47 protein-coding genes and 1 tRNA gene (1 of these 48 running past the window's edge) are annotated in these 57,671 nt (G+C 35.8%); 18 read left to right on the top strand and 30 right to left on the bottom strand.

Features of this window, described 5'->3' with window-relative positions; translation table 11 throughout:
• Positions 1 to 200: 200 nt before the first annotated feature.
• Positions 201 to 893 carry a hypothetical protein gene (locus B0E34_RS03480; RefSeq protein WP_087706788.1) on the top strand — a complete coding sequence of 231 codons (693 nt, stop codon included), beginning with the start codon at positions 201 to 203 and terminating at the stop codon, positions 891 to 893.
• Between the two features lie 30 nt (positions 894 to 923).
• On the opposite strand, the gene B0E34_RS03485 is transcribed toward B0E34_RS03480, so the two are convergent.
• From B0E34_RS03485 to B0E34_RS03570, 19 genes are all read right to left on the bottom strand, one after another.
• Entirely contained in the window at positions 924 to 2,141 is a 1,218-nt protein-coding gene (locus B0E34_RS03485; RefSeq protein ID WP_087706790.1) for a hypothetical protein, read from the bottom strand.
• Between the two features lie 227 nt (positions 2,142 to 2,368).
• Entirely contained in the window at positions 2,369 to 3,001 is a 633-nt protein-coding gene (locus tag B0E34_RS03490) for an FEKKY domain-containing protein (RefSeq protein ID WP_087706792.1), read from the bottom strand.
• Between the two features lie 9 nt (positions 3,002 to 3,010).
• Positions 3,011 to 3,667, bottom strand: coding sequence for a hypothetical protein (locus B0E34_RS03495; protein ID WP_087706794.1), 657 nt, complete (start codon positions 3,665 to 3,667; stop codon positions 3,011 to 3,013).
• 5 nt (positions 3,668 to 3,672) lie between these two features.
• A complete protein-coding gene (locus B0E34_RS03500; RefSeq protein ID WP_087706796.1) occupies positions 3,673 to 4,407 on the bottom strand; it encodes a protein phosphatase 2C domain-containing protein in 735 nt (244 codons plus the stop codon).
• Between the two features lie 36 nt (positions 4,408 to 4,443).
• Positions 4,444 to 4,839, bottom strand: a complete 396-nt coding sequence (locus B0E34_RS03505; protein WP_076392074.1) for an immunity 22 family protein — start codon at positions 4,837 to 4,839, stop codon at positions 4,444 to 4,446.
• Between the two features lie 58 nt (positions 4,840 to 4,897).
• Positions 4,898 to 5,089, bottom strand: a complete 192-nt coding sequence (locus tag B0E34_RS21095) for a hypothetical protein (RefSeq protein ID WP_123956527.1) — start codon at positions 5,087 to 5,089, stop codon at positions 4,898 to 4,900.
• A gap of 23 nt (positions 5,090 to 5,112) precedes the next feature.
• Positions 5,113 to 5,514, bottom strand: a complete 402-nt coding sequence (locus tag B0E34_RS03510; protein WP_087706798.1) for a hypothetical protein — start codon at positions 5,512 to 5,514, stop codon at positions 5,113 to 5,115.
• Positions 5,515 to 5,922: 408 nt separating this feature from the next.
• Positions 5,923 to 6,222, bottom strand: a complete 300-nt coding sequence (locus tag B0E34_RS03515; RefSeq protein ID WP_087706800.1) for a hypothetical protein — start codon at positions 6,220 to 6,222, stop codon at positions 5,923 to 5,925.
• Between the two features lie 26 nt (positions 6,223 to 6,248).
• On the bottom strand, positions 6,249 to 7,544 hold the full coding sequence (locus B0E34_RS03520; protein WP_087706802.1) for a DUF389 domain-containing protein: 1,296 nt from the start codon (positions 7,542 to 7,544) through the stop codon (positions 6,249 to 6,251).
• Positions 7,545 to 7,746: 202 nt separating this feature from the next.
• A complete protein-coding gene (locus B0E34_RS03525; RefSeq protein WP_087706804.1) occupies positions 7,747 to 8,415 on the bottom strand; it encodes a hypothetical protein in 669 nt (222 codons plus the stop codon).
• Position 8,416: 1 nt separating this feature from the next.
• Positions 8,417 to 8,896: a hypothetical protein gene (locus B0E34_RS03530; RefSeq protein ID WP_087706806.1), complete on the bottom strand. Its 480-nt coding sequence runs from the start codon at positions 8,894 to 8,896 to the stop codon at positions 8,417 to 8,419.
• A 14-nt stretch (positions 8,897 to 8,910) separates the two neighbouring features.
• Positions 8,911 to 9,423, bottom strand: a complete 513-nt coding sequence (locus B0E34_RS03535) for a hypothetical protein (protein ID WP_228423007.1) — start codon at positions 9,421 to 9,423, stop codon at positions 8,911 to 8,913.
• A gap of 129 nt (positions 9,424 to 9,552) precedes the next feature.
• Complete coding sequence (locus B0E34_RS03540) at positions 9,553 to 11,268, bottom strand: HAMP domain-containing sensor histidine kinase (protein WP_087706809.1); 1,716 nt, start codon at positions 11,266 to 11,268, stop codon at positions 9,553 to 9,555.
• Between the two features lie 6 nt (positions 11,269 to 11,274).
• Positions 11,275 to 12,387, bottom strand: coding sequence for a histidine kinase (locus B0E34_RS03545; RefSeq protein ID WP_087706811.1), 1,113 nt, complete (start codon positions 12,385 to 12,387; stop codon positions 11,275 to 11,277).
• Between the two features lie 115 nt (positions 12,388 to 12,502).
• Positions 12,503 to 13,588 (bottom strand): porin, encoded by a 1,086-nt coding sequence (locus B0E34_RS03550; RefSeq protein ID WP_087706813.1) that lies wholly within the window; start codon positions 13,586 to 13,588, stop codon positions 12,503 to 12,505.
• An 11-nt stretch (positions 13,589 to 13,599) separates the two neighbouring features.
• Positions 13,600 to 14,148: a K(+)-transporting ATPase subunit C gene (gene kdpC / locus B0E34_RS03555; protein WP_087706815.1), complete on the bottom strand. Its 549-nt coding sequence runs from the start codon at positions 14,146 to 14,148 to the stop codon at positions 13,600 to 13,602.
• A 94-nt stretch (positions 14,149 to 14,242) separates the two neighbouring features.
• Entirely contained in the window at positions 14,243 to 16,282 is a 2,040-nt protein-coding gene (kdpB, locus tag B0E34_RS03560) for a potassium-transporting ATPase subunit KdpB (RefSeq protein ID WP_087706817.1), read from the bottom strand.
• Between the two features lie 308 nt (positions 16,283 to 16,590).
• Positions 16,591 to 18,285 (bottom strand): potassium-transporting ATPase subunit KdpA, encoded by a 1,695-nt coding sequence (gene kdpA, locus B0E34_RS03565; protein ID WP_087706818.1) that lies wholly within the window; start codon positions 18,283 to 18,285, stop codon positions 16,591 to 16,593.
• A gap of 685 nt (positions 18,286 to 18,970) precedes the next feature.
• The gene (locus B0E34_RS03570; protein ID WP_087706820.1) at positions 18,971 to 20,296 is read right to left on the bottom strand and encodes a sigma-54-dependent transcriptional regulator; all 1,326 of its coding nucleotides are present in this window, start codon (positions 20,294 to 20,296) and stop codon (positions 18,971 to 18,973) included.
• Positions 20,297 to 20,433: 137 nt separating this feature from the next.
• Here B0E34_RS03570 and B0E34_RS03575 point away from each other — a divergent pair, with 137 nt between their 5' ends.
• Positions 20,434 to 23,310, top strand: a complete 2,877-nt coding sequence (locus B0E34_RS03575; protein ID WP_442547193.1) for a M16 family metallopeptidase — start codon at positions 20,434 to 20,436, stop codon at positions 23,308 to 23,310.
• Between the two features lie 31 nt (positions 23,311 to 23,341).
• On the opposite strand, the gene B0E34_RS03580 is transcribed toward B0E34_RS03575, so the two are convergent.
• The 3 genes from B0E34_RS03580 to B0E34_RS03590 all read right to left on the bottom strand — a co-directional run bounded on the left by B0E34_RS03580 (position 23,342) and on the right by B0E34_RS03590 (position 27,621).
• A complete protein-coding gene (locus B0E34_RS03580; protein WP_087706824.1) occupies positions 23,342 to 24,421 on the bottom strand; it encodes a GNAT family N-acetyltransferase in 1,080 nt (359 codons plus the stop codon).
• Positions 24,418 to 25,380, bottom strand: coding sequence for a polysaccharide deacetylase family protein (locus B0E34_RS03585; RefSeq protein ID WP_228423008.1), 963 nt, complete (start codon positions 25,378 to 25,380; stop codon positions 24,418 to 24,420). Before B0E34_RS03585 ends, B0E34_RS03580 begins: the two co-directional genes overlap by 4 nt.
• Positions 25,381 to 25,482: 102 nt before the next feature.
• Positions 25,483 to 27,621, bottom strand: coding sequence for a S46 family peptidase (locus B0E34_RS03590; RefSeq protein ID WP_087706827.1), 2,139 nt, complete (start codon positions 27,619 to 27,621; stop codon positions 25,483 to 25,485).
• Between the two features lie 301 nt (positions 27,622 to 27,922).
• On the opposite strand from B0E34_RS03590, the gene B0E34_RS03595 reads away from it, so the two are divergent.
• Complete coding sequence (locus tag B0E34_RS03595) at positions 27,923 to 28,405, top strand: copper resistance protein NlpE (protein WP_087706829.1); 483 nt, start codon at positions 27,923 to 27,925, stop codon at positions 28,403 to 28,405.
• 56 nt (positions 28,406 to 28,461) lie between these two features.
• On the opposite strand, the gene B0E34_RS03600 is transcribed toward B0E34_RS03595, so the two are convergent.
• Positions 28,462 to 29,109 carry an MgtC/SapB family protein gene (locus B0E34_RS03600; protein WP_087706831.1) on the bottom strand — a complete coding sequence of 216 codons (648 nt, stop codon included), beginning with the start codon at positions 29,107 to 29,109 and terminating at the stop codon, positions 28,462 to 28,464.
• Positions 29,110 to 29,194: 85 nt separating this feature from the next.
• Between B0E34_RS03600 and B0E34_RS03605 the strand changes: the two genes are divergently transcribed.
• On the top strand, positions 29,195 to 29,896 hold the full coding sequence (locus tag B0E34_RS03605; protein ID WP_087706833.1) for a hypothetical protein: 702 nt from the start codon (positions 29,195 to 29,197) through the stop codon (positions 29,894 to 29,896).
• 50 nt (positions 29,897 to 29,946) lie between these two features.
• On the opposite strand, the gene B0E34_RS03610 is transcribed toward B0E34_RS03605, so the two are convergent.
• Positions 29,947 to 32,247 (bottom strand): T9SS type A sorting domain-containing protein, encoded by a 2,301-nt coding sequence (locus B0E34_RS03610; protein ID WP_087706835.1) that lies wholly within the window; start codon positions 32,245 to 32,247, stop codon positions 29,947 to 29,949.
• Between the two features lie 98 nt (positions 32,248 to 32,345).
• The gene (gene ligA, locus B0E34_RS03615) at positions 32,346 to 34,352 is read right to left on the bottom strand and encodes an NAD-dependent DNA ligase LigA (RefSeq protein ID WP_087706836.1); all 2,007 of its coding nucleotides are present in this window, start codon (positions 34,350 to 34,352) and stop codon (positions 32,346 to 32,348) included.
• 242 nt (positions 34,353 to 34,594) lie between these two features.
• On the opposite strand from ligA, the gene B0E34_RS03620 reads away from it, so the two are divergent.
• The 8 genes from B0E34_RS03620 (at position 34,595) to B0E34_RS03655 (ending at position 48,481) form a co-directional block, all read left to right on the top strand.
• Positions 34,595 to 37,699 carry a TonB-dependent receptor gene (locus tag B0E34_RS03620; RefSeq protein WP_087706838.1) on the top strand — a complete coding sequence of 1,035 codons (3,105 nt, stop codon included), beginning with the start codon at positions 34,595 to 34,597 and terminating at the stop codon, positions 37,697 to 37,699.
• A 371-nt stretch (positions 37,700 to 38,070) separates the two neighbouring features.
• Complete coding sequence (locus B0E34_RS03625; protein WP_087706840.1) at positions 38,071 to 38,814, top strand: glycerophosphodiester phosphodiesterase family protein; 744 nt, start codon at positions 38,071 to 38,073, stop codon at positions 38,812 to 38,814.
• Between the two features lie 311 nt (positions 38,815 to 39,125).
• A complete protein-coding gene (locus B0E34_RS03630) occupies positions 39,126 to 42,089 on the top strand; it encodes a SusC/RagA family TonB-linked outer membrane protein (protein WP_087706842.1) in 2,964 nt (987 codons plus the stop codon).
• 11 nt (positions 42,090 to 42,100) lie between these two features.
• On the top strand, positions 42,101 to 43,552 hold the full coding sequence (locus tag B0E34_RS03635) for a SusD/RagB family nutrient-binding outer membrane lipoprotein (protein WP_087706844.1): 1,452 nt from the start codon (positions 42,101 to 42,103) through the stop codon (positions 43,550 to 43,552).
• Positions 43,553 to 43,639: 87 nt separating this feature from the next.
• Positions 43,640 to 45,223 (top strand): calcineurin-like phosphoesterase C-terminal domain-containing protein, encoded by a 1,584-nt coding sequence (locus tag B0E34_RS03640; RefSeq protein ID WP_087706846.1) that lies wholly within the window; start codon positions 43,640 to 43,642, stop codon positions 45,221 to 45,223.
• Positions 45,224 to 45,380: 157 nt separating this feature from the next.
• Positions 45,381 to 46,094, top strand: coding sequence for a 3-ketoacyl-ACP reductase (locus B0E34_RS03645; protein WP_087706847.1), 714 nt, complete (start codon positions 45,381 to 45,383; stop codon positions 46,092 to 46,094).
• Positions 46,095 to 46,739: 645 nt separating this feature from the next.
• Positions 46,740 to 47,567 carry a 50S ribosomal protein L11 methyltransferase gene (gene prmA / locus B0E34_RS03650; RefSeq protein WP_087706849.1) on the top strand — a complete coding sequence of 276 codons (828 nt, stop codon included), beginning with the start codon at positions 46,740 to 46,742 and terminating at the stop codon, positions 47,565 to 47,567.
• 71 nt (positions 47,568 to 47,638) lie between these two features.
• Positions 47,639 to 48,481: an SH3 domain-containing protein gene (locus B0E34_RS03655; RefSeq protein ID WP_087706851.1), complete on the top strand. Its 843-nt coding sequence runs from the start codon at positions 47,639 to 47,641 to the stop codon at positions 48,479 to 48,481.
• Positions 48,482 to 48,657: 176 nt separating this feature from the next.
• On the opposite strand, the gene B0E34_RS03660 is transcribed toward B0E34_RS03655, so the two are convergent.
• Genes B0E34_RS03660 through B0E34_RS03670 form a run of 3 tightly spaced genes read right to left on the bottom strand, consistent with a single transcriptional unit; the run spans position 48,658 to position 49,655 of the window.
• A complete protein-coding gene (locus B0E34_RS03660) occupies positions 48,658 to 48,990 on the bottom strand; it encodes a transposase (RefSeq protein WP_087706853.1) in 333 nt (110 codons plus the stop codon).
• On the bottom strand, positions 48,962 to 49,213 hold the full coding sequence (locus B0E34_RS03665) for a hypothetical protein (RefSeq protein WP_087706855.1): 252 nt from the start codon (positions 49,211 to 49,213) through the stop codon (positions 48,962 to 48,964). The genes B0E34_RS03660 and B0E34_RS03665 overlap by 29 nt, the downstream gene beginning before the upstream one ends.
• The gene (locus B0E34_RS03670) at positions 49,194 to 49,655 is read right to left on the bottom strand and encodes a transposase (RefSeq protein WP_087706857.1); all 462 of its coding nucleotides are present in this window, start codon (positions 49,653 to 49,655) and stop codon (positions 49,194 to 49,196) included. Before B0E34_RS03670 ends, B0E34_RS03665 begins: the two co-directional genes overlap by 20 nt.
• A gap of 494 nt (positions 49,656 to 50,149) precedes the next feature.
• Between B0E34_RS03670 and B0E34_RS03675 the strand changes: the two genes are divergently transcribed.
• From B0E34_RS03675 to B0E34_RS03690, 4 genes are all read left to right on the top strand, one after another.
• Positions 50,150 to 52,327 carry a beta strand repeat-containing protein gene (locus B0E34_RS03675; RefSeq protein WP_087706859.1) on the top strand — a complete coding sequence of 726 codons (2,178 nt, stop codon included), beginning with the start codon at positions 50,150 to 50,152 and terminating at the stop codon, positions 52,325 to 52,327.
• A gap of 117 nt (positions 52,328 to 52,444) precedes the next feature.
• Positions 52,445 to 53,440: a T9SS type A sorting domain-containing protein gene (locus B0E34_RS03680; protein ID WP_087706860.1), complete on the top strand. Its 996-nt coding sequence runs from the start codon at positions 52,445 to 52,447 to the stop codon at positions 53,438 to 53,440.
• Positions 53,441 to 53,459: 19 nt separating this feature from the next.
• A complete protein-coding gene (locus B0E34_RS03685) occupies positions 53,460 to 54,344 on the top strand; it encodes a phage tail-like protein (protein ID WP_123956529.1) in 885 nt (294 codons plus the stop codon).
• 400 nt (positions 54,345 to 54,744) lie between these two features.
• Positions 54,745 to 56,454, top strand: coding sequence for a helix-turn-helix transcriptional regulator (locus tag B0E34_RS03690; RefSeq protein WP_087706864.1), 1,710 nt, complete (start codon positions 54,745 to 54,747; stop codon positions 56,452 to 56,454).
• A gap of 57 nt (positions 56,455 to 56,511) precedes the next feature.
• Here B0E34_RS03690 and B0E34_RS03695 read toward each other — a convergent pair.
• Positions 56,512 to 56,581: transfer RNA gene (locus B0E34_RS03695), tRNA-Thr, on the bottom strand.
• Positions 56,564 to 56,752, bottom strand: a complete 189-nt coding sequence (locus B0E34_RS03700; RefSeq protein WP_087706867.1) for a GIY-YIG nuclease family protein — start codon at positions 56,750 to 56,752, stop codon at positions 56,564 to 56,566. Before B0E34_RS03700 ends, B0E34_RS03695 begins: the two co-directional genes overlap by 18 nt.
• A 77-nt stretch (positions 56,753 to 56,829) precedes the next feature.
• On the opposite strand from B0E34_RS03700, the gene B0E34_RS21545 reads away from it, so the two are divergent.
• Complete coding sequence (locus B0E34_RS21545; protein ID WP_228423009.1) at positions 56,830 to 57,039, top strand: ISAon1 family transposase N-terminal region protein; 210 nt, start codon at positions 56,830 to 56,832, stop codon at positions 57,037 to 57,039.
• Between the two features lie 182 nt (positions 57,040 to 57,221).
• Positions 57,222 to 57,671, top strand: partial view of an ISAon1 family transposase gene (locus B0E34_RS03710; RefSeq protein ID WP_228423010.1) — the beginning only. 483 nt of this gene lie beyond the right edge of the window; the window shows 450 of its 933 coding nt (coding positions 1-450); the start codon lies at positions 57,222 to 57,224; the stop codon falls past the right edge of the window.

Consider the following 57,671-nt stretch of genomic DNA (forward strand, 5'->3'; position numbering starts at 1 on the left):
TTTCCCGAACTGGATAAATGCATAGATGGCAAGGACAACTAAATATAATTCAATATTTTAGCGTCGAGTTCACGTTATTTAATGATGTCAAATTTATTGTGACGAATTAAAATAAACTTACGGCTTTCCGTAATTCAAATTTTAATTATTGATTTTAAAGTTCAGAAGAGTATTATTCTTAATTTTAAATAAAAATTTTGATGAAATTTTTATTTCTGCTTTTCCCTCTCATTATCTTTTCCCAAGCGAAAAAGGATTCTATTTATGAAAATTATATATATTCAAAAGCGAAATGCATTGAAGAAAATAAAAAAGATAAGATTCTGTATGATAAACTAAAGCGTGAAGCTTCCGAAATGGATTTCAATTCTTTAACCAGAACCTTAATAGATGATTTGGATGAGCGACAATTTACCAGAAGATACATTAATTTCAGATACAGTATTTTTAGATTAGAATGTGGAAGTTTCGATCTTGGCGAATATGAATGTGAAAAATACAATCTCAAAGATCCGTTTTATAATCTTCGAAATTGGACCACTGATGATTTGATTTATTTAGGGAAAAAATTTAAAGATAAATTTATCATTCCAAGTTCGGTTGGCAGTGGTTTTGGATATTATGAAGGATATTATTACGTGGATAAAGAAGATGCAGAAAAATTCAAGAAATTTAGTGTAGGAAAAGTGAAGGAGTCCGGAGCAGAATTTTACTACTATTCCAAAAATAGTAAAGATTCTTTGGAAATCTCAGGAAATACAGGGATGGATTATGTTCAATTTAGTTTTTATAATCTGCCGGATCATCAGGTAAAAGTTTATCAGTATATCAACAGTAAAAAAACAGTAAAAACCTACGAATACAAATATGATAAGTGGGAAATTATTGAATAATTTATTGAATTTACATCAAACCTTTCCCTTTCATTTCCTGATAAACCAGTCCCAGACAGCTTTGTCCTTCCGTATTTTCGTCCAGTACATATCATGAACTTTGATGCTGTAGAGCATAATAAAATCAATAATGCTGAATTTTCCGATAGCATAAACTTCGTAATTGATATTATACGGCTTATTGGAAGCTCCTTTAAAAGAGATTTCAGAGTCTCCGGCAATTCCGTCTTTTCTGAAGTTGGAACCTAAAGCATCGGCTGCAGAATACACATTAAACCATTGAAGCTGATCTCCGGGTTGGGTTTGGCGATTGTTGTAAAATTCAGGATAATAAGAATTTACAAATTCATAAGGTGTTCCGATGGTAATGATGGCTTCGCAGTATTGTAAAGCGTTTTTAGAGGCTTTTACACCATAAGGAAAGACATAGTCCAACGCAAGAACACTTCCGAAACTGTAGGCGTGAAAATGAATTTTACAGTCCTTTTCATTTTCCGTAATGTAATCTACAAGATGTTCTAAATTTCCCTGAATCAGTTGTTTTTTTGCGCCGTGCTGCAAATAATCGTTGGCGCAGACGAAATTGGTGGCGAGATCTGTGATAATGGTATTGGCGTTTGGAACAAGCAATACCAAGAGCGCTGTAAATAATACAATCATTCTTGAAAGCCAATGAAAGTCGATATTAAAAGAACAGCCATTGGGAAAATCAATAAAAATTCCTTTCATCGAAATATATTTCAGGTTTCCAATGGGAATCTGCTTCCTCAGTTCAGTCATTTTTCCGTTTTCAAGAAACTGACCTGTAGCTTCGAGAACGGCAGGGAACATCAGAACCAAAGAAACCGATAAAATCAAAAATATGGAGAAAACATACATTAACTGTCCCGGTCTTGAATAGTTTTGGGGAATAAAGATTCGTTTGATGATTAATGGAAATTTCCTGATAACCAATGCGAAAAGCCAGAAACTTTTGTAAATAAGCGTCCTTCCTTTGAAATCCTCGGTGAGAATTTCGTTGTATTTGAAGTCGTAAAATTTGTAAACGGGATTTTCGGATGATTCTTTTTCGAAAATGCTTACAACAGTACTTCCCCTGCTTTTGCTGTAATGGATTTTTTCGATTTTGGTTTCGTACTGGTAACCATTTGTATTGAAATTGATTTCATTTTTTAACCGTTCTGCATAATTTTCAACCGAATTACTTTTTGAAATTCCCAATCCGGATATATAGATTCCTATTTTCATGGCTGAGCGTTTTTTAAGAAGTAAAAATTAGATGAAAAGATGAATTAAGAATCCATCCTGTATGACGATAAAAAAGAAGTAATTTATCCTGAATTTTCGGATAACTGATGTTGAGATAATTTCATGTTTATAGTTTTTAAGGCTATTAAAATCAATTTAAATAACTGATTGTTAGTTTGTTTTAAATTTAGCGATTTTTTTCTTAGAAACTAAATTATTAATGAAAATTATTTTTGAGTAGATAATTCGGCTAATTTCAGTTTGTTGATTTCATTCTGCATTTTACTTTCCCAGTCTTTTCCATTTCTTTTTTCTAAGTACGGCTTTACTGTTTCGATATATTTTTCCTGAGCTTTACTATCAATTTCGTCTATGGTACAACCTGTATTTTCACTTTTAATTCCATACTTTTTTTGAATGCTGTCAATTTTTACATCCATTTTATTGTTTGGTAATTCAAATCCTCCGGTAAATCTAAAAGTAACCTGATCATTTTTAATATCTTCTTTCGCCTGTTGGATGTATTCATTCTCAATTTTTGTAATTACTTTTCGGGTATTAAAGAAAGTGCTTAAATTATAATAACCTATCCATAAAAGCATTATTCCGCACAAAATGGTGAAAGCCAGAAGAAATCTGTTTTTAGGGCTTAAATTCTTAATTCTGACATGGCTTATTAACCATGAAATAAGAATAAAAAAAGCAATAATAAAAAGAAGATAATGCGGCTGACTTTCCGAAATAACGGTCAGGAAATCAAATTTCATCGGATAAAGAATAAGATAATTTCCTAAAGTATAAACAACGATAAGCAGGGATAAAACAGCTATAGTAATGCGAAGTAACTTTTTAGAAATCATCTTATTAAGTTATGATAAAGCAAATGTAAGGAAAGCTGTAAACATAATTCCGCTGATCAGTAAGATAAAAATGGCTGATTTTTTTATATCGTCCAGTGTTCTGCCTTCTTTTAAAATCAGTTTTCGGAAATCTCCTGAAATTAAGGTGAGTAAAGCTGTGGTAAAAAGTAATCCCAATGCTGTACAGACTCCCGTACCAAAAGGTTTTCCCTCTTTATTCCCCCAAAAAAACGGAATAAAATCATACAAAAAAAGCGGATACCAAATTATTGTAAAAATGATTTTCACAAAAGGTTTTAATGGAAATCCGCCCTGTTTTTGCTGCTGAACGATCGTTAAATCTTTTTCGATTGAAGGAAAATTAGTTTTCTCCAAAAATCCGGTCTTTTTAATTTCGCTGATTACAAATTCAGGATCTGTCATTGTCCAGAACACAACGTGCTGATTGTAGTTGTCAACTCTGTGCAGAATTTTGATACCTTTTCCGATGATAGGAACTGAAGAATAGGGTTTTATCGAAATAATATCCTGTGGCTGAAAGATAAGATTTCCTACCAGTGAAGCATTTATTTTCAGGGTATTTTCTTCTACGTGTAAATTTGCGAAAGGGTAGGTTGCATTGGCTCTGCCGATTCTCGCGCCGCCTGTGAGGGAAAATGTTTTCATTTGTGTTATTTTATAATTCTTATGATGGCAAGATCATCAGTCGGTTTCATTCCGTAATGATGTTCAATTTTTTTTAATTTCAGGGAAAGCATTTCTTCAGATTCAACATTGCTTTTATCATAGAGAAGATAGTCTGTCGGATTCATTTTTTCGCTGTGATCTGTCTTTTTATTTGGGATGAAAGATGAAATTCCGTCTGTAGCAATAGAAACATCTTCAAGCTTAGTGAATCGTATTTTCTGAGTCTGATTGCCGTACCATTCTTCGAAATCTTCTTTCAAATGATAGGTCAGATAATCCGGTTTGTTGTCCCTTTCAAATTCTGTGGCTTTTCCATTTACGGAAATAAAACCATCTCCGATACATATGATAATTCCTTCGTCCTTTTTGGTGTCGTAAAGAAGAATAATCAATGTCGTAAGAAGTTCTTTTTCATCAAGCAGTAAATAATTTTTGACGGTTGTAATTTCTTTAAACAGCTCTTTTAAAACAGCTTTTAAATCTTCTTCAGGATCAGAATTTTTCTCTGTTTCGTATAATTCTTTATAACCTTTTTCAATGCATATTTTACGCAGAATTTTCCCAAATAGTGCAGAAGCAAACTGACTTTCCATAGCAGTTGAACATCCATCCATTACAGCACAAAGAATCTTATTGCTCCCTATTTTCTTTGTGATGAGAAAATCTTCGCAATGATTAATGTGGTAATCGCCAATCTGAAGAACAGAATAAATGTTCATTAATAATTTGAAAAAGGTTATAAGTTTTTAAATATTTTATGCAGAATATTCAATTCCTCCGATGTAAACCAAAGAGAAAAAATCTGTTTCTACGGAAGTCGGTTTCGGAATCTGTTTATTCAGGAAAATAATGGAATTGATATCAAAATCAAGGTTCAGTTCGTTGAGTCTGTTGATTAAAATCGGGAGCCACTGTTCGGCAAAAGAATAATCTGCAAATTTTTCGTAAATGGTTCCATTTCCGTTTTCATAGCCGTATTCTACAAAATCGTGATCTAGCCAAATCGTATCCTGAGATTCTGCAAATTTTGAAATAAAAACATCATCAGAATCTTCTTCAAGATAAAAATTTTCATCTTCTTCCACAAATTCATAAAAATCTTCCTCGCTTTTGAAATTTCCTACCCAAAAGTCTAATGTGTCTGTAGTCATTTGCTTTTCTAATTTTAAACGTAATAAAGATCAAAGGTAAAATAATATTTGGAGATTTTTAAAACAGATATTTAAGTATTTCGTTGGCAATGGCAGAATCTTTTTTGGGAATTTGGGTACAACGTGTCTGAAATTCATCCCGTGAAATTTCTTTTTCGGAGTATAAATAGTGTTCAAACCACACTTTTCCTTTCGATTTCACAAACTTTTTATCGAGAGCCGGAGCAATCATGTAAAGCCGAGTCGTCATGGATTCTTTATCTGAAAGTAAATTTAAGCATTATTTAAAGTTAAAATCATCATGATTAACATCGTTAAAAAATAATATAATAACGTCGAACTAAGATATAAAACACAAAATATAACATTGAAAGTAAAATAGCCTCGAATAATCGGAATGTTTTCCAAGAGACTGTTGATCCCGAAAAGCATTAAGAAATATCTGGGAACAGCAAAGTTAATCATCACCAGAAACAAGCAGTTTTCCAAACCTTTATATTCAAAGAAATGTGGAGTAACAATAATGATATACAAACTTGCCAAAATAGTAATCATGAAAAGTACCGTTAAATATATTTTCACCTTCATCTGCTTATTTTTCCTCCTGAAAAAGAGGAAATAGTGGAAATTTGAAATTGCCAGTAAAGCGGTAAAAAAGATTAAAGTTTCCGGCATATTGAAAGGTTATTATCCACATTTAATTCAAGTGTGTAATGATTATTAGTCAAGTTTCTGAAAGTCTGATTGTAGTTTTTCAGAAATCAAATTCTCATGAATTAAATATTTTTTCATCATTTTCAAGAATCTCTTTGACTTTTTGAGAAATTCCTTTTCAAAATGCTCTTCACCGGTTTCTTTAAGATTAAAATATGCGCGATGAATGAAACGTCCTGAACCTTCATAATTTTTACTTGTAAATAAAGTTCCTACTAAAGAAAGGTAAGAAACAAAATTATACTGAAGGTGATTTCTTTTCAGATAATCTGTTGGAAGATTGGCGAATACATATGAAAACTCTTTAATAATATCAATTCCGCCAATTTGTTTTTCTCTTTCTATTACAAAATAATCGTCTGTGATTTCTCATTCAAAATCGGCTTCTAAAACATAGTAACCTACAGGATCCCAATAACCAGCTTCAACATCCGCTGAATCGTAAAAAATTATTTTGGTATTAATGGTATTTGTATAAAAATGATGGTGAATATTAAATTGATGTCCTCCAAAAAAGATCTTCATTCCCTCTTTCTTGTAACCTTTAAGAAAATCAGGGTCATTTTCATTTTCTATATGAAATAATTTTTCAAAGCTATCGAATGCTTTTTCTTTAAGATGGTGCTTTTTACAAATTTCGACTAACTGTAAAGCAATATTATTTTTCATCTCTTGTATTAACAATTAAAAATAGTCTATTTTTCGCTTGTATTCATCAAAATAACCTTATTCACTTTCAGCTTGTTTTGCAGCCAGACTTTTAGTTTATCTTCGTCTATTTTTGCATCGGTCTTATACAAAAAGGCAGTTTCTACGCTTAATGAATCCTTGGTATAAAAATTTTGAAGTCTTCCGACAGCAAACTCTTTTACTTCAGGAAAAAGAATCTGGATTTCTTTATTTAATTCAGAATTATCCATTTTATATTCACCCAGTTCATTTTTCAGCTCCTTAATTTGCAGATCTTTTTCTGAAAAAGTGGTTTTCTGAAGATTGATTTCATTGAGGATTTCCGACTTCAAATCGGAGGTATTCTGTTTAATACTCAGCTTGGTATTGCTGATTCCGAAATCTTTGAGCGAGTTATTGAGCTTTTTAATTTCCGCACTGTCAAACTTTTTGGTTAAAAATGCCAGTTCAATAGATTTCGGATTAGAATGATAATCTACCTTTTTATAAATAACCGTATATCCGTTCTTAGAAAATTCACTGTTAATAAACTTCTCTACATTCTGAGAATATTTTTTTTCGTTCAGTAAATTATAAGCAAGATAACAGCTTGGAACAATCATAACTACGATTAAAATAGAAATTCCGTAGCGGATTCTTTTTTCAACAGTTTTGTCTGCGGTTTGTACTGCCTGATATTTCAGTAATTTAATAATTAAAAAAGTTGAAATACAGATGAAAAAGCAATTAATAGTATAAAGATAAAATGCTCCCGCCACAAACGAAAAATTTCCTGTAGCAATTCCGAAGCCCACCGTACAAAGTGGAGGCATTAATGCAGTCGCAATGGCAACTCCCGGAATAGGATTTCCTTTTTCAACTCTTGTAATAGAAATCGCACCCACTATTCCTCCGAAAAATGCAATTAAAACATCATATATAGTTGGAGCCGTTCTTGCGAGAAGTTCTGACTGTACCTCTTTAAATGGACTTAAATAAAAATAAATTGCGGAAACGGCAAGGCTTACAAAAGTAGCGATCAGAAGATTTTTTAATGATTTTTTCAACAGTCCGAAGTTAAAGGTTGCCAAAGCAAAACCAGCTCCTACAATAGGACCCATTAAAGGCGAAATCAACATAGCACCGATAATTATCGCAGTAGAATTTACATTTAATCCTACCGAAGCAATTAAAATGGCACAGGCTAAAATCCACAGGTTTGATCCTCTGAAGGATATATTATTCGTTACATTTTCAAGAACCAGTTTAGGATTTTCTTCCCCTGTATGAAGGTTTAAGAAATCAGAAATAGTATTTTTCATATCAGAAAGTGTATTTAAGAGACTTAAATTCAAACTGTGAATTGCCGAATTAAATTAAAGGCGGAATGAGTACTGTTTTCATTCCGCCTTTAGCAAATATACATAATTTCATATAATTTAATAATATTCCTGTGTACTTACTGAAGTATAACAAGAAGAGATTTGGAGTTTTTTTTCATGAATCTGAAAATCGGATTTGTCATTAATAATCAATTCCATAAATTAAGATCTTATCAATTTCAGGAATATTCAAGTTTTCTTTTTTATTAATTCTAATGAGCTGCTCAGCAAAATGTTCAAGTTCTTTTTTTACATTTTCAATTGCTGTTCTTAATGATTCTTTATCTACTTCAATTTGATCTTCCGAAACCGGATAAGCATAACTTTCTTGGGGCATCGAATGTAAAAAATCGAAAATGATCTTATGTTCCTGTATTTTAACTTTCGGAGAGGGATGTCCTGTATAAAAACAATGATTCCCTTCGTCGGAAACAAGATCTTCCCATTCAGTAATGTGTTTAAGCCTTCCACAACATTGTGGAAAATAGGTGTCGACATCATTAATCTTTAAAATGTAACCGCCGTCCATAGAACACACCAAATCATCAATTCCGCGATTTTCTTCAGTCTGCTGTATTTCAATTTCTCTGTAAATGATTTTCAACAGATCTGCATCAGAAATTTCACTTATTCTGTAAAAAGAAGAACTTTTAAAATAAGCTTTGAAACTTTCGGAAAAACCAGTCTTTAGATTCGCGGAAATATTATAATTTTCCCACTCATCCGGAAATTCTAAAGACGAACCGGAAGGCATTTCCAGATCCTCATCGTAATTTGAGACTTCGATAACGGGGATAAGTTCTATTTTCATATTAATACATTCTGCGGCTTTTGCCTTCTAATGTTTTTTCTAAAATGGAAAGCTGTTCATCAGAAAGATTTTTCAGTATAATTTGACGGCTTCTGTTCATCAGATGATCAGGATAATAAACAAGTTTAACACTTTTTCGGTCAATTTTATATTCTCTGAGCAAAACAGCTCTTTTAGTATTTTTCCTGTTGGAATTTGAAAAAAATAAATTCGTAATCCGCCCCGGAATAAAACCGAAACTTTTCAGAAATAAAAAAATTGAATTATCGTTGATCAACAGATCAAATGTACCCAATTCCATTCCCCAACTGAGAAAGCCTTTTTCTGTAATTATTGTTCCGCTGATATTTTTAAGCTCAATTGAATTTTCCTGTCTGTAATTTTTAATGGTATTTTTCTTCTGAATGAAATAATAAATACCGACAATGATTGCAGAACAGATTGATGCTATAAAGAAGTAATAGATAGGAACTTCAGGCATTTTCAGATAAAAAATTAATTATTAAATATAGAGTTTTTCCAGGCAGTAAGCATTTCGTCTCCCTTTTCAGGATCCATGAACATAATATTTACAGAAAAATCTTTTTTACCGAAAAGCCTGCTGAACATTAACATTTTCATAGATATTCCGTTAGGCAATGCTATTTCGAAAGTATTTTTGTAAAAAAGAAGGTTGTTTATCTTTTCTTTGGTTCTTGTGTTGGTAACCTTTGTATTTGGCATATTTTCTTTGAAAGATTTATAAACAATATCATTTATAAATGCATTAGCTTCTTCATAACTGCCATCTGTTTTGGTATCAAAGGGCTGATAATTAGTTTCCAGATAATTAAAATTTCCGGATTTTACGACAAATATCGTTTTACTTTGATTAATAACGTCTTGTCCAACAGTTTTTTCTAAAGCCTGTTCTCCTTTTCCTTGAAATCTTGCCCATTCTTCATGATCTACTTTTTCAAAACCTTCCGGAATCTGAATTTTCCATTTAAATTCGGTACTGTAAAACATAGAACCTGAATTTTGAGCATATAGATTAGAAGATATAACAATAGAGAACAGAATGTAGAAAAAGCTTTTCATGGTTATACTAAATTTTAAAAGTTCAAATGTATAAAACTTATCTGTAAAGTTCCATTTTTAGGCGATGGGCAACACAAAATAAAAAGTACTTCCCTGATTTAAAGAACTTTTAACGCCGATTTCTCCATTTTGTTTCTCAATGAAATTTTTAGAAATTGCAAGTCCTAAACCGGTTCCGTTCTGATGTTCTCCCGGAACCTGAAAATAGCGGTCGAAAATCTGTCGCTGATATTTCTCTTCAATCCCTTTTCCGGTATCGGTGATGCTGAATTTAATTCCCGAATGTTCTTTTTCAACCGAAATCAGGATATTTTCATCCTGAAAAGAATGTTTAATAGCATTGCTCAGGAAATTATTCATTACCCAGACTGTTTTATCAAAATCAGCCAAAACAAAGTCCTTTTCATCCGTCAGAAACTGGGTTTGGATCGAAATGTTTTTCTGTTCCGCCAGTTTTTCCACATTTTTTACAGCAGTCTGTACCATTTCTTTTGGAGCACAGCTTTCGATATTCAGGCGGATGTTTCCGGTTTCCACTTGAGATAAATTCAACAGTTCTCCCGTAATATCAAGCAGTCTTTGTCCGTCTTCATTAATGCTTTTTAATAATTCTTTCTGCTGATCATTCAGTTCCCCGAATTTTTGATTTTCCAAAAGCTGAACGCCCATCTTTATAGCAGAAATAGGAGTTTTTAGTTCATGCGAAATGGTGGCGATAAAGTTGGTTTTTGCAAAATCCAGTTCTTTAAAAGGTGTAATATTTCGCAGCAGGATAACCTTTCCGATGTATTTTTTTTCCTTTTCTCCCGTCTTTGTAATATTGATCGGGATTACATCCTGCTCAAAATAATTTTCCTTATTGTCGGTTACAATTTTAATAGGATCTTTCTGCGGATGATTGATGTTTTTCAAAAGTTCCCTTATGAGATCATTGTTTACAGCCACTTCATGAACCGTTTTCCCGATAATTTCATCTTTATTGAGATTGGTGATTTTAAGAGCCTCATCATTAATCATATAAATAAAATGATTTTCGTCCAGACCGATTACAGCATCGTGCATATTATTCACTAACGTTTCAATCCGTTTTTTATCCATAAGCTGTTCAGACAATGTGCTGCTTTCATATTCCTGAAGCTTTTCCGCCATGATGTTGAAAGAATTCGCAAGATCATTAAATTCTTCACTTCCCCTGAAATGAACTCTTTCGTTATAATTTTTATTGGCAATCTGTCGGATGCTGAACGTAAGCTGACTGATGGGTTCCGCAATTGTCTGAGGAAGATTAAAAACTAGCGTGATCGCAATTAAAAAACAGATGGTTCCAAGACAGGCGATCCAGAACGTTGCATTTTCTGCTGTTATAATGGCAATATCGCTTTTTCGCTCAATTCCTTTCATATTGAGTGACATGATTTTAACCAGATCTTCACGAATCAGCTTTTCCTTTTCCGGTGAAGGATCATTGATGTAGCTGTTGAAATGAAGATTAAGATTCTGGGTAGCTTCTTTCTCTCCGAATTCCGTTAAATTTCTTTCCTGAAGAAGATTATTTTTCTTAAAATCTTTAATGGCAACTGCGCTGTCGGTTTTCATTTTATCCAGAGCCAGAAGCATATTCTGGGAGAATTCCAGACTATTGTAATTGGCGATAAGAATTTTTTCCGTGTCAGATTTCAGTTTATTGATGTAAAAAGACCCGATAACCGATAGCAAAACAATCAGCACAAATAAAAGACCTACTCCGAGGGTGAGTTTCGTTTTTAGTTTCATTGCATTCTAAGATAAAATAATAATGTCGATCTGTCTTTCATTCAGTCGGTTCATTAACGTGTAGATCCAGCTATAGCCGAAAATTCTCTGCAAAAGATGAGCGTGCGGTTTTCCGATGCATACGGTGGTGATGTTATGCGCAATCACATAGTCCAGAATCCCTTTATGAATACTGCTTTCCTTCTGCCGGATCACTTTGGCTCCCAATTCCTGAGCTAAATTAAAATTATTAATCAGAAATCGCTGCTTGTTCAGTGCAATTTTTTCAGGATTTTCTGAAGGTTTCTGGATATAAAGAACGGTCCACGGACTGTTGTAATAACTTGCCAGTCTTGCCGTTTTCCGGATGATATTTTTGGCTATTTTCTCGTTGCTGCTGATGCAGGCAAGAAATTTTATGGGCTTAAAATTTTCAGTTTTGATCTCCGTTTCCACCTTTCTTTCAACATGGGTTGCCACTTCTTTTAAAGCCAGTTCCCGAAGCTGCAAAATATGTCCGCTTTGGAAAAAATTGCTTAAAGCGGTTTGGATTTTCTCTTTTTTGTAAATTTTTCCTTCTTTCAGGCGCGTTAGAAGTTCGTCGGCGGTTAAATCGATGTTGACTACCTCATCCGCCAAAGCCAGAATTTTATCAGGAACCCGTTCCGAGACTTCTATTCCGGTGATCTTTTTTACTTCTTCATTCAGGCTTTCAATATGCTGAATATTCATCGCACTAATGACGTTGATTCCATTATCCAGAATTTCCAGAACATCCTGCCATCTTTTTTTATTTTTTGAACCTTCAATGTTTGTGTGAGCCAGTTCGTCCACCAAAACAACTTCGGGATGGGTATTAATAATGGTCTGAAGATCCATTTCCTCCAGATTTTTACCTTTATAAAAAGAAGACCGTCTCGGTATTTCTGGGATTCCGTCTGTTAAAGCGACAGTTTCTTCTCTTCCGTGGGTTTCAATGTAGCCAATTTTTACGTCAATTCCGTTTCGCAAAAGAGCATGCGCTTCCTGAAGCATACGGAAGGTTTTTCCTACACCCGCGCTCATTCCGATGTAGATTTTAAATTTCCCTTTTCTGGATTTCTGGATGAGTTCTAAAAAATCTTTTGCTGAAGAAGACATGGCTTTTATTGTTTTAATTTTATTTTAAAGGATTATCATCGTTATCAAAGTCATTACAAACCTCACAGGTTTTTAAAACCTGTGAGGTTTCCTGCTTTAGACTTAATAATTTCTCTTAAAACCAGGCAGCTAAACTGGTGGTGATGAAAAAATTTCCCTGTCTTAAATTGTCATTTTTTACAAAAATGGCATCTTTGGAAGTAAATCCTCTTGCTTCCGTACGGAAAACCACATTTTTCAGGATCTGATAATCAACATTCAGAGAATATCCGAAAGTCTGAAATCCATTAGGCGTTTCCGTAGCGATGATAACCCCGTTTTTATCGCTGAAATATTCCACACGTCCCGCAAGACTCCACTGATCGTCAAACTGATACTTCATCAATACGTTTGGAGAATACCAAAGGTTGTAGCTTTCACTTCCTTTTTCTTTCTGTTCGGCTCCGATATCAAAACCTAACGTTGTTGAGAAATGATCCGTCAACTGAAAATTTCCGTACAGATCATGGAAGTAACGCATTCTTTTATCATCCTGCGGTTTATCGTTTCCTATGAATGAACTGCTGTTCAGTGTAATCTTCTCGTTGGGTTTAAAAGTAATCTGATGCCCGAAAGAAAGACTTTTATTTCCTTCAGCTTTTGCAATTCTCTGCCATCCGTTTAAAACAAGACCGCTCAGAAACCATTTTCCGTTATCCGAAGTGTAAGAAACTTTGGCTCCGGTTTCGAAATAGGGAGAATTTTCTGCCGCGAGACTTCTGGTAAGATTAACGTTATCTTTCCCGATTGCGCTTTCCCACCCAATGTGCGACGGCATGATCCCTGCATCGATCCACAGATTTTTTGTTTTGGAAATTTTAATTCCGATATTCGCTTCATTTACATATTTCAGAGCGTCCTGTTCCGCAGCCAGATTATCCTGTGCATAAGTTCCTGCCATCAGAGCGAGATTGGCGCGCATCCTGTCGTTTTCATAGTTGGCTTTAATGAATCCTAAATTGAGGTTAACTTCATTGTGCCTGTTGTAGCTGTACAAAAAGTTCTGGCGGTTTCCTCCGGAAGGTTCATTGAAATCATAGGTGTAAAAAAGTTCAGCATAAGCAGAGATTTTCAGCTTGGTATCGGTTTTTGCAGAGTCTGTGTTTTGTGCCTTCGGTAAGAAAAATCCTGCAAGTAAGAATGCCGCAATATATTTTTTCATAAAATTTTACTTTATTTAAGCTGATCCAGAGCAATGTTAAGTTTTAATACATTTACTTTTGATGGACCGAAAATAGATGTTTCTGTTTGATTTTTGATAAGTTGTTCCAGTTTTTCTGAACTGATATTTCTGTTTTTTGCCACTCTTTTAATCTGATAAAGCGCGCCTTCCGGAGAAATGTCCGGATCAAGTCCGCTTCCGCTTGCTGTTACGAGTTCTACAGGCACTTTTGCGTTCTGCATTTCGGGATTCATCATTTTTAAAGTGTCAATTCTTTTCTGTACGGTCTGAAGATATTCTTCGTTGCTTGGTCCTTTATTGCTTCCCGCACTTCCTGCCGCATTGTAATCTACCGCAGAAGGACGACCGTGAAAATATTTCGGAGACGTAAAATTCTGTCCGATATTGGCGTAAAATTTCTGTCCTTTAAAATTAATAATTTCTGCATTTCCCTGAGTCGGTAAAACTTTAGAACCTGCGTAGACAATTCCTAAATATATTCCGACAATTACAAGCATTACCAATGTAAGTCTGGATGCTGATAAAATATGATTTTTCATTTGAATTAAATTTTTGAGTTGAGTAGAAGGAAGATGGAAGAAGGGTGACGGAAGTTAAAATATTACGTTCCATTTCCAGCTTCAAACTTCCAGTCTAATAAAAAAGACTTATAACTAAATCGATGAGCTTTATTCCGAAAAATGGGGCAATAATTCCGCCCAGTCCGTAGATTAAGAGATTTCTTCTCAATAATGCGCTGGCTCCGATCGGTTTGTAAGCAACACCTTTCAAAGCTAAAGGAATAAGGATCGGGATGATGATGGCGTTAAAAATAATCGCAGATAAAATCGCAGATTCAGGGCTGTGAAGATTCATAATATTCAGCTTCTGAAGTGCCGGAATAAACGTGATGAACAATGCCGGAATAATCGCAAAATATTTAGCAACATCATTCGCTATACTGAAAGTTGTTAACGTTCCGCGTGTCATCAGTAACTGTTTTCCGATTTCCACAATTTCAATAAGCTTCGTAGGATCATTATCTAGATCCACCATATTTCCTGCTTCTTTCGCTGCCTGTGTTCCGCTGTTCATTGCTACGCCCACATCGGCTTGTGCAAGTGCGGGAGCATCGTTGGTTCCGTCTCCCATCATAGCAACCAGTTTTCCTTCCTGCTGCTCTTTTTTAATGTAGTTCATCTTATCTTCCGGTTTTGCTTCGGCGATAAAATCGTCTACTCCGGCTTTTTCAGCGATAAATTTTGCGGTTAAAGGGTTGTCTCCGGTTACCATTACTGTTTTCACGCCCATTTTTCTTAACCTCTGAAAACGCTCCTGAATTCCGGTCTTGATGATGTCCTGAAGTTCGATAACTCCCCAGACTTTTTCATTAACAGAAACAACTAAAGGAGTTCCTCCGTTTTCGGAAATTCTGGTAACGGCTTCCTGTGTTTCGGAAGGGAAAATATTTCCCGCTTTTTCCGTCAGTTTTTTAATGGTGTCATAGGCTCCCTTTCGGATTCTCGTGTTTTCAAAATCGATTCCTGAAGTTCGGGTTTCAGCCGTAAAATCAATATAAACCGGATTGGGAACAAGTAAATCTTCGGATTTTAAATGGCTTAATTCGATAATCGATTTTCCTTCAGGTGTTTCATCCGCAACGGAACTCAGTGCCGAAGCTTTGATGAATTCATCAAGCTGAATTCCATTTGAAGGATGAAATTGGGTTGCTTTACGGTTTCCGATGGTAATGGTTCCTGTTTTATCCAGAAGCAGTACATCAATATCTCCCGCAGTTTCAACGGCTTTACCACTTTTGGTGATCACGTTGGCTCTCAAAGCTCTGTCCATTCCCGCGATTCCGATTGCAGAAAGCAGACCGCCAATCGTTGTGGGAATCAAACAAACGAAAAGTGAGATAAATGCCGCAATGGTAATCGGTGTCTGCGCGTAGTCTGCAAAAGGTTTCAGGGTAACGGTTACGATAATAAAGGTAAGCGTAAAACCTGCTAAAAGTATGGTTAATGCGATTTCGTTGGGTGTTTTCTGTCGGGAAGCACCTTCCACAAGAGCAATCATTTTATCTAAGAAAGATTCTCCGGGTTTGGTGGTTACTTTTACTTTTATTCTGTCGGAAAGGACTTTTGTACCGCCTGTTACGGAACTTTTGTCTCCTCCTGCTTCACGGATAACGGGTGCGCTTTCTCCGGTGATGGCAGATTCGTCGATGGTTGCAAGACCTTCGATAATTTCTCCGTCCATCGGGATCTGATCTCCGGCTTCGCAAAGGAAAATATCGCCCAGTTTCATTTCGGCAGATTTTTTCATCACGGTTTCTACCTGAAATCCCTGTTTGTTGCTTACGACAACTTTTGCGGGAGTTTCCTCACGGGTTTTTCGTAAAGTATCCGCTTGCGCTTTTCCTCTTGCTTCAGCAATGGCTTCGGCAAAATTTGCGAATAAAACCGTAAAAAATAAGATAACGAATACTAAAAAATTATAGCTGAAACTGCCTTGAGACTTATCTCCGGTAAGGCTGAAAAGGCTTACAATAAGCATGACAACGGTTCCGATCTCTACGAGAAACATGACAGGATTTTTAAACATGATTTTCGGATTCAGTTTTACGAAAGACTGTTTGATGGCTTCGTTTACCAAATCTTTTTGAAACAATGTCTGAGATTGATTTTTCATTTTGTTTTGAAAGTGTTATATCATTGGAAACCAAAATCAACCATTAAAGCAAATTAATATTAAAGAATAAAAATGGATAATATTAGTTGGGTATGGATGAAAATTGAGACTAGTTTTCTTTATATAATCTGCTTAATGGTTTGAATTGATTTTTGAATTAAATTTTTCTTTTTTTGAAGCATTAAGATTTATTTAAGAAGCGAAGTTTAATCAAGAAATATTCAATGAATATTTTAAACTTAATAATTTGATAAGCTTATTTTTCTTAACATCTTAAATAAGTCTTAATGATTCAATTATTTAATTTTTTATTTAGAAAAATACAGAAGCTGTTCTGCAATCGGACCCAAAGTAAGGGCAGGGAAGAAGGACAGCGCTGCGATCAGAAGAATAACGGCTAACGTCATAAATCCGAAAGTGGCAGTATCTGTTTTCAGCGTTCCCGAGCTTTCAGGAATATATTTTTTCTGTGCCAGTAATCCTGCGATTGCTACCGGACCGATAATCGGGATAAATCTTGATAATAAAAGCACAATTCCTGTGGAAATGTTCCACCACGGAGTGTTGTCTCCCAAACCTTCAAAACCGGAACCGTTGTTTGCAGATGATGAGGTAAATTCGTACAGCATTTCACTAAAGCCGTGGAAACCTGGATTATTCAGCGTTTTTGCTCCGAATTCAGGCAGATAAGCTGTTAAAGCTGTTCCTACCAAGATCAGAAAAGGATGGAATAAAGCCACAATCATTGCGATCTTCATTTCTTTAGCTTCAATTTTTTTGCCTAAAAATTCAGGCGTTCTTCCCACCATTAATCCGCTGATGAATACGGCAAGAATAATGAAAATGAAATAGTTGAGAATTCCGACACCGCATCCGCCGTAGAAACAGTTGATCATCATGGCAAGAAGCTCATTCATCCCCGAAAGCGGCATCGTACTGTCATGCATCGCGTTTACAGATCCTGTTGAAATAACGGTTGTAGCAATGCTCCAGTACGCTGAAGCAGCACTTCCGAAACGTATTTCTTTACCTTCCATCGCTCCAAGATGAGAATCTGTTCCCATTTGCGTAATCAGAGGATTTCCATTGGTTTCGTTAATAACGTTCGGAACGGTTAAAGCCAGAAAACCAATCGTCATGACGGCAAAAATCGTCCATGAAAGTTTTCTTTTCTTCAGATAAAATCCTAAAGCAAAAACCAGTGCAAAAGGAATAATCATCTGAACAATCATTTCCGTCATATTGGTCGTATAATTCGGGTTTTCTAACGGATGCGCCGAGTTGGCTCCGAAAAATCCGCCTCCGTTTGTTCCCAGATGTTTGATGGCAACAAAAGCGGCAACCGGACCTCGCGAAACATCCATTTTGGCTCCTTCCAGAGTGGTAATATGGTCTTTTCCTTCGAAAGTCATCGGACTTCCGTTGGATGAAAGAATGAAAGCAACCACAATGCTTAAAGGCAATAAAATACGGATCACAGATTTGGTGAAGAAATCGTAAAAATTCCCCAGTTCTGTTGTCGTTTTATCTTTGAAAGCTTTGAATAGAACAGCCATTGCAGCCATTCCTGTCGCAGCAGAGACAAATTGCAAAAACATTAAATACAACTGACTGAAATAGCTGACTCCCGTTTCTCCGGAATAGTGCTGCAAATTACAGTTGACTAAAAAAGAGATGGCGGTATTGAATGCTAAATCCGGCGACATATCCGGATTTCCGTCCGGATTCAAAGGGAGCCAGGATTGATTCAGCAAGATAAAAAAGGCAAGAATAAACCATACAAAATTGATGGTTAACATCGCAGACATATTCTGTTTCCAGGTCATTTGACGGTTCGGATTGATGCCTGAGATTTTATAGATCAGATTTTCAGCGGGCTGAAAAATTTTGTCTAAAAAGGTTTTTTTGTAGCCGTATACATTAGCAATATATTTTCCGAGAAAAATACCAATTACTAAGGTAATCGTGAACATGGCAATAATGCCTAAAATTTCTGTGTTCATTATTTTTGGTTAAAATTTTTCAGGTTTTATTAATACATAGCAGATGTACACAAAGGCGATAACGGATAGGAAAAATAAACTCCACATAATTTTTATATTTTATCAAAAAATTCAACGGATTTGTAAGAGATCCAGAATAATAAGGCGCTGAGAAGAATTAAAACGGCTAACATCATACGGCAACAATTAAGGTTAATAAAGTAAATACTACGTAAGATACCATCAGCAGACTCAGTTTTGAGCGCTCCCGTTCTCTGAACGTTTTTCTTGAAATTGTCATTTTATAAATATTTTATTCAGACTGACAATGCCAAAAGAAGTTCCATTGTTGTTTAGATTAATTTAATTAATTGAAAATGAGTGTTTTGGTTATATTTCATCATGTGCCAAAATACAGAAAAGCCTATCAAAATGATAGGCTCGTTATTAAAATGATAGATTTTATTTTTTTAACCAATTAAGTTCTTTCTTAAAAAAAACAGACTAAAACTATGTTCCTTTATATTTTTGAAGGCATTTTTTAGCTTAAAGCGAAGCTTCTCTTATATAATCTTAACTTCTAAACTGAAAACTTAATGGTTTAATTCTCAATGTATTTAAAATTAGTTGTAATTAATTTATAATCAATTGTTTATTGTTTTAAATAAAATATTCTAGTATCTACAGCGTGGATTTTAATTAACATTTATCTCAAATGATATTCTTCCAGTTTGCGGTATAAGGTAGCAATCCCGATTTCCAGCAATCTCGCTGCTTCTGCCTTGTTTCCTTTGGTGTATTGAAGCACTTTCTGAATATGCTCCTTTTCCAGAGATTTCATGCTGAAAGAATCGTTTTCAGAAGAAACTTTTTCAGAGTAACGAGGAAGACTTTCTGCATCAAGGATATGATCGTTCATTAGGATTAAGCTCCTTTCGACAGTGTTTCGAAGTTCCCGTATGTTTCCTTTCCAGTCGTTTTTTTCCAATGTTTTATAATATTCCGGGGAGATTTCAATATTGGAAATATGAAGTTTTTGAGAAAAAACATTCACAAAATTTTTAGCCAGAGCTTTCAGATCCTCTTTTCTCTCGCGAAGTGACGGAAGCCTGATTTCAAAGATATTCAGCCGGAAATAAAGATCCTCACGGAAGTTTCCTTGCTTTATTTCTTCCTCCAGATCACGGTTTGTCGCGGCAATCAGCCGGAAATCCGATCTGGAAACCTTCGTTTCTCCCATTTTGATAAATTCTTTGGTTTCCAGTACGCGAAGCAGTTTTGCCTGAAGCTCGATCGGCATTTCTCCGATTTCATCCAGAAATAAAGTTCCGCCATTGGCTTCTTCCACCAGTCCTTTTTTATCTTTTACTGCTCCGGTGAAAGCACCAGCTTTATGCCCGAAAAGTTCGCTTTCCAGAATTTCTTTGCTGAAAGCAGAGCAATTGATGGCTACAAAATTATTTTTCTTTCTGTCGCTTCCTTCATGAATGGCATTCGCAAAAACTTCCTTTCCGGTTCCGGTTTCGCCCGTCAGAAGAACGGTTGCATCCGTTAACGCTACTTTCTCAGCCAGTTTTTTTGCCTGAATAATGGACGGTGAATTTCCGATAATCGTTTCAAAACCTTTTGAAGAAGAACTCTTCTGAATGATTTTCGACTTGTTATCTTTCGCTTTTTCCAGAGATTTATAAACAAGCGGAATAATTTTATCATTATCATCACCTTTCACCAGATAATCGTAGGCGCCATTTTTCATTGCCTGAACTGCGTCCGTAATATTTCCGAAAGCCGTCATCAGAATAATTTCCAGATGAGGATATTTTATTTTGATGGATTTTACTAAATCTACTCCGAAAGCATCGGGAAGCCTTACGTCACTCAGCACGACATCAAATTCATACTGTTCGAGCATCGTCATCGCAGAACGTGCGGTGGAAGCTTCTTTTACGTTGAAATTTTCTTGGGAAAGGATCATTCCTAATAATTTCAGGAGCTTGATCTCGTCATCGATGATGAGGATGTTTCCTTGCATGGTGTTGTAATTTGGAAAACTGATGCAAACTTAAATATAAAATGCGAATCTTAATCATAGATTTTAATATTTATAAAATGGAAGGATTCTTTTTTGATTGCTTACATTTGTATTCATTCTATTTTTAAGGGTGAAAAATGAAGTTTATGATTGATAAAAAATTCAGGGAAGAAATTCATACAGATAAAAATAACTACGAATATATCACGGTTTCCAATGACGAAAATGGAGTAAGAATTTACACTTTAAAAAATGGTTTAAAGGTTTTTCTTGCCCAAAATTCTGATGCTCCGAGAATCCAGACTTATATTCCTGTGAGAACCGGAAGCAATAACGATCCTTCTGATAATACAGGTTTGGCGCATTATCTGGAACACATGATGTTTAAAGGAACCTCTAAATTAGGAACTCAAAACTGGGAAAAGGAAAGTGAATTATTAGATCAGATTTCAGATTTATACGAACAGCATAAAGCTGAGAATGATCCTGAAAAAAAGAAAGAAATTTACCGCAAAATAGATGAAGTTTCTCAGGAAGCCAGTCAGTATGCCATTGCGAATGAATATGATAAGGCAATTTCTTCTTTAGGCGCAAGCGGAACCAACGCGCATACATGGTTCGATGAAACGGTTTACAAAAATAATGTTCCGAACAATGAGCTTGAAAAATGGCTGAAAATCGAGAAAGAACGTTTTTCTGAACTGGCCTTAAGGCTTTTTCATACCGAACTGGAATCTGTTTATGAAGAATTCAACAGAGCACAGGATAACGATTCGCGTCTGGTAAATTATGAACTGATGGACGCACTTTTTCCTACGCATCCCAACGGTCAGCAAACGACTTTAGGAAAGGCGGAACATCTGAAAAATCCTTCCATGAAGGCGATTCATAAATATTTTGATGAATATTATGTTCCGAACAATTATGCTATGGTTTTGGTAGGAGATCTTGATTTTGAAGATACGATTCAACTTGTTGACCAATATTTTGGAACCATTCCGTACAGAGAACTTCCGAAAAAAACGCCCATTATCGAAAAACCGATTACGGAAATTATAAAACGAACGGTAAAAAGTCCCACAACGCCGAGAGTGCAGTTGGCGTGGAGAACGGAAAGTTACGGCACAAAAGAAGCGATCTTGGCGGATGTGGTGGTAAATATTCTTAGCAACAGGGGAGAAGCAGGATTGCTGGATCTAAATATCAATCAGACTCAAAAATTATTGTGGGGACAGGCGTATTCAGTAGGTCTGAAACAGTACGGATATTTTTCCATCGTTGCCGTTCCGAAGGAATCGCAGACTTTGGATGAAGCCAGAGATTTGGTTCTGGAGCAGATCGAACTGGTTAAAAAAGGAGAATTTCCGGACTGGATGCTTCCTGCCATCATCAATGATTTTAAAATCCAGAGGATGAAAGCGCTGGAAACCGCAGACGGATTGGCAACAAATCTTTACGATACGTACATCAAAGGAAGAACGTGGGAACAGGAACTGAATGAAATGGATCAGTATGAAAAACTGACTAAAAAAGAGGTTATCGCCTTTGCCAATGAGTTTTTCAGAGATAATTATGTGATCGTTTATAAAGAAAAAGGAGTAAACGAAAAATTGATCCGCGTAGAAAATCCGGGAATTACTCCTGTGAAAATAAACCGTGAAGCCCAGTCTGAATTTTTACAGCAGATTCTGGAAGAAAAAACAGAAGATATTCAGCCTGAATTTGTGGACTATGAAAAGGAAATTCAGAAAGATGTTATTAAAGGCAAGACCGTCAGTTTTGTTAAAAATAAATACAACGATATTGCGCAGGTTCATTTTATTTTTCCGTTCGGAAGTGATCATGACCGCGACCTTGCCATTTCGACACAGGTTCTTCAGTATCTGGGAACTGAAAAATTCTCTCCGGAAGATCTGAAAAAAGAATTCTTCAAAATCGGCGTTACCAATGATTTTAAAACCACCAACGATCAGCTGATTATTTCGCTGAACGGTCTGGAAGAAAACATTGAAAAAGGAATAGATCTTCTGCAGCATTGGCTGTATGAAGTAAAACCGGATCAGGAAATTTACAGGCAGTTTACAGAAACTATTCTGGAAAACCGTGCTGCGATGAAGAAGGATAAAGGCAGAATTATGACGGCTCTTACAAATTATACCAAATTGGGATCTTTTTCACGGTTTACGGATGTTATTTCTAAAGAAGAGCTGGAAAGCAGCAATGTGGAGGTTTTTACAGACCGGATGAAGAAGCTTTTCAAATATCCGTATCAGATATTTTTCTACGGAAGAAATTTTAAAAATTTCACTTCATACATCGGAAAATATACTGAAAATGAAATTTTTGCAATTCCGGAGCCTAAAAATTATCCGGAACCGGAAACCGATGGAAATGTATATTTTACAGATTACGACATGGTTCAGATGGAAATGAGTAAGGTAGGAAGAGGTCGAAACGTAAACACAGAAAATTTTGGTAAAATCAATGTTTTTAATGAATATTTCGGACGTGGTTTGTCATCCATTGTTTTTCAGGAAATCCGCGAAAGCAAAAGTTTAGCGTATTCTGCATACGTTTCTTACGCTGCCAATTCAGAGCTGGATCATCCGGATTACATTACCACCTACATCGGAACGCAGCCGGACAAATTACAGATTGCTGTAGATACGATGACTGAACTGATGACCGAGCTTCCTGAAGTGAAGGTACAGTTTGAAAATGCAAAAAATTCTGCTTTGAAACAGATTGCTTCGCAACGGATAACGAGAACGAATATTTTCTTCAATACGTTAAGATTAAGAAAACTGAATATTCATCATGATTTCAGGAAAGATATCTATCAGCAGATTGAAAGCCTGAAATTTGAAGATCTGAAAGATTTTTACGACCATTACATAAAATCCGTTCACTTCAACACCGCCATTATCGGGAAAAAAGAAAACCTGAACAGGGAAGCGGTTGATAAGATGGGAACCTTCAGTGAAGTGAGTTTAAAAGATATTTTCGGACATTAAAAAAGAGGCTTGAAAAAAGCCTCTTTCCGTTTTAGGTCATTGCACAATCTCCGTCTCCATCCTGAAAATCCGGATTAAAATCTTTCGGCAGATTAGCAAGTAAATTTTTATGGAACATATACCTTCTTTCAAAATCTTTCTGATAAATTTTCTGAAACTGCTTTGAAGAAGCGATATTTTCATTAAGTTCAATATGATAATTCGTTAGAACCTTCACTTTATTTTTCACAATGAAATCATTCAGAAATACAACAAATTTCTTTAATTCTGTTTTTGAAAATAAATATAAAACTTTAAGCGTTCCATCTCTTAGAAGCAGAAGCGAACAGGTTTCCAGATTGTTATTTTCATCATAGATTTTTATCCAAAAATATCTGAACTGTTTTGAGTAAGCTGAAAAAAGATAATCTTTTTCTGTGTTTTCGCTTTTCAGAACCCATGGATTTTCAATAAACCAGTTGATCTCACCAGATGTTCTGTTGCTTTTAAACGCCGACAAAAATGCTGAACTTTCCGCATCAATTTTATCTGAAATTTCAAACTTAAAATCAGGCTTTTGGGTGAAAATTTTTCTAAACGACAATAGCGTATTGATAAAACTATCCGCAATTTTAAAAATCGGCTGAAAAGATTTTAAACCAGACTTTTTTGAAGGAATGATCGTTGCAAAATCTGCTTTGAAATAATATCTCTTTCCTCTTTTAGGCTGAATGTACCGGAAAAGTCCAATTTTATTATACAGACTTTCTGCTTCTTTTGTAAATTCTGTAATGGCAATATTTCCGTCGTATTCTTCAAAGGCTGTATTTAATAAAGTTTGTGCAATTTTCTTTCCGCGAAACTCATTGCTGATGAAAAGGGTACTGAGCCATGCATACTTAAAAGGTTTTCCATCGATGATAAAATGATCGGGAAAACAGCCTAAATAACCTGCCAACTGATCGTTATGAAACGCGAGAATCAATAAAATATCTTCGTCATTAGCTTTTGGATTTCTAATGTGTGAAATAGCGCGATGTTTTGTAATAGGCAGAAAATCATACTTTTTATAATCGCCGGATGATATGAATTCTTCAAGTTTTTTTCGGTTTAAAGTTTTCAGATTAATCATCTTCTTGCAATTTTATTTTTGTTAAAAATCTTCTTCAGTTTAAAGTAGGACATTTCTTTTTTTAAAGTAATTTCAGCCTTTTCGCCTGTTTCAAAAGGAATTCTCTGAAAATTTTGAGGAACACTGTCGAGCTTAATTCCTGCGGTTCCAAAGCTGCAGAAGATTTCAGGATTTGTAAATAACTGATCAAAAAAAGCTTTTTCTACTCCAAAATCAGTAAATGGAAAAGCAAAACTTTCATATAAAAAATCATTCTGCTTCAGATAGTCAAAAGTTCGGATACAGGGTTCAAGTTGCTGATTAATAGTTAATTCATTGTATAAAGGATGATCCCAACTGTGAGAGGAGATTCCGAATCCTTTCTCCGTAACACTTTTTAACTGATCCAAAGTCATGTAGGGTTTCTGCTGATTTAAAAATGAATTGAAATCAATTTCCAGAATTTCTGCAAGCTGGTCTAAAAGATTTTGTTGTAAATAGCTGATTTTTAAAATTTCAGAAATAGTATTTTCTTTTGTTTTAAGAATGCTGAAAATGTGAGGGTTTATATCTTTTTTTTTCTCGATTTTATCAACTAAAAGACTTGCTTTACAGCGAAACATCAGGTTTTTATTGTCAATAAATTCAGGATTGATAAAGTTAACCGCATAAATTCCTTTTCTTTCCAAAACAGGCATTACAACGTCATAAAACTCACGCAATCCATCATCAAAAGTCAGTAAAGCAATCTTCTTTTTCGGTTTAAAATTTCCTTTGATAAAATCTTTGAATTCCTGCCAGTTGACAAACTGAAAATATTTCAGAAAATAATCTAAATCCTGCTCGAACTGTTTTACATTTTTATATTGAATGATATTTTGAAGATGAGGCAGATTTTCATCGGAAACACAGTGGTAAACGGGTAAAAAGTAAGAGAGAGGAAATGATTTTTCGACATTCCCATTTTCAAATTCTGACAAAAAATTAATGATTTTTCTTTTCATTGATCTGTCAAAAATAAAAAGAATCTATTTAAATCCGTTGAAAAATTTAAATAGACTCTTTTAAATATGTTTTAAAAATTATTTTACAATCTTCATCTCATCAATCAGCCATTTGGAATCTGCAAATTTATCGATGATGAAAAGAATATACTTCGTATCCACCATGATATTTCTGCTGAAACGAGGGTCATAATTAATGTCGCTCATTGTTCCTTCCCATTGTCTGTCGAAATTCAGTCCTACCAGATTTCCGTTGGCATCAAGAGCCGGACTTCCGGAGTTTCCTCCAGTTGTGTGGTTGGTTGCTGTAAATCCTACAGGAACATCGCCGGTTTTATCTTTGTACACTCCGAAATCTTTCTTGCTGTAAAGATCAATCAGCTTTTTCGGAACATCAAATTCATAATCTCCCGGAACATATTTTTCCATTACACCCGCCAAATGCGTCTGATAATTGTAAGAAACGGCATCTCTCGGAGAAGAACCTTTCACTTTTCCGTACGTTACACGAAGCGTAGAGTTCGCATCCGGAAAGAATTTTCTGTCTTTATCCGTTGCCATTTGCTGTGCCATATAAGTCTTCTGTAAAGCGTCAATTTTCGTCTGCATCGACGTGAACTGAGGATCCGCTTTTGTGATGTAGGTATCTCTCATGGATAAATAAGTCAGATAAACAGGATCTTTTTTCAATGTCTTGATCAGTTTATCCTGATTGGAGAATGCTTTTTCGATATCTTTACTAAGAAAAGCTCCGTTTACTTCAGTTCTTCCTGTGATGATGGAGTTTTTAGAGTCATCTTCAATCGTCTGAAGATTTTGCGCTTCATTTTTATATTTTTCAAATCCTGCAGGTAAAAATTCCGGAGCCGTTTTATTGGCATAAAGAGCCAGTAATTTTGCCGTAACTTTTGCATCAAGTTCTGCATTGTAATCTTTGTAGAAAGAAGTCAGCCTGTTTTTAAAGGAAGTGGTTCCTTTTTCGTCCATTCTTCCGGCTTCAACCGCAGTAACGTAGTTGTAGAAAAGATTGGCAAGCATTAATGTTTCTGCATTTCTGATGGTTTCAGAATAATATGCGTTGTTTAATGCATAAGGAGCCTGATCGTTGTAAAGTTTGTTCAGTTGATCTAAAGTCGTTTTTATATCTTTGTTTTTAGCGATCAGAGAGTTTTCATACTGTACTTTTTTCTCTACCGCGTTAGATTTTTTCAGACCTTCTACTTCGCCGATCCATTTTTTCCAGTAATTGGCTACCGAAGCGTATTTTGAAGCATACTGAATTCTTGTGGCATCATCGGTACGCATTTTTTCGTCCAGCGTTTTCAAAGCAACATCTCTCACTGCAATTCTCGCAGGATCGGTGTCTTTCATGATCTTTTCAACCGCAATCGCAGGAAGATATTCTGTGGTTCTTCCCGGGAATCCGAATACAAAAGTGAAATCATTCTCATTTTTATCTTTAATGGAAACCGGAAGATAATGTTTCGGAACGTAAGGAACATTGTCTTTAGAATATTCCGCTGGTTTATTGTTTTTATCAGCATAGATTCTGAACATGGAGAAATCTCCTGTATGTCTTGGCCAAACCCAGTTGTCTGTATCTGAACCGAATTTTCCGATGCTTTGAGGCGGCGCTCCTACCAAACGAATATCTTTGAATGTTTCGATAGTGAAAGCATAGAATTTATTTCCGTAATACATGGATCTTACAGAAATCGACTGATAAGGTTCTGTTTTCTGAGAGTTTTTGTAAATCTCAATATTTTTGGCAATCTGTTTAGAAAGTTCAGGTTCCTGAAGTTTATCCGTACCTTCTAAAATCTGAGAAGTTACTTCTTTGATATCAACAATAAAGTCTACCGTTACTCCCGGATTCGGAAGTTCTCCCTGAGGATTTTTTGCCCAGAAACCATTTGATAAAAGGTCATTCTGTACCGTAGAGTGAGACTGAATCTGTCCGTAACCGCAGTGGTGATTGGTAAGCAATAACCCTTTTGGCGAGATAATTTCCGCGGTACAGCCTCCGTTGAATTGTACTACCGCATCTTTTATGCTTGCTTTTTGCGGATTGAAAATGTCTTTTGCAGAGATTTTCATTCCCAAATCTTTCATTTCCTTTTCATTAAGCTCCGTTGGAATCCACATTCCGCCGTATTGCTGTGCAAACGTCATTACAGCCGGCAAAAGAAATACAGATAGAAGTATCTTTTTTGTCATAATCAAAATTTTGCCCCAATTTACAAAGAAAAAGGGAGATTTGGGTTAAAATTGGCTGATAGTTGATTGTTTTTTTAGAGGCTGTTCAAATTTAATATTTTATGATTCTTTTATTTTCAAAAACAAAATTTTAATTCAGCATAACGATTATTCTAGAAAAGTAAAAACAAATAAAATTTTTGTATCAGGATTGATCATAAGGTTTAATCTTTAATCAGTTCGATCTATTAACCATCAACAAGAAACCATCAGGCGGCTTAATTTTTGCTGCTGAAAAAGCATTCACGCTAAATCATTTATTATGAAAAATTCAATTCAGATTCTGGGAATCGTTCTTGTATCGCTTGTGGTTTCCTGTACGCAAAAAGACAAAAATCCTGAAGTGGAGATGAACCCTAAAACAGATCCGATGGCGATTCAGGCTCCGGTGGACAGTACCAAAACAGATTCTGTTTCGGGATCTGATAATTCAGAAAATTCTTTGGACTGGGACGGAACGTATGAAGCCACAGTTCCATGTGCTGACTGCCCCGGAATTAAAACCATCCTTGTTTTAAGTAAAGACAAAGCTTTTAAAATTACAGAAGAATATCTGGAAAGAAATTCTAAAAATGAAGATACAGGAACTTTTGAATGGGATTCTTCCGGAAGCATTATTACCTTAAACGGAAAAATTTCAAAATACAAATATAAAGTCGGGGAAAATACACTTACACAGCTTGATATCGAAGGAAAACCGATTGATGGTCCCAATAAAACCCTGTATATTTTTAAAAAGAAATAATAGTGCAACCTCCAAAATCCCTCATCTTAAGAGATTTTTTATTGACATCGGTGATATTAAAACTGATAGGCAATTATTTTATCATCTTCCATTAGGCTTTTCATTAAAATTTCATGATTGGTATTATTTCCTGTAACCACCCATGTTGTCGATAAATTTCCCTGTGTGTACTGCTGTTTTGCGAGGATGAATTTCAGATTGTTTTTCTTAAAAAGTTCTTCACAGTGTTGAATATCATGATAATTGACGACTGCAATTTTATACTCCCGGATTTTATGATGCCTGTCTATAAATTTTTCAAAATAGGTTAAGTAGTTTAAAACCAATAAAATAAGTAGCGTTCCGAGGAGAGAAAGATAAACATATCCGGATCCGACTGCCATTCCGATGGAAGCGGTTGCAAAAATGGTTGTGGCAGTGGTAATTCCGTCGATTTTATTATCCCCTTTAAAAATAACTCCTGCTCCTAAAAAGCCGATTCCGGTAATGATATTGGCAGCAAGACGATCCGGATTGGCAACTCCGATTTTAATGGAAAGTATTGTAAACAGGCAGGATCCGAAACAGACCAGAATAAAAGTACGCAAACCTGCCGATTTATTTCTGTATTCCCGCTCCGTTCCGATGAAAATGCCGAGAAGAACGGAGATAAAAATCAGCAGAAGCTCATTCTGGATGACGTAATGATCTTTTAAAAATTCCATTTTGAAGATTTTACTAAATAAAATTACAATAATTCTTTTGATAAAAATCCAAATGAGGTATATTGTATCGTAAAATACTAAACCATTGAATGAAAGTCTGAAAAAGTCGATTGAAAACTTATATTCTGTTTTTTCAAAATATGAAATCCGGTCTTTTATAGAGGGATGCCCCTGTTGCGTTTCGGATCGTGACAAAGAGAAAATTCATAGTAAGGAACTCAGAGAACTCGAAGAAGAGGATCTTTCCCGATATGCTTTCAAAGCAATGACAACGTGGGGAAATGTGGATGATTTTAAACATTTCCTGCCGAGAATACTGGAACTTTGTATCGATCATGATCTGGGAATCCATCCGTTTGGTATTTTCGGAAAACTGAAGTACGGAAAATGGGAAATCTGGAATGATGTTGAAAAAGAAGCGGTTATCACTTTTCTTTTGGAATGGTGGAAGTATTTCTTAGAAAACAGGACTTTTTTTGATAATGATCTGTTTTTCGAAGTCTATAATATGGCTGGTGAAATTGAAAAATTATTAGACTACTGGAAAGTAGATATTGCCCAAAACAGCTTTATGATTTATGTGGATTTTATCCGGTATTATTATCAGGATTTTGTCAACGAAAACCTGAAAAATAAAAGTTTGAATGAATCGGATCATAAAAAATTTCTGAAATGGATCAAAGAAAATGCGAAAAGTCTTGAAGAAGGTTTTTATTATTTCGAAAAGAGGAATGAAAGTTTTGCAAGGGAAATTTCGGATGCTCTGTATATTTTGGAACATAGCTAAAAAAAGACTGCCTTTGAAAGACAGTCTTTGGTAATAGTATTCAGATCAGTTTAATTTTTAATGAATTTCTGAACGAATGTTTTATCTTTTGTGGATAATTTAATGATGTAGTTTCCTTTGGCAAGTTCAGAAACATTCATTGAATTTCCTTTTACCGATGCTGAACTTAATATTCTTCCTGAAGCGTCGTAAATTTCAGCTTTTACAATTTCATTTTTAGACTGAATGTTTAAAACTTCTTTTACAGGATTCGGATAGATCGAAACTTCATTGTTTTTTGATGCCATTTCGGACGTCGACAATACGTTTTGAACAGTTGTTGTGTAAGTATTGGTTACAATCGGAGCATTATAATCAAAATAAATTTTTGCAGTATTACTGAAGCTGTCTCCAATATTTAATGTGGATTTTGTTTTAATTTTAAATGAAACATATCCGCCATTATTTCCTGCCGCGTAAGGAAGCTGAATATTTTCGAAAATAAATTCTACGGTATTCGGATTGATAGTTCGGGTTATAAAGTTATGACTGCTGTTTAACGGAATTAGTGTGGACAGATCAAATTTCGAGGTATCAATCTCATCTTTTACGACAATGTTTTGCGCATTTGCAGTTCCGGTATTCTCAAATCTGATCACATAATGAACATAGTCGCCCACTTTTGCTTGTGTAATGGAAGTTCCTTCCAGACACGTTTTATCATTCGGATCGAAAGAATTGACAACAGTCTGATTTAACGTAAATGTATTATCCAGAGGAGTTTCGTCCGTTGCTCCATTAATTTGAGTGGTATAATTAAGAACCGCGCCACCATTTAACGGAGGAGTTTGCGTAGGAGTATTTAAAGCAAAAGTAATTGTAATTTCTCTGGTTTCAAAAGGATTCAGGTTGCTGAAATTCCAGTTTAATAGTCCGGTTGACTGAGAATTTACTGTGACAGATGAGCTTGAGAAATCCATCAGATTATCATTATAATTGAAAGATAAAGTTCCGGATTGTGTTCCGGTTCCTTTATTTTTATAAACGATTTTGTATTTTGCACTGAAGCCTGGTCTTGCCGCATTAATCGGAATAATTACTGCTTCAAGATCATTGTGTACTCCATTGGCTGAAAGGCAGAAGTTTTGTATTAATGGACTCGTTTGCGTTGGAAAATTTGCTGTTAAGCTTGTGGGTGAAATATTGAAATAAGAAGGGTTTTCAATAACCGGAGTTATTGTGTGAGAACCAGCACCTACAGCAATTGAATGATTTCCTGATGCATTCGCAATTAAACTTCCCGAAACCGTTCCGTTGGTAATATTGAATTTCTGAAAAGCTTTATTACTGTCATTAACATCACAACCGTTATTGTTACCATCATATTTTGTATTTCCCTGAATGGTATAATTTACTCCACCCGGTGTAAAAGAACAGTAAGAGTTTATCACGCAGGAACTTCCAGATGGTAATAAAGCGCTTACATTCGATATTTCTGAATCATCGGCACAAATGTAAACAAGATTAGGAGTGTTGGAAAAAGTTGAATTATTATTTGGGGTAAAATTGTTGATACCATTCTTTATAAACAATGATTGAAGATAGGGATTTGAATCGCATAAAAAAGTCGCCAGATTTGGATTTTGGGAAAAATCAATGCTTGTAAACTTATTAGTCGTACATCTAATCCCTAAAAGTTGTGGAAAAGAGCTGAAATCCTGCGTTGTAAATTTATTATTAAAAATATTTAAATATTGTAAATTAGGTGTTTGGTTTACAGGAAGTGACTGAAGATTATTCACTGCCAGATTTAATGAATTTAGATTAATATTATTATTTAAATAAATATTATTAAGTTGTGATAACTGAATATCAGCACTATATAAATTTGTTAACCCGGAAAGATTAATAGAAGGAAGGTTTGCCATGAAAATATCAAGATCGTATAATTGGCTGCAACCTTGGATATTAACTGATGAAAGTGCATAACATTGGGAGATGTCAAGTTTATATAAGTAGACGTTATCACTAATATCAAGAGATGTTAGAAGAAGAAAGTTATTAATCCTAAGACTCTCAAGTTTGGTAAAACTTTTAATACCTTCCATTGAAACGATATTATCAAAATAATAAGAGGAATTAGGGATTATCATTTTATCAAAATTTAACGACTTTATTTTTGCAGCTTCGGTCACCTGAATTTCTCCATCATGATTAGTATCAATAACTGTAGGAAAATCGTTGATATTCAATGCGAAAGATGTAGAGTTAGTGAGTAAAATATTTTTGAAATTCGCATCCGGAATATTCAAAATCTGTGCCTGAAAAACAGCACATAAAACGATACAAATGATTAAATAGATTTTTCTCATGTATTATTAGTTATTAGTTTATTTTTTTAATTAAAAGCAAAAATAAACCATTGAAAATTAATCTCAATGGTTTATTATGTTAAATATTTTTATAATTTTTACTGTTTTTCTACCAAATCCAGAAACTGCTGTTCATCCAGAATCTCAATTGTTCCGATGTCCTGTGCTTTTTTCAGTTTGCTTCCGGCTTTTTCGCCCACCACAAGGAAATTCAGGTTTTTGGATACTGCCGAAATATTTTTTCCGCCGTGTTTTTCCACCATTTCTTCTGCTGCTTCTCTTGTAAATAATGATAATTTCCCAGTAAAAAGGAATGTTTTTCCTTCCAGAACATTCGACAGGACTTCGTTCGTACTTTCGCCTTTTTCAAGCTGTACTCCGTAAGATCTTAACCTTTCGATCATCAAAATATTTTCGGAATTTGCAAAAAACTCCACGATGCTTACCGCGATTTTGGTTCCGATATCTTCCACTTGGCAAAGCTCTTCCACCGTTGCATTTTTCAGATCTTCGATGGTCGGGAAATTTTTAACCAGTTTTTTTGCAACTGTTTCTCCGACGTGTTTTATCCCGATTCCGTACAGAACTTTTTCAAACGGAATTTCTTTGGATTTTTCGATTCCTGAAATGATGTTCTGTGCCGATTTTTCTGCCATTCTTTCCAACGGAAGAAGCTGTTCTTTTGTTAAAACATAGAAATCTGCCGGATTTTCAATCAGTTGTTCCCTGTAAAGCTGCTCAATAGTCTCACTTCCCAGATTATCAATATTTAAAGCCTTTCTCGAAACATAATGGATCATTCTTCCCACAACCTGTGGCGGACAGTGAAGATCATTCGGACAGAAATGAATTGCCTGATCTTCAATTTTTACAAGTTCAGTTCCGCATTCCGGACAATTTTTGATGTATTCAATTTCCTTGCTTTCTTCCGTTCTTTTTTCGGTATTGACGCCGACAATTTTCGGGATAATTTCACCGCCTTTTTCTACATAAACGAAATCATTTTCATGAAGATCCAGCTTTTTAATAATATCTTCATTGTGAAGCGAGGCTCTCTTTACGATCGTTCCGGCTAATAACACAGGTTTCAGATTCGCAACCGGAGTGATGGCTCCTGTTCTTCCGACCTGATAGGAAACACTTTGCAGTTCGGTTTCCACTTTTTCAGCCTTAAATTTATAAGCCATTGCCCAACGTGGAGATTTTGCGGTATATCCAAGCTGTCTCTGCTGTTTTAAAGAGTTGACTTTTAAAACGATACCATCAATTTCAAACGGTAAATTATGACGCTCTACATCCCAGAAATTAATAAATTCTTTAACCTCATCCAAAGAGGTACACAATTTTGCCTGCTGAGAAGTTTTGAAACCCCAGCTTTGCGCTTTCTGAAGCAGTTCCCAATGCGATGCTGCAGGAATATCTTCTGAAATAAACTGATACAGAACCGATGAAAGCCCACGTTTTCTCACTTCGCCGCTGTCCTGCATTTTCAGACTTCCGCTTGCGGTATTTCTGGGATTCATGAACGGATCCAGACCTTCTTCCTCACGCTGTTTGTTGATTTTATCGAAATTTTTTCGGGTTAAATAAATTTCACCGCGCATAAAGAAATGTTCAGGGAAATCACCTTTCAGTTTCAGAGGAATATCCGAAATGGTACGAACGTTTGCCGTTATTTCATCACCCTGAAAACCATCGCCGCGAGTTACTGCCTGAACCAGTTTTCCGTTTTCATACAAAATGGAGATTGAAGCACCGTCATATTTCAGTTCGGCAACAAATTCCACCGGTTCGTCAATCGTTTTAATAATTCTTTTTTCCCAGTCTTCAAGATCATCAAAATCATAGGAATTATCCAGAGAATACATTCTGAATTTATGCTGAACCGTGGGGAAAACTTTGGTAATTCCTCCGCCGACACGAACGGTAGGAGAGTTTTCATCGAAAAATTCGGGATATCGGGCTTCCAGATCACGAAGCTCTTCCAGCAGCATATCAAAATCATAATCCGAAATCGTCGGAGTATCAAGGAGATAATAATTTTCGTTATGCTGATGAAGCTCTTTTCGCAGATCTTCTATTTTTTGTTGTATGTTTTCGGACATCGGGTTTTTATCTTTTCAGCAAAAATAAATAAAAGAAATTCCAATTTAAAAAATAAGGGAATTAAATATTCTGCGAAAATTAAAAAGTTGTAACATATTTCAACCCACTGATTATCCACCAGATAAAATCGGGGTTAAAATTCAGGTAACATAAGGTTCCCATATAATTTAAAAAATGTTAAAACTCCCTTAAACAGAGGATCCTGAAAGTCAAAATACATTTGCAAAGCTAATTTGTAAATATGAAAAAAGTAAAGATTGTATTGGGGTTATTGTTTCTGAGTTTCGGAACTCTTGCGTATGCGCAGACCACTCAGGCTTCCATTGTAGGAAAAGTTACCGGAACCGGAAAAGCTCCGCAGGAAAAGGTAAAAGTAACCATTGTAAATGAATCGACAGGGTTTAAAACGGAAACGGAAACCAATTCGAAAGGGGAATATATTTTCAAAGAAATTCCTTTGGGCGGACCTTATACGGTATTCGTAAATGATGAAAAAAGGGAAGGATACAATGTGAATTTTGGAGATCAGGTAACGGTAAACGTAGATCTGGGAAGCGAGAAAAGCATTGAAGAAGTTGTTGTTACCGGAAATTTAAAAAACAAAATCGGGAATTTAGGTGCGGCAACAGCCATCACAACCAAAAACATCGGAATTTTGCCTGTAAACGGAAGAAACTTCAACAACCTTGCTGAACTTTCACCTTTGAGCGGTAAAAACGGAAGTATTTCCGGACAGTTGGGCTCTTCCACGAATTTTACCATCGACGGAATGACAGCGAAAAATCCTACATCTGCAGGTTCTACGACAAGCAGAAGCAATGCTCCGTTTTCTATTTCCATCGAAGCGGTTCGTGAATTTAAAGTAACCACCAATCAATATGATGTCACATTAGGAAGAAGCGGAGGCGGAACCGTGAGTGCGGTTACAAAATCCGGAACGAATACATTCTCTGGAAGTGCATGGGAATATTTAAGAACAAATTGGCTTTCGAGCAAATATGACATCAGAGGAAATAAAATCAACAACGATTTTTCCACTTCCCAGTTTGGGTTCTCTTTAGGCGGACCGATCATTAAGAACAAACTGCATTTCTTCGTTGCATGGGATCATCAGTTGGATTCTAGACCGTTGCAGATTGCCGATATCAAATCTCATGACGACGAATTGAGATTAAATACCACAACGGCTACTTTAAATAAGTTCCTTGATATTGCAAGAGCCAAATATGGGGTTGGAAATACACCGCAGTTCGGAAGTTTTGATAAAGTGAGAAATTCTGATGCCGGATTTTTGCGTTTAGACTGGCAGATTAACGATAAAAACTTATTAACTCTAAGAAATAACTTCACCTACGATCTGAACAAAAACGGTTTAGGAGACAACACAGCGATCAATGCATTTGAATCCTATGGAAATGATAAAAATCTGGATAACAGCTTATTATTGACTTTAAGATCCAACTTAAAACCGAATATGACGAATGAACTGAAGGCGCAGTATCTTTACACGTTTCAGGACAGTTATCAGAACGATCAGCTTGGTCATCCCGTTCCGAGAGCCATTGTCGAAAATATCGTAACCAGCATCGATGGAAAAGACAAGGCGACCAATATTCAGATCGGAGGACACCGTTTTGCGCAGGAGAGTTTCAGGAATAATGTTTTCCAGATCGTAGACAATTTATACTACAATACGGATAAAATTAAATATACATTCGGAGCAGATTTAATGTATACGATGGCAAAATCTGTGTATGGAAGTGAAGTGAATGGAAGGTTCCACTTCAGGGAAAATCCTACTGTGAACGGTGGAGATAATTTATTTAATTTTAATAATCTTGTTGCGTACAGATTTTACAGAGAAGTTCCTTTGATGGAAGATCCTTCCGTGAAATCCAATATCTATAACTTGGGAGTTTACGGACAGATTCAGACAAAAATTGCAAAAGGTCTGGATTTAATGGCGGGTTTAAGATTAGATTACGGAGGCTATCCGAAAGCAGGCTTTAACCAGAAATTGTATGATGAAATGGGAATCCGGACAGATAATCAGATCAAATCATTCATCATTCAGCCAAGATTCCAGTTCGATTGGAATATTAATGAAGGAAATAAAGACTTCCTGAAATTCGGAGCCGGAATTTTCTCTTCAGACATCAACAATTATATGATTATCAATAATCTGGTGTTTGACGGAAGACATTTGGCAACAGTGGATGTGACTGGCAAAGATGTTCCTATTCCGAACTTTAATAGCTATAGAAATGATTATAGCACTGTTCCTACACTTGCTCAGAATCAGATTCCTACCATTAACTATACAGGAAAAGATGCAAAAATTCCGGTGGTTTATAAAGCCAATGTTTCTTACACGCATTTCTTCAACGAGAGATTCAGAGCGGGAGTTGCGGGTTACATGACGTTGGGAAGAAACAACTATTTCTATTACGACAGAAATATGGTGACAAATCCTTATTTTACGCTGGATAATGAAGGAGGAAGAGGCGTTTTTGTTCCTGCAGCAACGATCACAGCCAACGGAACGCTGAACTGGAAAGATGGAAGAATCAACAAAAATTTCGGAAGAGTTCTGGAATTGGTGAGTGATGGAAAAGTCAATCAGTTTTCATTCGTTTTAGACACAAGTTACCGTTACTGGAAAGACGGAGAAATTACAGCAAGTTACACCTGGGCAGACATCAAAGACAATACTTCGTATAACGGAAACGTAGCCAATTCTGCAACACTGTCTACCATGGTTTCAGGAGATCCGAGAAACTTAAGAATGTCGTATTCGGACAACCAGTTCAGAAACAAAGTCGTGATTTATGGTAATTCACCAACGATTGCAGGATTTACTTTGGGAATCAGGTATGCCGGAATCGGCGGAACCCGTTTCTCTGTAACGGCAGGAGGAAATGTAAACGGAGATTTCGTAGACACGAACGATTTAGCTTACATTTTTCCGAATCTTACACAGACTTTAATTGATAATCCTGAAGTGGGACAGGCTTTGAAGAACTACATTACAGATTACAACAACAAAGTTGCAGAAAGAAACGGCGGAAAGAACGGTTTCTACGGAGTTTGGGACGTTCGTGTAGCAAAGAAAATCAAATTTGAAAAAATCGGAGCCTTTGAGCTTTCAGTGGATATTTTCAACGTTGCCAATTTGCTTAACAAAGAATGGGGCGTTAACAAATCTTACGGAAATACGGCGCTGTACAGAATTACAGGATTTGATCAGGCAACAAAACAGTTTAAGTACAGCCTGAATACAAGCGGACTGGAGCCACTTTCAGGAAATCCTTACCAAATCCAGATCGGAGCGAAATATTCTTTTTAATTTAAAAATAGAATGTTTAAACTAGTTTTAAATTCAACCGCAAAAGAGACAAAAGACTTTGTTGGATTTATTTAAAGTATTTCAAAAGTCTGCAAGAGAAAAATCTTTGATTTTTTTAACTTATGTGCTCTTTTTTTACATTTAAGTACTCAACTTAAATAACTAAAGTGTTACAATCTTTTGCGGTAAAAAAGTTTAGACAAGTTTAATGTAAAAAATGTAAATGGTCAATTTTGCTTTGCAAGTCAATTGTTAATATTAAATGATTGAGAATTGACAGCGAAGGACGCACGATTGACTATTCACTTAAATAAATTTATATACCTTTATCTGAAAGTTGAAAGACTTTCGAATACTATTCAAATTATATTATGAAAAATTTTATCTTAGGGTTCGCAGTTTTAAGCACAGTAGTAATGAAGGCACAAACCCAGATCGTAGCACACAGAGGATATTGGCAGACGCAGCCGCCCACGACAGAGAATTCTCTGAAATCGTTGGAAAATGCACAGAATTTAAAGATTTACGGATCTGAATTCGATGTGAGAATGACGAAAGACGGAGTTTTGGTGGTAAACCACGACGAACATCACGCTAAAATGGAAATTTCCGAAACCGATTTTAAAGAACTGGAAAAAGTAAAATTATCCAACGGTGAAGATTTTCCCACCCTGAAAGACTATTTAAAACAGGGAAAAAAAGATAAGTCATTAAAACTTGTGGTTGAAATAAAGCCTGACAAAACGAAGGAAAAAGAGGATGAACTGACGGCAAAAACCATCAAAATGATCAAGGATATGAAGCTTGGAGCGCAATGCGATTTCATTTCTTTCAGCTTAAATATCTGTAAGGAAATTAAAAGACTGGAACCCACTTTTAAAGTTCAGTATTTGAAAGGAGAGCTTTCTCCGCAGCAGATCAAGGACGAAGGTTTGGATGGGATCGATTACCATTACAGCATTTTCCAGAAAAATCCTACATGGATTGCAGATTCAAAAGCTTTGGGATTGATCACCAATGCATGGACGGTAAATGACGTTGCCATTGCCAATGAATTAAAAAAGCAGGGAATCGGTTTCATCACTACCAATATTCCGGATCAGCTTAAAAAATAAGATCATGTCATCTTTATACAGAAAGTCTGTCTCTTTTGAGGCGGACTTTTTTGTTTTAAAAACTTCTTTTAAAATTCAGACAACTTTGTGGTATCCCTTAATTACTCAGGAAAAGACAATAAAATTAGGGAAATAAATCAGCTTTAAAATATTAAAAATTATTCATTCTTTTAACCTGTTGTTAACCAGTTGACTGTGCAATGTTATTAAGGTTTAATTAATATGGCGTTTAATAATTCTTTAATAAATGTTAAAATAGTATTAAAATCTTACTCGTAATATCGTTTTAGTTTTGCGCAAACAAAAAGGATATGCGTAAAGAGACACAAAAAGTACTCATTTTATCATTACTAGGACTTGTCAGTGTAAATCTGGCGGCTCAGCAAAAGGCTAAAAAAGATACCATTAAAAATATCGACGAAGTGGTGGTAACCGCTTTGGGGATTAAAAGACAGGACAAATCTTTAGGTTATGTTGCCGAAAAAGTAAATTCCGGCACTTTCGAAGAAACCCAGAACAACAACTGGGCTCAGTCTATGGAGGGAAAAGTTGCAGGACTGAAGGTTCAGACTGCCGGAGCGGGACCGCTTGCCAGTTCCAGAATTACTTTAAGAGGCGAAAAGTCGATGGTATTGGATAATAATTACGCATTGATTGTTGTAGACGGAATTCCTCTGGGAAATTCCACCACAGGAACCGGAACTCCGGCTTACGGAGCGGGTTCCGGAGGGGATGTTCCGATTGATTTAGGAAACGGACTGAACAGCATCAATCCCGATGATATTGAATCAGTAACCGTTCTGAAAGGAGCTTCTGCAGCCGCTTTATACGGATCCCGTGCTGCGAACGGAGCTTTGATGATCACCACAAAATCAGGAAAAAGTAAAAACGGAAAAATTCAGGTAACCTTCAATTCCTATTCAAGTTATGATACGGTTCTGAAATGGCCGGATTGGCAGTACGAATACGGACAGGGAACTTTGGCTAAAAATACAGCAGGTCAATTTTATTATTCTTACGGCGCTTCTGCAGACGGCGTAAGTACGGGAGGAACAAGCAGTGCTTTCGGACCGAAATTCGCAGGACAGTATTATTTTCAGTATGATCCTACCGTTGGTGGACAGAGTAAGGAAAGACAGCTTTGGAGAGCTTATGAAGACAATATCAAAGGATTCTGGAGAACAGGTTCTACTTATTCTAACAGTCTTTCGGTGGAAAGTTCCAATGATAAAACCAATTTCAGAACATCGCTTACCTATCTTAATAACGAATGGATGATGCCGAATACAGGTTTCGACCGACTGAATTTTGCTTTGTCGTTCGCGCATCAGTTAACTAAAAAATTAAAAGTATCCACCAAATTTACTTTCAATAAAACTTCAAGTGACAATCTTCCGGCAACGGGATACAATAACCAGTCGATTTCCTATTTCATGATCTTCCAGAATCCGAATGTGGATCTTGCATGGTATCAACCCATCTGGAAACCGGGACAGGTTCAGATCGATCAGATTCACCCTTTCAGTACATTTATCGACAATCCTTACCTCATCGCTTATGAAATGCTGAACGGAGTGGATAAAAAAACGATTTTCGGAAACATTACGGCAGATTATCAGTTCAATAAAAATTTCAGCCTCATGTTGAGATCCGGACTGGAAGTGCTGAACGAAAAAAGAACAACAAAACGTCCGTGGAGTTCCGCCAATTATGCAAAAGGATTCTACAGAGAGCAGTACATTAAAAATCACGAATACAACAACGATGTTTTATTTTCGTACAAACAGAACTTTAATAAATTCAATATTTCTGCATCTGCCGGAGGAAGCATCCGTTACAATCAGTATGTGATGAATGATTATCAGGCGAACGGATTGAAAATTGCAGGAGAATACAACCTTACCAATGCGCTTGGAATTGATGTAAAATATCCGAGACCGGGAGACGAACAGGTAAACAGTGTCTATGGTTTGGTAACATTGGGATACGACAATAAATTCTTTGTGGATGTTACCGGAAGAAACGACTGGAGTTCCACACTTCCGAAATCCAACAGATCATTCTTTTATCCTTCCGTAAGTACCAGTTTCATCCTTTCAGAAATTTTTAAACTGAAAAGCGACCGTTTCAATTACTGGAAACTGAGAGCTTCGTGGGCAAAAGTAGGAATCGACGGTTCTCCTTATCAGTTGGATACCTATTACGATACCAGTTCAATCACAGGAAGTGTGGTGGCGAGAAATATCTTCAATAATCCTAATCTTAAGCCTGAAAAAAATGCCAACGTAGAAGCGGGAATGGATTTCAGCGTATTAAAAAACAGATTGAATTTTAATTTCACGCTGTATCAGAACATGAGTGAAAACCAGATTATTCCGGTTTCTCTTCCTTATGAAAGCGGTTATTCCCAAAGAATCATCAACGCAGGAAAAATCCGAAACAGAGGTATGGAATTATCTTTAAATACAACACCTTTTAAAACCAAAAGCTTCTCCTGGATGATCGGAGCCAACTGGTCTGCCAACGAAAACAGAGTACTTACCACGTCCGAAGGTTTCGACGGAATTATTTCAACCGTGGGAGGAGTGGTTTTTTATAAAGCCGTTGTAGGAGGTTCTTTAGGAGATATGTATGGTTTCAAACTGGTAAAAAACAGTCAGGGACAGGTTGTTTATGACAACGCAGGATTGCCTTTAAGACCTGCAGAAATAGAAAAAGTAGGAAATGCATTCCCGAAATGGAGAGCCGGTCTACAGAATGATTTTAAAATTAAAAATTTCACCGTAAGCTTCTCATTCGATGGTCAGTACGGTGGCGTTGCGTATTCGCAGTCGCATCACAAAATGTCGGAACAGGGAAAACTGAAATCTACACTTCCGGGAAGAGACAATCCGAACGGAATGATCGTAGGAGAAGGAGTTGTACAGAATCCGGACGGTTCTTACAGCCCGAATACAAAAGCGGTTACCGTATCTGCTTATTATGCAGAATACTACAGAAGAGCCAACGTGGAAACGAATACATTCAGCACAGATTTTATCAAACTGAGAGATGCAAGAATCGCCTATTCTTTCCCGAAAGAAACCATAAAATCTTTAGGACTGCAGGATCTTACCTTAGCTATTTTCGGAAAAAATCTATGGATGTGGACGAAGTTCCCGATGTTTGATCCTGAAGTAGCAACTTTAGATAACGCAACCATTACTCCCGGAGTGGAAATGGGGCAGCTTCCAACCGCCAGAACCGTTGGATTTCAGTTAAATCTTAAATTTTAAATCTTAAAAAAATGAAAAAATTATTCATCAACATAGCTTTGGTTGCTTCACTTTTTATTTTCAATTCTTGCGACAGAAATTTTGAAGAAATCAACACAGATACCAGTAAAATTCTCAATCCGTCTGTAGGAAGCCTTCTTGCTCCCATTCAGTACGAAATGGCAAACTACGGATACAGCAGAGCCAATGATTTCACTTTCGATATCATGCAGATCGGTCTGGATTTTCCGAATGAAGGAAATACGTACAGCAGATATTACATGACGGAAGGAAGCGGAAACGGTGTCTGGAATACCTCTTACAAATGGCTGAAGCAGGTGAATGACCTGAGAACTTTTGCCAAAAAAGAGCAGAACAACAATTATCTGGCAATTTCCATGGTTTTGAATGCGTGGATCTACTCCAATCTTACCGATGCTTTCGGAGATGTTCCTTTTTCTGAAGCGGTAAAAATCGATCAGGGAATCATCACCCCGAAATACGACAGCCAGAAAGAGATTTATGTTCAGCTTTTAAATGATCTTAAAACAGCAAACAGTTTATTCGATACCACCAAAACATTAACGGAAACGGATCTTTTCTATAATGCCAATAATAATGTGACGGGAATCGTTAACTGGAAGAAGTTCTGTAATTCTTTGTCATTAAGATTGTTAACGAGAATTCTGAAAAGGAACGGAGAAGTCAACGTTCATGAAAGAATTCAGGAAATTGTAAGCAATCCTGCCACATATCCGATTTTCCAGAACAATACAGACAGTGCTTTATTAACGATTTCAGGAATTTCACCTTACCTTCCGCCGATCGCAAGACCACAGGATTTTACAGCGTACCGTGCCGCAGGAGAATTTTTTGTGAATGCCATGAAAAACAATAATGATCCGAGAATGAGCATGTTCTTCACACAGGCAAAAGATCTGGCAACGAATGCAAACATCGGTTACAAAGGTGCTCCTTCAGGATATGCTTTGGGAAGTGCTTTCAATTATCAGCCTTCGAATTTCAACCAGAATCTTGCAAAAGCGCCGTTGAAAGATTTAATCATGACCTATTCTGAGGTTCAGTTTATCCTTGCAGAGCTTTCTTTCAAAGGAATTATTACAGGAAATACCCAGACCTATTATGAAAACGGGGTAAAATCGATCATTGAACAATGGGGAGCCACTGTTCCAGCCAATTATTTTACCAACGCTAATGTGTCTTACAACGGAACTTTTGAAAGAATTATGCTTCAGAAATACATTTCCTTATTCTTTGTAGACCATCAGCAATGGTACGAATACAGAAGAACAGGATTCCCGGTTTTACCGAACAACGGCGGGCTTCAGAACAATGGACAGATGCCGGTAAGATTTATGTATCCTACCCAGACCAAAGTAATGAACACGGCAAACTACAATGCAGCAGTTCAGGCAATGGGTGGAGACAATATTAATATTAAAATGTGGTGGAATAAACCATAAACTTATCCGTAGGATCGGGCTTTAGCCCGATTTTAGAGAAATAATTAGATTGGCTTTAGCCAAAACTTAAATGTAAATATCAATACAATGAACATAAAATTTTTAATGCCTTGTCTTTTAATTTCAGTAATGGCATTTTCACAGGCTTCTGTTTCGGGATATGTGTACGAAGACAGCAACAAAAATCAGAAGAGGGAAAACAAAGAAAAAGGAATCGAAGGAGTGGCGGTTTCCAACGGAGCTCAGGTTGTGTTAACCGATAAAAACGGAAGATACAGTCTTCCTGTTCAGGACGGACAGACCATTTTTGTCATCAAACCTTCCGGCTACATGACTCCTCTAAATGCAAACAATCTTCCTCAATATTATTATCAGTACAAGCCAAAAGGCTCTCCCACAGATTTTAAATACAAAGGTTCTGCACCTACAGGCGAGCTTCCGAAAGAAATTAATTTTGCCTTAAATAAACAGAATGAAAGCAAAAATTTTGATATTCTGGTTTTCGGAGATCCGCAGCCTTACACAGAAAAACAATTGGATTACTTTCGAAGAGCCATTGTAAATGAAGTAAAAAGCACGAAGAAAAATGCGGTTTTAGGAATCAGTCTTGGAGATTTGGTAGGAGATAATTTAAGCCTGCAAAAACCTTACGCAGACGTGATGAAAGAAATCGGGCTTCCTTGGTATAACGTGATGGGAAATCATGACATGAACTACGAAGCGAAAGAAGATATGCTTTCCGATGAGACTTTTGAATCCAATTTCGGACCTGCAAATTATTCCTTCAATTACGGAAATGTACATTTTATTATTTTGGATGATATTTTGTATCCCGATCCGCGCGATGGAAAAGGATATTGGGGAGGTTTCCGTGAAGATCAGATGCAGTTTATCGAAAACGATCTGAAACTGGTGGATAAAAATAAACTAATCGTTGTTTCTTTCCATATTCCTCTGGAGCATAAAAATGAAGACAACTTCAGAAACGCAGACCGCCAGAAATTATTTGATAACCTTGCTCCGTTTAAAAACGCTTTGTTGCTTTCGGCGCACACTCACGTTCAGCAGCAGCTTTTTTACGGGAAAAAAGCAGGATGGAACGGTTCAAAAGATCTTCATGAATACAATGTAGGAACAACCTGCGGCGATTGGTGGTCCGGAACTTCTGATGATTTGGGATTGCCTACTTCCACGATGAGAGACGGAACAGCAAAAGGATATTCTTTCATCAGTTTTAACGATAACGAATATAAAGTAAAATATAAAACTGCCGGAAAGCCGGAAGATTATCAGATCAATTTATATGTTCCGAAAGTAGTTCCTTTCCCTTCAAAAACTTCTGCTAAAGTTTTGGCAAACTTCTTCATAGGAAGCAAAAAAGACAAAGTAGAATACAGAATAGACGGCGAAAAATGGGAAGAAATGCAATATGACGAAACCGTAGATCCGAGTTTTGCAATGTCGGTTTTCAAGTGGGACACTACGCAGAATATTTTCCCCGGAAGAAGACCTTCCAATCCGGAATCTTCAAAACACATCTGGACCGGAGATTTCCCGAAAAAACTTTCTTTAGGAAAGCATAAAGTTGAGGTAAGAGCAACGGATATGTATGGAAACCAGTTCTCTGCCACAGAAGAATTTGACGTTCAGAACCAGATTATTATTCCTTAATTTTCATTTATTACTATACTTTCAAAGAAACCGGCTCTACTTTGGAGTCGGTTTTGCTTTAAACATAAGCGGTTATTTATAAATTAATCATAATACGGATTTTTAGCTCGGCTAATGTTTCGTAAATTTGCATCAACGAATAAAAAATTCTTTAAAAATGGATATAAACGGAAAAAATGCCATCGTTACAGGAGGCGGAAGAGGATTGGGAAAAGCTGTGGCTTTAGCTTTGGCAAGTGAAGGAGTAAATGTAGCCATCACGGGAAGAAATGAAGAAAACCTTAAAATGGTAGTCGATGAAATCCAGAAACTGGGAGTAAAATCGGCTTACGCAGTTTTCAGTATTGATAATGAAATCCATGTAAAAGCAGGAATCGATTCTATTGCCGAGCAATTGGGAGGTGTTGATATTTTAATTAACAACGCAGGGATCGGAGATTTCGGTTCTATCGAAGAAATGCCTTCCGAAACCTGGGAACAGGTGATTAAAACCAATCTTTTCGGGGTATATTATGCAGCAAAAGCGGTTTATCCTTTCATGAAAGAAAAAGGAGAGGGGGATATTGTTAACGTTGCATCTACGGCAGGTCTGAAGGGCGGACCAAATATGTCGGCTTATGCAGCATCCAAAGCAGCGGTGGTTTCCCTGTCTCAATCAATGATGGCAGAATGGAGAAAACAGAATATTCGTGTTATTACTTTAACGCCGAGTACGATTGCTTCAGATATGTCGATTCAGGGTGGTTTAACAGACGGAAATCCTGAAAAAGTTCTTCAGCCGGAAGACTTTGCAGAGTGGGTAAGAGATATTTTAAAAATGAACAGAAGAGCGTTGATCGCAAACGGTTCTATTTTCTCTACCAATCCATAATTGGTTTAAAGTTTAAAATTTAAAGTTTTGAGTTCTGGATTTTTTTCGGACTCAAGATACAAAACAATTGTAAAAGTGGACTTCGGTTCGCTTTTTTTCTGCGGGAAATCTGTCATTCTGAACGGGAACGAAGTGAGAGTGAAGAATCTCTAATAAATAAACGACAGATTTTTCTTCCTTCAGAAATCGAGATTCTTCCTTCGTCAGAATGACAAAGAAAACCATTAAGAACATTTAAGCAGTTAAGAGAGATTAAGAATTTGCAGTTAAACTGAAGGATAAGTTTAAAAATAATTAGTATGTAATAAAAATTTCTCTCTGTGCTTGTTTAAGTGAAACGCCTTAGTGAACTTAAAAATATCCAGTAAGTTTTTAAAAGAAAATCTTCGCGGACTTTGCGTTAAAAACAAGAACAGCAATGTTTTAGTAAATAAAAAAGATAGATTCTTCCTTCGTCAAAATGACAAAGTAACCGTGTTACCTTCGCTGAGTGAAACGCCTTTGCGAACGAAGAATATACAGTACACTATTAAGAAAATCTTCGTGCACTTTGTGTTAAAAACAAAACTAATCGCTTTAAAAACAAAACCAGCAATATTCCAATAAATCAAAAAAGTAGTTTTATTTTTGCAACAAATTATTCACATGCAAAATTATTTAGAATTCGATTTCAAAATCACACCGCTTCAGCCGTGGAACGAAATATTAATGGCAGAACTTATTGAGATAGGTTTCGACAGTTTTACGGAAGAAATCAACGGTATTTTAGGATATATTCAGAAAGAATTATTTAATGAAGAAGAGCTGAAATCTCTGCCGCTTTTTCAGAATGATGAGGTAAAAATTGAATATACTTTTAAAGAAATGCCGAACATCAACTGGAATGAAGAGTGGGAAAAGAACTTCGAGCCGATTAATATTGACGATAAAGTACTGATCAGAGCAGAGTTCCACGAATCAGTTCCGGGAATGCACGAAATTGTTATTCAGCCGAAAATGTCTTTCGGAACAGGACATCATCCGACAACGCATCTGATGATTCAGCAGATGATGGATATTGATTTTAAAGGTAAAAAAGTTCTGGATATGGGTTGCGGAACGTCGGTTCTGGCAATTTATGCAAAACAGATCGGAGCCGGAGAAACCAAAGCGATTGATATTGATGAATGGTCGGTGGAAAACTCCAAAGAAAATGCAGTAAGAAATAATGTGGAACTGGATATTGAGTTGGGAACTGCGGAAAATTTAGGCAAAGAACATTACGATATTATTTTGGCAAACATCAACAGAAATATTTTAATTTCAGACATTCCGACGTATGTTTCTGTACTAAATGAAGGTGGGAAATTACTGCTTTCCGGATTGTGTTTCTTTGATGTGGATGATATTCTTGAAGTGTGTAAGGAAAACGGTTTAACGCTTACAAAAAAACTTCAGAGAGAAGAATGGGTAAGCTTGCTGCTTGAAAAATAAATAATCAAATTTTCACTTAGCCTAAACCTCAATCTTAGCCTTAATCTTAACCTCAGTTTTAGCCAAATCTTATGAAAACCTTTTTCACCATTCTGCTTGTATTCGTTGTTCAGATTTTCTCTGCGCAGGAAGATGATTACGTGTACGCAAACGGAGTTTTCGATTTTGAAGAAAATAAAACACAGAAAATATTCACGGACTGGACGAGAATAAGACAGTCTCCGAATGTTAATTCTCCGGTTTTAGATTCTTTGCAGAGCAATCAGCAGATTTTAATTCTCAAAAAAGACGAAACGATCCTTAAATTAGGCGAAAGAAGAGCGAACTGGTTTAAAATTTCTTATCAGAAAGGCGATTCAACTTCAGAAGGCTATGTTTGGGGCGGAAATCTTTGTGTAGGGTACAGAAATAAGAATGGCTACGATTTTCTTTTCGGTCTTACTAAAACATTAGCGAAAAAAAATCCTGATTTTAACGGAACCATTCAACAAAATTACGCTTCTGTAAAAGTTATGGAAGGAAATACACTGATTGATGAGGTTTCTTTTGAAACAGGTTCGGGAGAAAGTTTAAGCTACGGAAGTTTTGCAACGGAAAGTAATCATAAGCTGAAAAACGTTGAACTGACTTTAAAAGCTACTGTTTCGGGTGAAGCTTGTGGAATTCCAAGTTATGACCAATATATTTTGTTTAAAGATAAAAAACTGATTGCTTTACCTCAGTTAATGAGTGTTGGTGATGCCGATGTTTATTACCATTCCGAAGAATTTATCTTCCCGAATGACAAAGACGGAATTCCCAATGCTTTCATCTTTAAAATGAAAGAAATGGAAAAGGATGAAAAAGACCGTGAAAAGAAGAAAAAGGCTACTAAAACGTACGTTTGGGACGGAAGTTCTTACAAACTAAAATAAAAGAAATCAATGATTGTGTATTGATTTACAGTGTATAAATTAAAAGAGGACTGAAAATGGATCAGTCCTCTTTTGGTTTTTAATTGCAACTTTGAGGTTGAATTAATTTGTCCTGCTGTTTCAAAAATCAGGTATTAGTCGACAAATCAGGACGCTGTTATATATGAAGTGTTTTTTTATCGGATGAAATTTATTTCCTTTATTTTTTTCCATTTTGTAACGGTATTTCTGCTCATTTTAAAATGACTGGCAAGTTGGCTATTGTTGAGGTTATTCTTTTTTTGATATTCAAGAATCTCGGATATTGTTTTTTTGTCGTAGGAACGGTATTGCTGATTAAAAGCTTCATTGTTCTTGCCGAATATAAGCTCATTCAGTCTTATAATGTCTACAAAAGACAGATGTTTTTTGGAAAGGAGCTTTGTGCATTTTTCCTTTTTTTCGGGATATTTTTCAGACAACAGATCATTGTAAATTCTTTTATAATTCGGTTTTTTTAATTCTTTCATACCAATAATAATATCTTTCTACTGTAAAACTTACCTTTTCATTTTCAAAATACACATACAGAACTTTCTTCATTATTTTTTTTCTTTCTACATAAATCCACAGATCTTCTTCAGAATGGTCTAAATTTTTTTCTCCTAGAAGATGAATGATTTCCTGTTTGCTTTTTTCTTTAAGCTGATGCCGCGTAATATGGTCTGCATTTTTATGTGATTGATGTTTCATTTTGCCTGATGAGACTTTTATCATGTTTGTAAATCCATTTATATAAGGTGGTTTTAGGAATATTATACTGATCCATAATTTCATTTTTAGACATTTTTCCGTTATTTACCTTTTCCAGAATAAACTCAATAATCTCTTTGGTATAGATGTTTTTCCGGAATTGCGGTAAAGACGAGGTTTTCCCAGAAGATCTTTTGTTATAATTTACATTTCTCTGGGGCGCATGCAAAATCAGGTGCTGCGAGTAAATCCTGAAAAAATCATATTCTAACAGCTTAGACCATTTCAGCAGATCTTCGCATCGGATGTCTTTACTCTCAAAATGTTTTTGAATTTGCTCTTCACAGCACTTAAAAAAATGTGTAATTCTCTTCATATCCATATTGCTTTCTTTTACCCTCTGATGTATGAGTGTGCCAATGTGAATAGATTTATAAGCCATAATTTGTGTTTTTTTAATAATAAAGAATCAGAAGTTCAGTAAAAAAACTTCTGATTTTTTTCTTCTGAGAACCTTGGAAATTCTCATCATAATGTTAAATGATCTTTTTTGATTAACTCTGAAATTACTTTAAATAGTTTAATAAAAAGAGTGAGCTTTTAACCGAAGCAAATTTCTTTAAAAAGATTAATTCTTAAAAAAAATGTATTCCATTAATTCGGATTTTATGGAATATTCTGAAATTTTCAGGTCTTTTTTACTCCGAAAATACATGGAGAATAAAAAATTATATTGATGGGTTTAAGTTGTTGATTTTCAATTTTTTGATGTTGTTTTTTTATTATATAAAATCGTAATTTGTTGAATCATTCGTTTATTTTGAAGAACGATAAATGATAATTTTGCCCAACTTTTAATTCTTCTACATCCTCTCAGCTTACTTGTTGATACTATCGGATCTCAATCAAATTATTTGAATTAAATAATAAAAAAACATGAATAGAAAAATTGTACTCGTAATGGTATTATCCATGACCGGAATTTTAACAAATGCACAGACATCTCCCGGAAAAGTAGGGATCAATACCACATCCCCCAATGCAACATTGGACGTTGCTGGAAATCCAACAGACGTAAATGCTGCAGATGGAATTCTTGCTCCACGTCTTACAGGAGATGAATTGAAAGCAAAAGACGCTCTGTATGATACTCCACAAATAGGAACCTTGGTGTATGCAACAGCAGCAGCAAATCCTACTACGACAAAAACAATAAACGTAACCTCAGAAGGATATTACTATTTCGATAGCAATAAGGTTTGGCAGAAAGTAGTCAATGGAACTGGTGTTGCCAATGGAAATTTCTGGGCACTTACTGGGAATTCTGGAACCAATCCTGTTCCTTCTGGAACTCAATTTTTAGGAACCACAGATGCTCAAGATTTTCAGGTTAAAGTAAATAACAGCGAGATTATGCGTGTAAAGAACAGCAATGGTCACGTACATTATGGAAATATCCTAGACAGATCTGCATCGCCCAATGTTCAAGATGCTGATAGAAACTGGACTGGAGGAACAGCTACACTTTCGACTAGTTATCAAAACCTTCCAAGCAGTTTTGCCGTTGGGAACGAAATTACCAGTATTCCAGCTGGAAATTCAGGAACGGCAAATGTACGCTTCAACTCGGTTGTAACAGGAGCTGTCAATAACAATTATTTTGGAACGTATTTGTTTGACGTCCTTCGTGGTGGAGGAACAGCTCCCATAAGAGGTCTTTTTCAAAATTTATTTTTAGATAATGGAGCTACATACAGCGGACAAACCATTAGTGGTAATGCAAGTACAGTTACTATTCGTACAACAACTACTACTGCAACTCCAGGTCTTTTTACCGCTGCTTATGATGGAACTTTTAATAACGCAGGAACTGTATCTGGATCAGGCTATGTTGCGGGATTAAAAGCACAAGTTGGGGGGGCAGGAAATTTTTCTGTTCCCAATATTTATGGGGTAAGAGGTCTGCTTACTGGAGGTAATATCTCTGGCAATGGAATTGGTGTAGAGGGTTTTATTTCATCGGGGACTTATGGTACAGGTACTCAATCCATAGGGTTGCGTTCGGAAGTTTCTGCTTCTCAGGTTAAGAATGGTTACGGTTTGTACATTGGTACTATAAACGGTACAGATTCTCAATATGGTATTTATCAATCAGATGCAGACAACAACATTTTATTTGGGAATACCAGAATTGGGAATACTACAAACCCTGTAGCTACATTAGATGTTGCGGGTACAGCAAGGGTATCCAATACTACGGCAAGTACTGCTACAAAAGTCTTGGGAGCAGATGCAAACGGGCAATTGAATGATATTACACTGGGATCAGGATTGGGATTATCTGCCGGAACATTATCAAATACAGGTGTTACGGGTTTATCTGCAACAGCTCCCATCACAGTAAGTGCTTCTACAGGAACAGCCACAATCGCTATCACCAGAAATGATCTTAATACAGGTACAAGCTCTTCCACGGCTACAAATCCGGTAACCATTACTAACGGAACAAGTGCTGTTGTAAACGGAGCAAATACTTCGGTTACGGTAAATAATACGGCTCCTTTATGGAATGCCAATCAGTTGCAGGGAGCCAATGTAAGTACAGCCGTACCCACAGATAAACAATACCTCAAATATAATGGTACAACTTCGCAATGGGAACCTACAACAGTGGATAAATCCGGAGCATCGGCAACCAATACAGGAACACAGAGTTTTGTGATTACTGCCGGAACTTCTTCTACCACACAGATTGCTTTAAACAATAAAACATTCGGTGGAAAGGTGGCAGATAATTTAAATGAATTTGATATTTCAACAGGCAAATTTACAGCAAAAGGCGACGGAGTAAGAGTTTTTTCTATTGCGTATAACTTTACGAGAAGCGGAACGGGAGCTACACCGGTTATCAGTTTTGCCATAAACGGAGTTTCAGGATCATCACAGTCTATCAATACTTCGGGAACCACAATTACCGGAACCTATATTTTCGCAGCCTATTTAACGAACGGCAGTACGTATTATCCGGAAATTAATATTACACTGGGCGGATCTACCAATCAGACCTATACTTTTACCCCAAACAGTAACTTTTTTGTAGTAACACAGCCTTGATTTTTCTGATGTTTTGAAACTTTCTGAATTTAAAACAGAAACAGAATAATCTGTAAAAAAATGTAACATTCTTGATTTTAAGAAATTATAAAACAGAATTTTTTTAAAATAATTTTTATGAACAAAAAGTATGTATTCGTACTTTTAGTATGTTCTTCACTAGGGTTTGCCCAGCAGACACTGAAAACAGAAAATTACGAAAAGTACGCCACTACAAAAACAACGAGTGGCAAGATCGCTAAAAGCATAAACGAAGGGCTTTTTGCGGAAAACCTGATGGCATATCCGGGTTATGGAACTACGCAAAAACACTTTGTAATAGGGGAATTGGGAGCTTTACAAAATATTTACACCAACGTTTCCAAAGAAGAAAATACCTTGCTGGTTTCTTTTATCCTTAACCTTTCGAAAATTGATGAAAAAAAAGAATTTCATCTTCTGGATCTGAAGGTACCAACTTCCATGTATAAAGGAAACAGTTTTGTACAACTGGCGGTAAAAAATGTGGGAAAACAATTTGTATTTACTTTAACAGACAGCAATAATCCTGAAAACAAAGCATATCCTGCAAATACTTTTAATTATAATGAAGATCATTTGGTAGTATTAAAAATAAGCAATTTTAACACGACAAAAGCTGCCTGCGAATTATTTACCGATGAAGACATTACGAATTTAACAGGAAGTATTGCAAAACTGCAGGATCTTAAATTACCTGCGAATAAAGAGCATGAAAACGGTAATGGAATTTTGTTTACCGCAGTACTACATCAAAGTAATAAAACATCTTCGACTGAAGGAAAAGTTGGTCTTCTGAAAATAAGCAGAGGAAAAGAGAAAGATATTCAGGATTTGGTAAATACAGAAACTACCAAATTAGCAGCTTCACAGGCAAAGCAGGGGATTCTCCAGCTATCTTCAAAAGAGTCTTACAAAAATGCTGAGGTAAAAATTTATAACGCAGCAGGAAATGTAGTTCAGCTTCTTTCAAACATTAGTATTGCCGATAGAGGAGTACAGGAAATCAGAATCAATCCTTTGAATCAGGGATTATACATTTTTACAATTAAGGATGCTCAAAACCAGTATCAAACCAAGTTTATCGTTAAATAAAATAAAAATCAAACAAAAAATGAAGAAATTATTTATCATTGCAGGTGCATTTGCACTATCATCAGTATCTCATGTAGAAGCTCAGTCGGGAATAGCTGTGGAAAAAATTGCAATAGGTACAGAAGCAGTATACAACAGTGGACTGGATGATACTAAAATTGCCTATTTTCAAAATCAGCCTTCAACCGGCAATGGTACTTTTATCCATAACAGCGGATCTGTTACCATCGGAGATAAAAATACAGAAAACAGCAAAGCGCTTTTAGAATTATCTGCTACAGATAAAGGTTTTTTACCTACAAGACTTACCTCGGCACAAATCAATGCTTTGGGAGCATCTGCTTCAGAGCGCGGCATGATTGTGTATGATACTACCAAAAAATGTCTTTCCTTGTTTGATGGTTCAGCATGGAACTGTGTAGGAGGTTCAGGATCAGGAGCTGTTTTTGTCGATTATAAGATTGTGGGTGCAGGAGGAACATTTAATGCCAATAATAATCAGGCAGGTTTCTCGCCGTATATCGTTAAATCTGATGATTATCTGATAGAATGGCAGGCGAAATCTACCAATGCGCTTGGTTTTAATGTTTCCGTAGGAAATGCAACGCCTTACACGCTTCCTTTAGGAATCAATGCAGCAGCTAATTTCATCTTGCCGGATCCTGCTACATGTAAAGGAAGACAACTGAAAATTTACAACAATTCTTATGAAGCGAATTATCCTTCCGGAGCATATACTTATATCTGGACAAATTATCCGATTTATAATACAGCCAACAGCGGACAGTTTGCTTACGGATTACCGGCAGTTACCAACTATCAGATAGCTTGGGGAGCGAATCTTAATAAAGTTACCATTACAAGTAACGGAACGTATTGGGTGTCGGATAATTACAATAATTAATATAAGATCTTTACTAATTAATCAGAAAAGATTATGGATTTCATCCTATATCTAAGAGCGAAATTTGGGAAAAGAATGTTTTTTAAATTCTGAACAAATTTCGATAACAATAAACGGGTTGTTTTTAAAAATATTATTCCGCGAAATAAAATGTTGGAAAGTATCTTAATCGTTTTATTTTCGTTGATGTCAGAAAGGCAAAAAGTCAATATTTAATTTTAGACAGCCTCGTTTTTTAGAAATAATTTTGATTTGCACCTCAGATTAATTTGAGGTGCTTTTTATTTATGTTTGATATAATTTAAAAAGAATATTGATAAAACATATCATATCAGTATTTTAAATCAGAGAAAATAAGCATACTATACAACTGAAATGTTATTTTTGTATAAACCTAAGAATGATGAAAAGCTTCTTCCGTAAAAAAATATTCATATTATTTCTATACTGTATTCCTGTGTGTGCCATAGCGGGACAAAAAAGTATTCAGAAGAATGCAGATTCTTTACAAAAATATTCTTTGGGTGATCTCATCAGAAAATCTTATTCTGAAAAAAATCCTAAAATCTATTGTGATGAGATGGCAAAAAGAAATTTGTCCGACAAAGATAAAATGAAATATTATAGAATCTGTGGAGAAAAGTATTATCTGGAAATAATGAATAACTTCGATAAATCACTACAGTTTATAAAAATTTCTAATTTTTACGCACAAAAAGAAGAGGATTTTACAATGTATGCCAACAATTTGAATATGATAGCGTTAATATATGCTCTTCAAAATAACAATGATTTGGCATTGTTCTGCCTGAAAAAAAAGAGAATGTACGAATCCAAAGATAAGTCTAACATTCAGGAATTGATTTTTGGAGGTGATGAAGGTTTGGTGTATGGAGTAATAGGTGATTTTGACAAGAAAATAAAAGGCTACATAAAAGCAGTAAAAGATTTGGATGATTATCTGGCTAATCAAAAAAAAATCGCGCCTGAAATCTTTTTAGAAATAAATCGTGCTAAGCGGGAAAAATATAACAGTATTGTTGACGCCTATCTGCTGCAGAAAAAATTAGATTCTGCAGCTTTTTATCTAAAAAAAATCAAAAGTTTACCTTTGTCTTTAAGTGATTTGGATAGCGAAGGAGTACGTGATAGTGAAATTCATTACGCTATTTTATCGGGAAATCTCGATGATGCTATTGAAAAGGCAAATAAAGATTTAAATGAATTTAGAGATGACAAAGTAACAGTTTTTTACGACTCGTACTATTTAGCACAGGCTTATCTTCTCAAAAAAAAATATGAAACCTCATTGGCTTACTGTGAACAGGCACTTAAATCAAAACAAATAAGTTTTGGATTTATCAACTACGAGCTTGAACTTTATAAAATCGCAATGCAGGCAACTGATAAAATGGGAGATGAAAAAGCATATCTTAAATATTCCCGGCTTTATGAGAAGGCAAATCAAAAGTTTGATTACAATTCAAAGGCAGATTTCATTGCCAAACTCTATAATTTAGACCAAATACAACCTCTTGAATATGAATTGAACCATACAAAAAGCTTTATGAGCTATCTATGGATAGCTGTTTTAGTGTTAGGATTGCTTACTGCTTATTTAGTCCATCGTTTTTTTACGCTGAAAAAATATAAAAAAAGATTTATGGAAATTAATGCGCATTTAGAAAAGCAAATTCCAGCCCCGATAAAAGATGAAAACAATACCAAGTCTAATAAAAATAATCTTTCTGATGAAAAAGAAAACGAAATTCTGGATAAACTGAATAAGTTTGAACAAAAGAAACAGTTTTTATCCCCTTCGATGTCTTTAAGCGTCCTTTCTGCGCAGATAGGAACGAACACGAATTATCTTTCATCCATTATTAAAAAGCATAAACAAAGCAATTTTAATAGCTATCTGAACCAGGTAAGAATCGACTATATTGTTATGAAGTTAAAACAGAATCCCGAATATCTGAACTATAAGATCAGCTATCTTGCAGAAGAATGCGGATTTTCTTCTCACACCGTTTTCAGCAGAATTTTTATCGAAAAAATGGGGATTCCTCCTTCAAAGTTTATTGAATATCTAAAAAAGGAAAGAGGGTAATATCTTTGGGTTATTATAAACAAAAAACTCACAACAAAAGTTGTGAGTTTTTTTAAGTGAGCGCGAAAGGATTCGAACCTTTGACCGTCCCGATTACAATCGGGATGCTCTATCCGGCTGAACTCTCAATTAGCTTTTGGATTTTGGAACTGCTTTTCCATGACTTTATTTCCCTTTCTCTTTTATAAGCTTCAATTTTAGAATCAAAACTTTCTGAATAGACAACCATCCAGTCTTTAGCTATCGAAGTAAAGCCATTATGATCCGATAAATGTTTCCTTAATCTTTCCTGTAAAATTTCACAGGAATGTCCGACATAATATGGATCAGTCTCAAAACTTGGGGAGGAATTTTAAGTAGTTTTATCTTTGTATAATGCTAAGCGAACAAGAACTTCTTAAATTGTTACTTCCTGAATTTTTAGTTGAACACTTTGATATCCTCAAAGCAGAAACTCATGATGCAGAACTTCATCTTTATTTTGAAGAAAAAAGCAGTATTCCTCATGAATTTAAAGAAAGACAGTTGGAATCGAAGGGCTTTTTACCTGAAATCATTATAGATGATTATCCATCACGGGGGTAAAATCGTAAAACTTCATGTGAAAAGAAGAAGATGGACTGATAAATCCTCTGGTGAAATCCTTCAAAGAGACTGGTAGTTGGTAGCGAAAGGAGCACGCATGACAAAGGATTTAGCAGGCTTCTTAAAAAAAATTAGCCGACACTAAAGCTCTTCCCCTAAAAGTCATAGCAGATTTTTTCGGGATCAAAGGCAAGACCTTTCAGAGGCAATACAAGAATAAACTCAGCGAGTATCATAGCTGGGAACAGAAACGACACGCAGAAGACTGGATCATTTACCCTGAAAATCTCTCATCATCTTTATCCTTAGATGAAGTGGCACTCTCTGACGGAGAACTCTACACGGTGCTTACCTCCAAGACTGCACGAGGCTGGAAAGGAAGCATTGTTGCCATCATAAAAGGTACCCGGAGTGATTTTGTCATCACACATCTTTTAAAAATCAGCAGAAAACTTCGGATGAAGGTAAATGAAATTACTTTGGATATGGCGGGTTCCATGAAGCGTATTGCCCAACGCTGCTTCCCTGGTGCAACACCGGTAATTGACCGCTTTCATGTTCAGAAGCTGGCTACAGAAGCCCTTCAGGAAATTAGGATCAGACATCGTTGGGATGCTATTGAAATGGAAAAT

Source organism: Chryseobacterium mucoviscidosis (genome assembly GCF_002177115.1).
Lineage (GTDB): Bacteria > Bacteroidota > Bacteroidia > Flavobacteriales > Weeksellaceae > Chryseobacterium > Chryseobacterium mucoviscidosis.

What these genes read in the sequence shown, in the direction of transcription:
- B0E34_RS03500 (WP_087706796.1), bottom strand. Translation starts at nt 4,407, where the DNA reads ATGAACATTTATTCTGTTCTTCAGATTGGCGATTACCACATTAATCAT.
- B0E34_RS03510 (WP_087706798.1), bottom strand. Translation starts at nt 5,514, where the DNA reads ATGCCGGAAACTTTAATCTTTTTTACCGCTTTACTGGCAATTTCAAAT.
- B0E34_RS03580 (WP_087706824.1), bottom strand. Translation starts at nt 24,421, where the DNA reads ATGATTAATCTGAAAACTTTAAACCGAAAAAAACTTGAAGAATTCATA.
- B0E34_RS03625 (WP_087706840.1), top strand. Translation starts at nt 38,071, where the DNA reads ATGAAAAATTTTATCTTAGGGTTCGCAGTTTTAAGCACAGTAGTAATG.
- B0E34_RS03655 (WP_087706851.1), top strand. Translation starts at nt 47,639, where the DNA reads ATGAAAACCTTTTTCACCATTCTGCTTGTATTCGTTGTTCAGATTTTC.
- B0E34_RS03485 (WP_087706790.1), bottom strand. Translation starts at nt 2,141, where the DNA reads ATGAAAATAGGAATCTATATATCCGGATTGGGAATTTCAAAAAGTAAT.
- B0E34_RS03690 (WP_087706864.1), top strand. Translation starts at nt 54,745, where the DNA reads ATGATGAAAAGCTTCTTCCGTAAAAAAATATTCATATTATTTCTATAC.
- kdpC (WP_087706815.1), bottom strand. Translation starts at nt 14,148, where the DNA reads ATGAAAAATCATATTTTATCAGCATCCAGACTTACATTGGTAATGCTT.
- B0E34_RS03515 (WP_087706800.1), bottom strand. Translation starts at nt 6,222, where the DNA reads ATGAAAAATAATATTGCTTTACAGTTAGTCGAAATTTGTAAAAAGCAC.
- B0E34_RS03545 (WP_087706811.1), bottom strand. Translation starts at nt 12,387, where the DNA reads ATGTCTTCTTCAGCAAAAGATTTTTTAGAACTCATCCAGAAATCCAGA.
- B0E34_RS03490 (WP_087706792.1), bottom strand. Translation starts at nt 3,001, where the DNA reads ATGATTTCTAAAAAGTTACTTCGCATTACTATAGCTGTTTTATCCCTG.
- B0E34_RS21545 (WP_228423009.1), top strand. Translation starts at nt 56,830, where the DNA reads ATGCTAAGCGAACAAGAACTTCTTAAATTGTTACTTCCTGAATTTTTA.
- B0E34_RS21095 (WP_123956527.1), bottom strand. Translation starts at nt 5,089, where the DNA reads ATGACGACTCGGCTTTACATGATTGCTCCGGCTCTCGATAAAAAGTTT.
- B0E34_RS03540 (WP_087706809.1), bottom strand. Translation starts at nt 11,268, where the DNA reads ATGAAACTAAAAACGAAACTCACCCTCGGAGTAGGTCTTTTATTTGTG.
- B0E34_RS03525 (WP_087706804.1), bottom strand. Translation starts at nt 8,415, where the DNA reads ATGAAAATAGAACTTATCCCCGTTATCGAAGTCTCAAATTACGATGAG.
- B0E34_RS03665 (WP_087706855.1), bottom strand. Translation starts at nt 49,213, where the DNA reads ATGAAACATCAATCACATAAAAATGCAGACCATATTACGCGGCATCAG.
- B0E34_RS03660 (WP_087706853.1), bottom strand. Translation starts at nt 48,990, where the DNA reads ATGAAAGAATTAAAAAAACCGAATTATAAAAGAATTTACAATGATCTG.
- B0E34_RS03575 (WP_442547193.1), top strand. Translation starts at nt 20,434, where the DNA reads ATGAAGTTTATGATTGATAAAAAATTCAGGGAAGAAATTCATACAGAT.
- B0E34_RS03630 (WP_087706842.1), top strand. Translation starts at nt 39,126, where the DNA reads ATGCGTAAAGAGACACAAAAAGTACTCATTTTATCATTACTAGGACTT.
- B0E34_RS03645 (WP_087706847.1), top strand. Translation starts at nt 45,381, where the DNA reads ATGGATATAAACGGAAAAAATGCCATCGTTACAGGAGGCGGAAGAGGA.
- B0E34_RS03530 (WP_087706806.1), bottom strand. Translation starts at nt 8,896, where the DNA reads ATGCCTGAAGTTCCTATCTATTACTTCTTTATAGCATCAATCTGTTCT.
- B0E34_RS03590 (WP_087706827.1), bottom strand. Translation starts at nt 27,621, where the DNA reads ATGACAAAAAAGATACTTCTATCTGTATTTCTTTTGCCGGCTGTAATG.
- B0E34_RS03520 (WP_087706802.1), bottom strand. Translation starts at nt 7,544, where the DNA reads ATGAAAAATACTATTTCTGATTTCTTAAACCTTCATACAGGGGAAGAA.
- B0E34_RS03550 (WP_087706813.1), bottom strand. Translation starts at nt 13,588, where the DNA reads ATGAAAAAATATATTGCGGCATTCTTACTTGCAGGATTTTTCTTACCG.
- ligA (WP_087706836.1), bottom strand. Translation starts at nt 34,352, where the DNA reads ATGTCCGAAAACATACAACAAAAAATAGAAGATCTGCGAAAAGAGCTT.
- B0E34_RS03685 (WP_123956529.1), top strand. Translation starts at nt 53,460, where the DNA reads ATGAAGAAATTATTTATCATTGCAGGTGCATTTGCACTATCATCAGTA.
- B0E34_RS03480 (WP_087706788.1), top strand. Translation starts at nt 201, where the DNA reads ATGAAATTTTTATTTCTGCTTTTCCCTCTCATTATCTTTTCCCAAGCG.
- B0E34_RS03620 (WP_087706838.1), top strand. Translation starts at nt 34,595, where the DNA reads ATGAAAAAAGTAAAGATTGTATTGGGGTTATTGTTTCTGAGTTTCGGA.
- B0E34_RS03635 (WP_087706844.1), top strand. Translation starts at nt 42,101, where the DNA reads ATGAAAAAATTATTCATCAACATAGCTTTGGTTGCTTCACTTTTTATT.
- B0E34_RS03670 (WP_087706857.1), bottom strand. Translation starts at nt 49,655, where the DNA reads ATGGCTTATAAATCTATTCACATTGGCACACTCATACATCAGAGGGTA.
- kdpA (WP_087706818.1), bottom strand. Translation starts at nt 18,285, where the DNA reads ATGAACACAGAAATTTTAGGCATTATTGCCATGTTCACGATTACCTTA.
- B0E34_RS03680 (WP_087706860.1), top strand. Translation starts at nt 52,445, where the DNA reads ATGAACAAAAAGTATGTATTCGTACTTTTAGTATGTTCTTCACTAGGG.
- B0E34_RS03675 (WP_087706859.1), top strand. Translation starts at nt 50,150, where the DNA reads ATGAATAGAAAAATTGTACTCGTAATGGTATTATCCATGACCGGAATT.
- B0E34_RS03640 (WP_087706846.1), top strand. Translation starts at nt 43,640, where the DNA reads ATGAACATAAAATTTTTAATGCCTTGTCTTTTAATTTCAGTAATGGCA.
- B0E34_RS03505 (WP_076392074.1), bottom strand. Translation starts at nt 4,839, where the DNA reads ATGACTACAGACACATTAGACTTTTGGGTAGGAAATTTCAAAAGCGAG.
- B0E34_RS03610 (WP_087706835.1), bottom strand. Translation starts at nt 32,247, where the DNA reads ATGAGAAAAATCTATTTAATCATTTGTATCGTTTTATGTGCTGTTTTT.
- B0E34_RS03595 (WP_087706829.1), top strand. Translation starts at nt 27,923, where the DNA reads ATGAAAAATTCAATTCAGATTCTGGGAATCGTTCTTGTATCGCTTGTG.
- B0E34_RS03495 (WP_087706794.1), bottom strand. Translation starts at nt 3,667, where the DNA reads ATGAAAACATTTTCCCTCACAGGCGGCGCGAGAATCGGCAGAGCCAAT.
- prmA (WP_087706849.1), top strand. Translation starts at nt 46,740, where the DNA reads ATGCAAAATTATTTAGAATTCGATTTCAAAATCACACCGCTTCAGCCG.
- kdpB (WP_087706817.1), bottom strand. Translation starts at nt 16,282, where the DNA reads ATGAAAAATCAATCTCAGACATTGTTTCAAAAAGATTTGGTAAACGAA.
- B0E34_RS03570 (WP_087706820.1), bottom strand. Translation starts at nt 20,296, where the DNA reads ATGCAAGGAAACATCCTCATCATCGATGACGAGATCAAGCTCCTGAAA.
- B0E34_RS03600 (WP_087706831.1), bottom strand. Translation starts at nt 29,109, where the DNA reads ATGGAATTTTTAAAAGATCATTACGTCATCCAGAATGAGCTTCTGCTG.
- B0E34_RS03535 (WP_228423007.1), bottom strand. Translation starts at nt 9,423, where the DNA reads ATGTTTTACAGTACCGAATTTAAATGGAAAATTCAGATTCCGGAAGGT.